Genomic DNA, 56,625 nt, shown 5'->3' on the forward strand with positions numbered 1-56,625 from the left:
GAGCCGGAGCTGTTCGACGACCGGCTCCAGCAGGAGGTGACGGACATGCTCCGCGAGGCCGTCGAGGCCGAGCTGCAGTTCGCGCGCGACCTGTGCGGTGACGGCCTCCCGGGCATGAACACCGAGTCGATGCGGCAGTACCTGGAGTGCGTCGCCGACCAGCGGCTGACCCGCCTGGGCTTCGCTCCGGTGTACGGCTCGGAGAACCCCTTCTCCTTCATGGAGCTCCAGGGGGTTCAGGAGCTGACCAACTTCTTCGAGCGGCGGCCCTCCGCGTACCAGGTGGCGGTGGAGGGCACCGTCGACCTGGACGAGGACTTCTGAGCCGGTCCGCTCTGCCGGGCCTCCTGGGCCTCCCGGATCTGCCGGTCGATGCGCCGGTCGCGCACGATGCCGAGCACGGACGGGAGGACCAGGAGGACCAGCGTCCCGAGTACGAAGACCATGGCGATGAGTGTCTGAGTCTGGTTCGTGTCCATGGACACCACTGTCGCGCCGGATGGTCCTTACCGTCAGTGGCAGTACTGCCGTAGACCCTCGAATTACTGCCACGGGCGGTGCACACTGGAGGCATGCTCCAGAACGTGGCCGCCGTCCTGCTGCACGGCGTGAACCCCTTCGAACTCGGCGTGGTGTGCGAGGTCTTCGGCACCGACCGCAGCGACGACGGCCTGCCGGTGTACGACTTCGCCGTCGCCTCGGCCGAGGGCCCCGCCCTGCGCATGACCTCGGGCTTCTCCCTGCGGGTCGAGCACGGCCTGGAGCGGCTGGAGACGGCCGATCTGATCGCCGTGCCGGCCGGGCACAGCTACGCGACCAGGGACTTCCCGCCGGACCTGCTGGCCGCCCTGCGGCGCGGGGTGGACCGCGGGGCCCGGGTGCTCAGCGTCTGCTCCGGCGCCTACGTGCTGGCCGCGGCCGGGCTGCTGGACGGGCGGCGCTGCGCCGTGCACTGGAAGCACGCGGAGGACCTCGCCCGGCAGTACCCGCGCGCGGTCGTCGAGCCGGACGTGCTCTACGTCGACGAGGACCCGGTGATCACCTCCGCCGGCACGGCCGCCGGCATCGACGCCTGCCTGCACCTGGTGCGCAAGGAACAGGGCTCCGAGGTCGCCAACAAGATCGCCCGGCGGATGGTGGTGCCCCCGCACCGCGACGGCGGCCAGGCCCAGTACATCGAGCGTCCGCTGCCGCTCCCCGAGGCCGACACGATCGGCGAGCTGCTGGCCTGGCTGGAGCGGCACCTCGACGAGGAGGTCACCGTCGAGCAGCTGGCCGCCCGGGCCCACATGTCCCCGCGCACCTTCGCCCGCCGCTTCCAGCAGGAGACCGGGACGACTCCCTACCGCTGGGTCCTGCGCCAGCGCGTGCTGCTGGCCCAGCGGCTGCTGGAGGCGACGGACGAGACGATGGACGCGATCGCCGGTCGAACGGGGTTCGGCAACGCGGCCGCGCTGCGCCACCACTTCGTCCGGGCCGTGGGCACGACACCGAACGCCTACCGGCGGACCTTCAGAGGCCCCGAAGCGGCCTGACGATCACCGGGTGGTCACCTCGGCACCGGCCGCAGCAGCAGCTGGTGCGGCCGGAGCGTGATGCCGACGCGCGTGCCGTCGTTCGAGCCCGGCACCTGCTCGAAGCGGTACTTCGTGGCCAGGGCCGCCGTGATCAGCGTCAGCTGGGCCATCGAGAAGTGGTCGCTCGGGCACTTGCGGTTGCCGGTGCTGAACGGGCTCATGGCGTGCTTCGGGATGTCCTTGACCCGGTCCGGAAGCCAGCGGTCCGGGTCGAACTCCAGGTGCCGGTCGTACGACTTCGGGTCGCGCTGGATCGCGTACGGGCTGTAGATGATGTCCGCCCCGGCCGGAATGCGGTAACCGCCGAGTTCCGTGTCCCGCACCGCCCGGCGCGTCAGAATCCAGACGGCCGGGCTCAAACGCATGGACTCGACGACGACATTGTTGGTGTGCCGGAGTCCTCGGACGTCTGCAAATGCCACCGGCCGCCCACCGGTGACTGCTTCCACTTCGTCGCGCACCCGGTCTGCCTGTTCAGGGTGTTCCGCGAGCATATGCAGCAGCCACATGATCGTGGAGGCCACGGTTTCGCTGCCGGGGGTGAGGATCGCGACGACCTGATCGTGGATCTCCTGTTCCCCGATGGGATCGCCATTCTCGTCCTTCGCCTCCAGCAATGCCGTCAGCAAATCGTCCGGCTTTTGACCGGATGCGCGGCGCTCGGCGACGATCTCGTCGACCAGGAGATGCAAATCGGCCAATGCCCGGTTGAATTCACGGTTGGCCGGGAGCGGCAGCCTGTACAGCGGTCCCAGCGGGACCACCATCCGCCGGTACATGCCGCGGAAGACCGTGGCGAGCGCGACGCACAGCCGCTCCGCCCGCTCGTCCATGTAGTCGCCGCGCAGCAGGCAGCGGGCCGCGATGCGCACGGCCACCCGGAAGGACTCGGAGGTGCAGTCGATGGTCTCGCCGGGCTTCCAGCGCTCGGTCAGCGCGTGCGCCTCCTCCTCCATGATCGGCCCGTAGGCGGGGATGGCGTCGAGCCGGAAGGCGGGCTGGATGGTGCGCCGCTGGCGCCGGTGGCGCGGGCCGTTCGCCGTGGCCACGCCCTCCTTGCCGAGCAGGCCCTCCAGGGACTCCCACAGCGGCCCGGCGATGATGAAGTCGTTGCTCAGCGCCAGCGCGCCGGTCAGCGCCGGGGTGGTGACGGCGTGGACCGTCTTCGGGCCGAGCTTCAGCCGGACCACCTCGCCGTGGTCGCGCAGCCGGGACATGAACGCCAGCGGGTCGCGCACCAGCCTCCAGCCGTGGCCGAGGACGGGGACCCCGCCGCCCGCCCGGGGCGGCTCGCGCAGCTCCCGGACCAGAGGTGCCTCGGGCTTCACAGACTCGACGGTCATTTCTCACCTGCCGCTTCGTTGTTGACGTACGGGGGCGTGGACCGGTCGTCCCAGCTGTCGACCATGTACCGGCCGGACTCGTGGTGGAACCAGTAGACCGAACTGAACCAGTTGCGCATATTGCTCAGGCAGGCCCGCACGGCGGTGCTCAGTTCCTTTCCGCGCACGGTGCCGTCGGCGAGGCCGTCGGCGAACCTCAATGCCTCCCGCTCGATGTCGAGGAATTCCTTGATGCATTCCTCGACGCGCTGCCTGACTTCCGCGACCGCCTGTTCCAGGGTCAGCCCCTCATGGGTGATGAGACTGATTCCCAGATTGTGCACCTCGTCGCCCGCTAATTCCTTGGGAAGCGAGCAGAGGTCGTTGTACCAGGCGGCGAATTCCTGACTCAGCAGCGCCGCCCGGCGGTATGCCGGGTTTTTCCGCACCGCCTCCGGGAGTTCGCACCCGGCGGTCGGTTCCAGCAGATCCGTCCAGATCCAGTGCGCGAAAGTGAGCCGGCGCAGACTGAGGTATTCCTCGACCGTCGGCACGATGCCGTGGGTGCGGTTGTGGAACTCGCGGTCATAGGCGTCGATCACCGCGTGGAAGTGCCGGGCGAAGCGGAGGTTCCACGTCTCCGGCAGGAACGCGTACAGCCGCAGCACGCTGTCGGCGAACCCCGCGACCAGTGGGTCCTCGTGGTGCAGGTGCTCCTCGGGAGAATCGAGGGCCGTGTGCAGCCGGTCCCGCAGCCGCCGCCAGGCGACCGGACGGCCGTGCACGATGTCCCGGTCGTGGCGGTCGTCCCAGACGAAGAACCAGGCGCTGTAGTCGGCGATCGCCTGCATCACCTCGTCGGAGGCGCCGATGTAGTACCCCGCCATGAGGTCCGTGTAGCACAGGCCGTCGGCATATTCCTCCACCTTGTCCGCGGGCATGAGCCGTTTTTCCAGGAGCCAGGCCCGGGTCTTCTCCTGGCACTTCGGCCAATACGGGTGGAGTTGCCGGGGAAACGCCGCCTCGATCACCGGTAGAGAGAGCGACGGTGGTACTGCGATCGTGGTCGGTGCCGATGTGGTGCCGTGTGACAAAGCATGCACGAACTAACCCCTCTCAGCCGCCAGTTGGCGCGGGCGCCCCTCCCTTCGTGCCGGGCGTGCGCCGTTGCATACCCCGCTCATCCCATTCAGCACTACAACTGACCGTTCTGGGAACGCATTTGCTTCATTCACTACCCCACAGTGCCGGGATCCTCCCGTTGTGTGACTGGTACGGGATCATCAGGAGAGCAGAAGCGATCGAACGTGCGACGGACAGGCGAACGGCACAGACGAACGGCGCCTGTTCAGGGTGGGAAACCCGAACAGACGCCGTGTGCCTGGTGAGGCTGGGGTCTCAGTCGTTCGCGACCACGGGGTAGCGGGGCTCGTTCTCGGCCATCTGCCGCAGCGCGTCCTTGCGCTCGCGCTTGGAGAGCCGGTCGATGTACAGGTATCCGTACAGGTGGTCGGTCTCGTGCTGCAAACACCGAGCGAAGTATCCGGTGCCGCGCACCTTGATCGGGTTGCCCTGTTCGTCCTGCCCGGTGACCTCGGCGTAGTCGGGCCGGGCGAGCGGCGCGTACGCGGTCGGCACCGACAGGCAGCCCTCGTTGCTGTCGTCGAGCCGGCGCTTCTCGGCGGGCAGCTCGACGAGCTTGGGGTTGCAGACGACACCGGTGTGCCGCACGCCCTCGTCGTCCGGGCAGTCGTAGACGAAGACCTTCGCGTCGACGCCGATCTGGTTGGCGGCCAGGCCCACACCCTCGGCGGTGCGCTGGCTGGCGAACATGTCCGCGACGAGCTGCTGGAGCTCCTCGCCGAAGTCGGTGACGTCCTTGCACTCCTTGTGCAGCACCGGGTTCCCGACCACCGTGATCGGCCGCGAGGTCCCCCGCTCCCGCCAGGCCGCCTCGCGCTCCTCGCAGTCCTCCGTGTCGATCACGTACCCCTCGTCATCGACGGGGAGCACGCCCGCGCGCTGCTGATCGGTGTCCTGCTGAGCCATGACGTCCGTACGCCTTCCTGAAACTGACCGGGCTGAGATGCTGATACAGGTTACGCGGGTGTCGGACGCCGATTCCTGGGGGCGCGGGGAACTGCGCGACCGGCCCCGACGGCCCGGCGCCCGGCAACGGCGCTAACAGACCTCTTCCAGATCCCGCCAATCCCGGGAATCCGGACTGTCGGCCACCCACCCGTCCAGCAACCCCCGAACCAGCGAAGCCGGCGCAGCCAGCCCGCACTCCCGCTCGGGAACCCACAGCTGCCCGTCCGTCCGATGCCCCAGCGGCCCGGGATGCCCCGGCTCACTGTGATCGTGCGGATCCAGATGCTCCCCGTCCCCTTCGTCCGACGGCATCCGCGACTCCGAGCACATCCGGCACAGCAACCGCACCGAAGAGGACCAGTCCTCCGCGGCGAACCCGGCGTCCGCGGCCAGCTGCTCCAGCGCGTCCCGGTCCGACTCCGTCGCGGCCTCCAGCAGCACCACCCAGGTCGGCACCGGAGACGGCGCCCACAGCTCGATCTCGTCGAAGACCGGGTACGTGTGCCCGGCGGCCGTGGTCCGCTCCCCGTGCGGCACCCCGTCGTGCAGCACGACCTCGCCCCAGCGCCGCCCCGACGACGGCAGCGGGATCGACAGCACCTCGATCCGCGCGGGATCCAGCCGCCGCCCCCACACGACCTCGGCCTCACCCTCCGGGGACAGCCGCACGGCCGCGCTGCCGAGGTCCATGCCGACGGGCTCGCCGGAGTCGTTGGCCGCGCCCGGCACCCGCAGCCCGTAGGCCTGCCAGGCGCGCCGGGCCAGCGGCCAGTCCTGCAGGGCGGTGGCGGCGATGCCGACGTTCCACCAGTCGGGCGCCCCGGCGTCCCGGTCGAGCAGCGCCACGGCCCTCAGGCCCGCGGCCCGCGCCTGCTCCCAGTCGTGCCGGAACTTGTGCAGCAGGGCGAGGTTGAACCAGGACTCGGACAGCCAGGGCTCGAGGTCGGCGGCACGTGTCAGCAGTGCGCCCGCGTCCTCGTACCGGCCGTCGCCGATGAGCGTGAACGCCCGGTCTGTGGCCTGCCGCCAGGAGGCGGAGGGCCGGTGCCGTCCCTTGCCGAAGATCCTCACGATTCCCTGCCAGTTCCGTGCGGTGGGCTGGCCGTAGCCGTGCTTCGAGCCCCCGGACACCTTCTCCTTCGCATCCAACCACGTACGGCCTCCGAGGCGCTCATTACCCATGGGTTACCCAGCCAGGGGCAGGGTCAGACTGCTCCTTGCCAGGACCCGGGCCAGTGATTCCACCACCTCCGGGGCGTACTCCCCGGCGGTGGCGAGCCGGAGTTCCTCCAGCGCCGTCAGCGGCCCGCCCGGCCCGCCTTCCCGGGACTTCTCCTCGTACGCGTTCACGGCCCGGACGATCCGCGCGGCGAGCGGCTGCTCCGCGTACGGGTCGGCCTGCCGCTCCACGACGACGGCGACGGCCTCGTCGACCCCCGTCTGCCGTACGACGGCGCCGCCGAGCAGCGCGATGCGCCGCTGCTCCGCGGCGGGCAGGCCGGCGGTGGCGCCCGCCGGCACCGGGTCGACGAGGCTGAGCTGGCCGATGTCGTGCATGAGCGCGGCGTACTCCAGCACGGTCAGCTCGGGCTCGGTCAGGCCCAGGTCCCGTCCGACGGCCTGGCTGAGCGCGGCGACGCGCCGGGCGTGCCCGGCCGGGGTGTATCCGGCGACCTCGGTGGCCCGGGCGAGGGAGGCGATGGTCTGCCGGTAGGTCGCCCGGACGGCCGCGTACCGCCGGAACGACATCTGGGCGAGCAGCAGCGGCACGGAGAAGACGGGCAGCGCCCACAGCCCCACGACGGCGACCGCCAGCGCCATCACCGCCCCGGTCGCGATGACGGCGGAGCCGATGCCGTACAGGGCGCGCAGCTCGTCCCGCAGCACCGGCCCGAAGGGCCAGCCGGTGCGGGAGTGGGCCAGGGCGGCGGCGAGCACCGCGTCGCACAGGGCGGTCAGGGACAGCAGCGCGAGCAGCAGCAGCGCGTAGGCGGGGCCGCCCCAGTCGTCGAACATGCCGCGGTTGTACGGGGGCTGGAAGCACACGGCGACGAAGCCGACGGTGAGGACGCGGCGCGCCAGGTGGTCGAGCGTGGGCCCCTGGCCGCGTGCGACGTGCGGCACGCTGCCGAGCAGCGAGGCGGCCAGGACGACGGCGACGACCTGGGCGAGGCCGTGGTGGGTGGCCCGCCCGCCGGCCTCCCCGAGCAGCGCGTACGACAGGGCCGCGGCGGCGCCGAGCGGCGCGGGCTCCCTGACCTGGGCGTCGTTGCGCCGGGCGAGTTCCCCGACGGTGACGAGGAGGCCGAAGGCGAGGGCGACCCGGCGTTCCTCGAGTCCGCTGTAGAGGGTGACCGCGAGGGATCCGGCGGCGAGGAGGGCGGCACAGGTGTGGACGAGGGTGAGGAGCGGGGGCTGCCGGTGGCCGCTCATCGATGTGCTCCGGGCCGGCCGGAGACGGAGGCGCCGGGCGGGGGCACGCGCGACGGGCGGGCGCCCTGCGCGCCCCCTGTCTCCTGGGTGCCCTCGGAGCCCTGGGTGCCCTCGGCGTCGTCGGCGGTCACCGCGGGGCGCCACCCCGTCCGCCCCACCGCCTCGACGAGAGCGGCCACCATCACGGGGTCGAAGTGGCTGCCCGCGCACCGCTCCAGCTCCGCCAGGGCCACCGGGACGGGCCGGGCCCTGCTGTAGCAGCGGGTGGAGGTCATGGCGTCGAAGGCGTCCGCCACCGCCACGACCCGTGCGGACTCGGGGATCTGACGGCCCACCAGCCCGTACGGGTAGCCGCTGCCGTCCAGCCGTTCGTGGTGGTGCAGCACGGCGGCCCGGGCCTCTGAGAGGAAGCCGATGCCGCGCACCATCTCGTGCCCGTACTCGGGGTGCAGCTCGATCACCCGCCGCTCCTCGGGCGTGAGCGGCCCGTTCTTGCGGAGCAGCCGGGTGGGCACGCCGAGCTTGCCCACGTCGTGCAGGATGCCGGCGAAGCGGAGCACCTCGACGCGCTCGTCGTCCATGCCCAGCTCGCGGGCGATCATCATGGAGGCCTGTCCGACGCGCTCGCTGTGCCCGCGCGTGTACCCGTCCTTGATGTCGACGGCCTGGACCAGGGCCCGGATGGTCGCCTGGTGGGCGGCCCGTTCCCGGTGGTACTGGGCGAACGCCCACCACGAGACGCACATCGGCAGCAGCACGAGCAGGGCGGCCACGGGACCGTAGGGGCTGCGCCACAGCACGGCCATCATCAGCCCGGCGAGCCCGTGCACGGCGATCGGCGCGAGGGAGCGCGCCACCAGCCCCCGCCAGGCCCGCCGCACGGGCACCCGCTCCGCCACGGCGAGGATGCCGCCGTCCAGCAGGGCGAGCACCAGGCAGAACGCCAGCACGGCCGCCCCGGCCGGGCCGAGCGCGTAGGGGACGTCGCCCGCGGCGACCGCGTCCCGGCCGCCGAGCAGCCAGTGCGTCTTGGCCGCGGCCCACACGCCGAGGACGAGCTGGGCGGCCCGCCAGATCCGCCGCAGCGCCACGGGCCGCTGCTCGACCTGCGAGAGCAGCGCACCGGGCACCGCCACCAGGGCGGCGGCGGGCGCGGGCAGCAGGAAGGCACCGGCGAGCAGCACGGGGTAGAAGGTCCCGGCCGGATGGGAGATCCCGACGAACCGGGACCGGGCGACGCGCTCGCAGCCCGCGTACAGCGCGGCGAGCAGTGCCACCGCCCACCAGGGCGTGCGGATGCCCGGCAGGGGCAGCAGGCAGAGCAGGGCCGTGACGGCGACACAGGCGACGTACGTGCGTACCCGCGCCGGTACCGCTTCCATGAGCCCCTCCCCGGCCATGTCCGTCAGGCCCGGAGCCTAGGACGGTGGCGGGGGGCTGCGCGGGTGGATGACCCGCGGGTTAGCACGTTCGAGTGACGCGTTCGAGGATGACTACCCGCCCTCGGGCGGGGCAGTCGACAAGCGCGGGAGTCTCAGGACTCCTGCGGTGTGGCGGGCGAGGCCGTGACGTCCTGCTCGGGGACGGCCTGGCCGGAGCGGATCAGCTCGATCCGCCCCATGACCTTGGCGCGCAGGTCACCCGGCACGTCGTCATGTCCGCAGCAGCGCTTGACCAGCTTCTTCACGGCCTGTTCGAGCCCGTACTTCTCGAGACAGGGCGAGCACTCCTCGAAGTGGTGCTCGAACTTCACGCAGTCCGAGTCCGGCATCTCACGGTCGAGGAACTCGTAGAGATGATCGAGGATTTCGCTGCAATCCGTCTCGTGCGGCTCTCCGCAGCTCATGACCCCGAGCCTTTCGCTTCGTTCGACTCTCCGGCGCCGGCCGGAACCATCCCCCGCTCGCGGGCGTAGTCCTCCAGCATGCCGCGCAGCTGACGGCGGCCCCGGTGCAGCCGGGACATCACCGTACCGATGGGTGTCCCCATGATGTCGGCGATCTCCTTGTAGGCAAAGCCCTCGACGTCCGCCAGGTAGACGGCGATGCGGAACTCCTCGGGAATCGCCTGGAGCGCTTCCTTCACGTCCGAGTCGGGCAGGTGGTCGAGCGCCTGCGACTCCGCGGAGCGCAAGCCCGTCGACATGTGCGACTCGGCGCGGGCGAGCTGCCAGTCCTCGATCTCCTCGGCGGCCGAGCGCTGCGGTTCGCGCTGCTTCTTGCGGTACGAGTTGATGAAGGTGTTGGTGAGGATCCGGTACAGCCACGCCTTGAGGTTGGTGCCCTCGCGGAACTGGTGGAAGGACGCGTACGCCTTGGCGTACGTCTCCTGCACCAGGTCCTCGGCGTCGGCCGGGTTGCGCGTCATGCGCAGCGCGGCCGAGTACATCTGGTCGAGGAACTCGAGCGCGTCCCGCTCGAAGCGCGCGCTGCGCTCCGCGGCCGTCTCCGCGCCCGTGCCGCCCTGGCCCTCGGGCTGCTCCGCCTGGCCGTGTTCGGTCCCTGCGTCGGTCCCAGTGACCGGACCCACCTCCTCCAGTGTTCTCGTGAGACCGAGACCGGTCTCACCCGAATCGGAGGATAGACGACGATCCGGTCCGCCCGCCGCCCGAATAGGGGCGGTCTTGCCCGCGTGCAGCACCGTCCAGTCCAGGTCGGCGCGGCTGCTGCGGGTCGGGCAGATGGTCGAACCCATGCGGCGGACTCCCTCTCCTACGACGTCGGTGCTGGTCTCCAGCACGTACGTCCCGCACAACAGAGACCACCGCCCCGGCATTCCCGAAGCTTTACCCGAGTGACCCGGTCCACTCCACGACCGCCTCCGTGATGACCGCCACGGCCTCGTCCTGCGAGATCTCCGCACGTTTGGGCACGGCGAAGCCGTGATCTCCGTACGGGACCTCCACGAGTTCGTAGCCGCCCTCGGGGAACTCCCCGGGCTTGCCGAACGGGTCGTTGCCGCCCTGGACGACCAGGGTGGGAACCCCGGAGCCCAGCAGTTCCCCGGCGCGGGACTTCTCGGGCTTGCCGGGCGGGTGGAGCGGGAAGCTGAGGGCGAGCACGGCGTGGGCGCCCAGCTCGGTGGCGGTACGGCAGGCGACCCGGGCCCCGGCGCTGCGTCCGCCGGAGATCACCGGCAGCCCGGGCCCTGCCAGCGCGGGCCAGATGCCTCGCCAGCCGGTGTCCAGGGTCCTGGGCGCGGGCGCCAGCTTCTTCCCGGCCACGCGCCAGGGCTGCTCCACGCGGGCCACGGTCACGCCGTGCGCGGGCAGGACCCCGGCCAGGGCCTTCAGGTCGCGGGCCTCGATACCGCCGCCTGCGCCGTGGCTGACGGCGAGCACGAGCCGGGCCTGCTCCGCCCGGTGCCAGGTGATACGGGCGGTTCCGGCCTCGGTCTCGACGGTCTCGGTCTCGACGGTCTCGGTATTCGCCTCGGCCACGTTCGCCCCGCTGGTCACGTCGGTCACATGCGTCACGTCAGAAGAGTGTGCCCTCTTCGGGCCCTTCCAGCTCCTTCAGCAGGTCCGGTCCGTTGTTGCGGACGTTGCTGACAGCCGTGGTCACGGGGTAGGCGCGCATCAGCCCGGCGGGCGGCGGGGCGAGCAGCTCGCGCAGGTCGTCGGCGTCCGTGCGGGAGGGGTCGAGCCAGGCGTCCCAGCGGTCGGGCGTGAGCATCAGCGGCATCCGGGGATGGATGTCGGCCAGCGCCCGCGGCCCCTCTGCCGGGGCGACGGCGAGCGGGCTCTGCTCGGCCTCGGTGGTGATGACGGAACACGTCACCCACCAGGCCTGCGGGTGGTCGTCCGGCAGCGTCCGGTCCCGCCAGAACTCGTACAGCCCGGCCATCGCGAAGACCGACCCGTCCGCCGGCGTCACGAAGTACGGCTGCTTGCGGGGCCGCTTCTTCTTCCCCTCCACCTCCAGCTCGCGCTCCTGCGCGCCGGTGACCCACTCGTAGTAGCCGTCGGCGGGCAGGATGCAGCGCCGGGCGGTGAAGGCGCGGCGGTAGGAGGGCTTCTCGTGGACGGTCTCGGCGCGTGCGTTGATCATCCGGGCGCCGCCCTCGGGGGTCTTCGACCAGGACGGGACGAGCCCCCACTTCAGCGTGCGCAGCTGGCGAACCGGCCGCGGGTCGTCCGCGTCTTTCAGGGGACGGTCCAGGACGGCGTACACCTCCTTGGTGGGCGCCACGTTGTAGTCGGGCTCGAGGGTCTCCTCGGGCTCCCACTTCTCGATCTCAAAGATTCCTGCGAGATCCTCTGGCCTACGACTGGCCGCATACCGTCCGCACATACGTGCCACACTGCCAGGCCCACCCGTCACCCGACCACCACCCCTCAACGACGGCGCTGCGCGCCGCACCTTCCCGACCGACCTCAGGGAGCCATCGCCGCACATGGACAGCACCGCAACCGCCTCGCTCGCCTCCCTCTGGGACGAGGTGTCCGGCACCCAGCCCGACCCCGACCTCTGGGTGGTGATCGCGACTCTGGTCGCCGCGCTCGCCGTGGTGGTCCCGCACGGCCTGTGGCGCATCTCGCGCAACGCCATCACCATCGCCCACGAGGGCGGCCACGGGCTGGTGGCCCTGCTCAGCGGCCGTACCCTCACGGGCATACGACTGCACTCGGACACCAGCGGCCTGACCGTCAGCCGCGGCAAGCCGTACGGCATCGGCATGATCCTCACCGCGGCCTCCGGCTACACCGCCCCGCCGCTGCTGGGCCTCGGCGGCGCGGCCCTGCTCGGCGCCGGCCGGATCACGCTCCTGCTGTGGCTGGCGACGGCCCTGCTGCTGGCCATGCTCGTGATGATCCGCAACGCCTACGGCGCCCTGACGATGATCGTCACCGGCGGCCTGTTCGTCCTGGTGTCGTGGCTGGCCGGTCCCCAGGTGCAGGCGGCGTTCGCGTACGCGGTGGTGTGGTTCCTGCTGATCGGCGGGGTGCGCCCGGCGTTCGAACTCCAGGCGAAGCGGGCGCGGGGCGGGGCGGGCGACTCGGACGCGGACCAGCTGTCACGGCTGACGCACGTACCGGCGGCGCTGTGGTTCTTCCTGTTCCACGCGGTGTCGCTGTGCTCGCTGATCGGCGGCGGGCGCTGGCTGCTGGAGCTGTGACCGGGGACCGGCACCGCCGCGCCGCGCGGGCGCGACCGGCCCCGACGGCGCCCCACTCCGGCGACGGCCTGCTTATAAAGTAAAGGCATGGCCCCGAACACCGCAGACACCGCCCTCTGGCCCGCCCCGCACGCGAGCGGAGCCGTCGACGCGACGGTCCACGTGCCCGGGTCCAAGTCGGTCACCAACCGCGCCCTGGTCCTCGCCTCCCTCGCCTCGGAGCCCGGCTGGCTGCGCCGCCCCCTGCGCTCGCGCGACACCCTGCTGATGGCGGGCGCGCTGCGCGCGATGGGGATCGAGATCGAGGAGGGCGTGGGCCCCGACGGCACGGGCGAGGCCTGGCGTGTGCTCCCCACGGGCCTGCGCGGTCCGGCCACGGTCGACGTCGGCAACGCCGGCACGGTGATGCGGTTCCTGCCGCCGGTCGCCGCGCTCGCCGACGGCCCCGTCCGCTTCGACGGCGACCCCCGCTCCTACGAGCGCCCGCTGAACGGCGTCATCGACGCGCTGCGCCAGCTCGGCGCCCGGATCGACGACGACGGCCGCGGCGCGCTGCCGCTGACCGTGCACGGCGGCGGCGCCCTGGACGGCGGCCCGGTCTCGATCGACGCGTCCTCCTCGTCGCAGTTCGTGAGCGCCCTGCTGCTGTCCGGCCCGCGCTTCAACCAGGGCGTCGAGGTCCGCCACACCGGCGCCACACTGCCCTCCCTGCCGCACATCCGCATGACCGTGGACATGCTGCGCGCGGTCGGCGCCCAGGTGGACACGCCCGAGTCGGGCGGCGAGCCGAACGTCTGGCGGGTCACGCCGGGCGCCCTGCTCGGCCGGGACCTGGTCATCGAGCCGGACCTGTCCAACGCCCAGCCGTTCCTGGCGGCGGCCCTGGTCACCGGCGGCAAGGTCGTCATCCCGGACTGGCCGGCCCGCACCACCCAGCCCGGTGACCGGCTGCGCGAGATCTTCACCGAGATGGGCGGCTCCTGCGAACTGACCGAGTACGGGCTGGTGTTCAGCGGCTCCGGCGCGGTCCACGGCATCGATGTCGACCTGAGCGAGGTCGGCGAGCTGACGCCGGGCATCGCGGCCGTCGCGGCCCTCGCCGACTCCCCGTCGACCCTGCGCGGCGTGGCCCACCTGCGCCTGCACGAGACGGACCGGCTGGCGGCGCTGACCAAGGAGATCAACGAACTCGGCGGTGACGTCACGGAGACGGCCGACGGCCTGCACATCCGCCCGCGCCGGCTGCACGGCGGGATCTTCCACACCTACGACGACCACCGCATGGCCACGGCCGGCGCGATCATCGGCCTCGCGGTGGAGGGCGTGCAGATCGAGAACGTGGCGACAACGGCCAAGACCCTGCCCGACTTCCCCGACCTGTGGACCGGGATGCTCGGGGCGTAGGACGCGGGGACCAGGTCATGCGCCGCTACGGCAAGCACACCGACGAGGACGACATCCGCACCCGCCCGGGCCGCCGGAACACCCGGCCCCGGACGAACATCCGGCCCAAGCACGAGGACGCCGCCGAGGGCCTCGTCCTCACCGTCGACCGGGGCCGCCTGACCTGCCTCGTCGAGGACCGGGTCGTCATGGCGATGAAGGCCCGCGAACTGGGCCGCAAGGCCGCGGTCGTCGGCGACCGTGTCGCCCTCGTGGGCGACATGTCCGGGAAGAAGGACACACTGGCGAGGATCGTGCGCATCGAGGAGCGCACGTCCGTACTGCGCCGCACGGCGGACGACGACGACCCGTTCGAGCGGGTGGTCGTCGCCAACGCCGACCAGCTGGCCGTCGTCACCGCCCTGGCCGACCCGGAGCCCCGACCCCGCCTGATCGACCGCTGCCTGGTCGCCGCCTACGACGGTGGCCTGGAACCGCTGCTGGTGCTCACCAAGTCGGACCTCGCCCCGCCCGAGAAGCTGCTGGAGCTCTACGGCGACCTCGACATCCCCTACGTCGTCACCAGCCGCGCGGAACTGGAGTCCGGCGCCGCCGTCGAGCGGGTGCGCGAGCAGCTCGACGGCAAGATCACCGCGTTCGTCGGGCACTCCGGGGTCGGCAAGACGACCCTGGTCAACGCGCTTGTGCCGCAGGAGCGACGGCGTTCGACCGGGCATGTGAACGCGGTGACGGGCCGTGGCCGGCACACCACCACCTCGGCGCTGGCGCTGCCGCTGGCCGGCGGCGACGGCTGGGTCATCGACACGCCGGGCGTGCGGTCCTTCGGGCTCAACCACGTCGATCCGTCCCGGGTCATCAACGCCTTCCCGGACCTGGAGCCGGGCACCGAGGGCTGCCCGCGCGCGTGCAGTCACGACGAGCCGGACTGCGCGCTGGACGCCTGGGTCACCGAGGGGCACGCCGACCCGGCCCGGCTGTACTCGCTGCGGCGGCTGCTGGCCACGCGGGAGCGCAAGGAAGGCGACTGACCTCCGCGTTGTTTGTGATGGCGTGCGGACGGTAAGTGCATAATCGCACCAAGCCGGATGCAAGCCTGAGCAAAACGCGACGAAGCGGTCACTGAACGTGGGCTACGGGAGGACGACACATGGCGTGGCTGCTGGTCATCGTGGCCGGGTTGCTGGAGACCGGCTTCGCCGTGTGCCTGAAGTTGTCGCACGGCTTCACCCGGCTCTGGCCGACGATCGCGTTCTGCGTCTTCGCCCTCGGCAGCTTCGGTCTGCTGACCCTGGCGCTGAAGAAGCTCGACGTGGGGCCCGCCTACGCCGTGTGGACCGGCATCGGGGCGGCGGGGACGGCGATCTACGGCATGGTGTTCCTGGGTGACCTGGTGTCGACGCTGAAGATCGTGTCGATCAGCCTGGTCATCATCGGCGTGATCGGGCTGCAGTTGTCGGGCTCGGCGCACTGACGGACCGTCAACCGGCTTGCCGCCGCAGGGCACTGCGGACCAGGTCGGCGACGCCGCCCTCGCCGGGTGGCGCGGCCACGCAGGACAGCGCGAGCCGGACGGCGAGTTCACAGGTGCGGGCCAGGTCGGCGGTGTCGGACTTGGGTGTGCCCGGCCCGGCCAGGACCGAGACGGCCCGGTCGCGGACGAGGGCGACGAAGTCACCCGGCGAGGGCAGGGGGCCGTCGGCCCGGCGCTGGGCCGGCACGGCGGAGGTGGACGGGACGGCCGACAGGGCCGGGGAGGGCAGCCGTTCGCTCCAGCAGCCGGTGAGCATGGCCCGGACGAGGGCGTTGTCCCGGGCCGCGGAGGTGGTCCACTCGGCGGTGGCGGTGAGCCGGTCGCGCGGGTCGCTGTGCCCGGCGAGGGCGCGGTCGACCCCGGCGAGATAGCCGTCGGCTTCCCTTCTCACCAGCGCCCGGGCGAGTCCGTCCTTGCTGCCGAACTCGTTGTACAGCGTCTGCCGGGACACTCCGGCCGCCGCGGCCACGTCCACCATCCGCACAGCGGACCACGGCCGGCGCGCCAGCGCCGTGAAGGCGGCGTCCAGTAGAGATTCCCGCGCTGCAGGCATCATCGCCTCCCCTTGGGGCGAGCGGCTCTGCGCCCAGATTTGACGCGCGTGAAACCACTGTCAAGGGTTCGCGAAGGCACGCGGGGGCGCGTTTCGGCCGTGTCGCGCGGGGTGTTGGGCCTCCCCGAGACCCTTCCCACGACCTTTCCCCGGCCACGCTCACCCTGCCCCGGTGCCGAGTACCCCGCAGCACGTCACCCGACCACTCCCCCACCCTCACAAACCCGCGGTAGCCCCACCCCCACCTCGGCAGATAGGTTCGTCACATGCCCGACTACCTCGACGACCTGCGCTTCGCCCACGTCCTCGCCGACGCCGCGGACGCCGCGACGACGGACCGGTTCAAGGCCCTCGACCTCAAGGTCGAGACCAAACCGGACATGACCCCGGTGAGCGAAGCGGACAAGGCCGCGGAAGAACTCATCCGCGGCCAGCTCCAGCGCGCCCGCCCCCGGGACGCGATCCTCGGCGAGGAGTACGGCGTCGAGGGCACCGGCCCCCGCCGCTGGGTGATCGACCCGATCGACGGCACCAAGAACTACGTGCGCGGCGTTCCCGTCTGGGCCACCCTCATCTCCCTCATGGAGGCCGGTGAGGGCGGCTTCCAGCCCGTCGTCGGCGTCGTCTCCGCCCCCGCCCTCGGCCGCCGCTGGTGGGCCGCGAAGGGCCACGGCGCGTTCTCCGGCCGCAGCCTCACCAAGGCCTCCCGGCTGCAGGTCTCCCGCGTCTCCAAGCTCTCCGACGCCTCCTTCGCGTACTCGTCGCTCAGCGGCTGGGAGGAGCAGGGCCGGCTGGACGGCTTCCTGGACCTGACCCGCGAGGTGTGGCGCACACGCGCGTACGGCGACTTCTGGCCGTACATGATGGTCGCGGAGGGCTCCGTCGACATGTGCGCCGAGCCGGAGCTGTCCCTGTGGGACATGGCCGCCAACGCGATCATCGTCACGGAGGCCGGCGGCAGCTTCACCGGACTCGACGCCCGCCCGGGCCCGCACAGCGGCAACGCGGCCGCGTCGAACGGCCTGCTGCACGACGAGTTGCTCGGGTACCTCAACCAGCGCTACTGAACGCCCTCTTGTTGACCCTCCCTTTGCCTGCCACTCTGGGAGTCCCCCCACTTGTGAACTTGTGAAACGCTGAACAAACGGTGGGGGCACTCCCAGGAGGTGGCTCCATCCATGCTCGTCCGTGACGCCATGAGCACCGTCGTCCTCACCATCGGCCCGACCCACACGCTCCGCCAGGCCGCCGCGCTGATGTCCGCCCGCCGGGTCGGCGCGGCCGTGGTCCACGACCCGGACGCCGGCGGCATCGGCATCCTCACCGAACGCGACATCCTCAACTCCGTGGGCCTCGGCCAGGACCCGGACACCGAACGCGCCCACGCCCACACCACCACCGACGTCGTGTTCGCCGCTCCGGCCTGGACCCTGGAGGAGGCGGCCGGCGCCATGGCGCACGGCGGCTTCCGGCACCTCATCGTGCTGGACGGCGGCGAACCCGCCGGCATCGTCTCGGTCCGCGACATCATCCGCTGCTGGGCCCCGGCACGACAGCAGGTGCCCGCCTGACGGCGCGAGCGGGCAGCGGTCCGAAGCCGTTCTCGATCCCACAATGGACTTTATCCAAATCAAGTGAGGCTCTAATATCACACATGTTCGGAACCTGGTCCCCTTAGCTGTTAGGCTGGTGGCCATGAGTGACCTTCTGGAACGCCTGCGCGGACGCGGATGGCGGATGACCGCGCAGCGGCGCGTCGTGGCCGAGGTCCTCGACGGCGAACACGTCCACCTGACGGCCGACGAGGTCCACGCCCGGGCCGTCGCCAAGCTGCCCGAGATCTCCCGGGCGACCGTCTACAACACGCTCGGCGAGCTCGTCTCCCTCGGAGAGGTGCTGGAGGTCTCCACCGACCAGCGCGCCAAGCGGTACGACCCGAACGCCCACCAGCCGCACCACCACCTGGTCTGCGCCCAGTGCGGCGCGATCCGGGACGTGCACCCGGTCGGCAACCCCCTGGCGGACCTCCCCGACTCCGAGCGCTTCGGCTTCACGGTCTCGGACGTCGAGGTGACGTACCGCGGCATCTGCCCGAACTGCGCGGCCGCCTAGCCTTCGCGCGCGAGAGCCCCGGCCCCGATGGGTGCCGGGGCTTCGCGCTGTCGGCTGGGCGCCCGCGTGGTCGATCTGTACGAAGGGGCCGTGGGGCATCGCCGCTAGACACACCGAGGGCCGGAACCCTTTCGGATTCCGGCCCTCGGCCTTCAGTAGCGGGGACAGGATTTGAACCTGCGACCTCTGGGTTATGAGCCCAGCGAGCTACCGAGCTGCTCCACCCCGCGTCGGTGAATGCAACGTTACGTCAACGACGAGCACAGATGCAAATCGCTTAACGAGCCCCTCCGACTGAGCCTCGGACGACTGCCCCCGCTGAGCGGCAAGCCGCCACCCGCAGAACCGCGCCCTCAGCTGCGGGCAGTCGTGCCGCTGGGACGGCACGGCTGGGCGCAGCGGCACCCCGCTACGCCGGGCTGCGCACCCACCCGCCTCAGCCCCGACGCCGAGCACCTCCACCACGGCCCCACGCCGCACACACCCCGGCACAGCCCGGCCTCAAGCAGACAGCTCCTGCCGCAGCGCGTCCCGCAGCCGAGCCGCCCGCTCAGCCACCGACGCCGGCCCCAGCGACACCGCCCGATCGGCCCACCGCTGCCCTTCCGCCAGCTCACCCCGACGCGCGTAGACCAGGGCCAGCCGCAACGCCGCCCGCCCGTGCCCCGCGTCAGCCGCCCGCGTCCACCACACCGCCGCCTCGGGCTCACTCCCCTCCCGGGCCAGCAGCAGCCCGAGATTGAACGCCCCGTTGCGGGACCCGGCCTCGGCGGCCTCCCGGTACCACCGGGCCGCCTCGACGACATCGCCCCGGGCCGCCGCCAGCATGCCCACCCGGACCTGCGCCCGCCGGTGTCCCTGCGAGGCGGCACGCTCGTACCACTCCTCGCACTCGCTCCGCCGGTGCACCGGCTCCCCGAGCTCATGCGCCGGCTCCGGCGGTCTGCGCGCGTCGAGCACGGTCGCCAGCCGGTACGCGGCCTCCGCGCTCCCGCCCCCGGCCGCACACCGCAGATGCCGCTCGGCCTCCTGCTCGTCACCGTCCCGCAGCCGGGCCATGCCGACCTGGAGCGCGGCCTCCGTGTGCCCGGCGGCCGCGGCCCGCTCGTACCAGCGCAGCGCGGCCTTCTCCTCGCCCCGCCCGGCGTGCAGGATGCCCAGGTTGAACGCGGCGTCGACGCTCCCGGCCTCGGCGGCCTTGGAGAACCACGGCTCCGCGCCCGTCTCGTCCCCGCCCCGCAGCAGCAGGATCGCCAGCGCGTTCGCGGCCTCCCGGTGCCCGGCGTAGGCCGCGCGCCGGTACCACTGCTCGGCCTGCGCGGTGCGCCCCTGCTCGGCGCAGAGCAGCCCGAGGTTGTAGGCGCCGTTCACATCGCCCGCGTCCATCGCGGCCCGGTACCAGCGTTCGGCGGTCTGGGTCTCGCCCCGCTCGGCGTGCAGCGCGCCGAGCGCGTTCGCCGCGTTGCCGTCGCCGTCCTGCGCGGCCCGCAGCCACCACACGGCGGCGTTCTCCGTGTCGCCCGCGTCGCGCAGCAGGAAGCCGAGCGCGCAGGCGGCCCGCGGCTCGCCGTCCTTGGCGGACGTCAGGTACCAGCGGCCGGCCTCCTTGAGCTCGCCACGCCTCTCCAGGATGGTCCCGAGGTGCAGCGCGGCGCGCCGGTGGCCGCGCGCGGCGGCCTGCCGGTACCACAGCTCGACCTCGTCGGACGCCTGGACACCGTTGTCACCGTCGGTCTCCCGCGCCACCCGGCGGTCCAGTGCCCGCGCCAGCCGGTACGCGGCCTCCCGGTGCCCGCGCTCGGCCGCGACCCGCATCCACTGCTCGGCCGCGGCGTCACCGCGGTGCTCCAGCAGATCGGCGAGGGCGTACGCGCCCAGCGTGTGGCCCTGTTCGGCGGACTGGCGCAGCCAGTACTCGGCGGCGGGTTCGTCACCGCGCTCGCGGTGGTGCCGGCCGAGGGCGTGCGCGGCGGCCGCGGATCCGGCGACGGCGGCGATCCGCCACCATCCGGCGGCCTCGTCGGCGTAACCCCGCTGGTGGAGGAGGACGCCCAGGTTGTTGGCGGCGGCCCGGTCGCCCGCGGCGGTGGCGGCACGCAGATGGGGCTCGGCACCGTCGAGATCACCGCGGCGCAGCAGCATGGCCCCGAGCACACTCATCGCCTCGACGTCACCGGCCTCCGCGGCGAGCCGCTGACGCAGCTCCTCGGCTGCCTCGTCGGCGAGTTCCCCGGCGTCGTCCGGGGTGTCGGTGTCCTCCCGGCTGGAAGGCTGCACAAAACGCCCTGTCTCGAACAGAGTTGCCTTGTCCCCCATAACGTCCATCGTCGCACCACCTGCAACCTGGGTACACCTGGTATACCGCAGCCAGTGAGGTCACTACAGCGTTTTGTCGACATGCCCACAGAACGACAAGTCAAACACAGATCGGCCAACTCCCCCCGGCGGCGCGGCCGCAACCTGCACCAGGACATGCGTTCACACATCACGAAGGCCCGGATTCCTTTGTGGAATCCGGGCCTTCGTGGCCGCTGCGTCACTCGGACATCGCGACTTCAGTAGCGGGGACAGGATTTGAACCTGCGACCTCTGGGTTATGAGCCCAGCGAGCTACCGAGCTGCTCCACCCCGCGCCGTTGTGTTCACAACCGTATCACGGCGCGGGATGGGCCATTTCACCAGGCCAGGCCTAACTGCTCGGCTTCGGGCTGGGACTGCCGCTCGGGCTGTCGCCGGGCTTGCTCTCGCCGCCCCCTCGGGCCTCGGCCCGGTCCGCCGCGGCCTGCGCCTCCTCGGCCCGCCGCAGGGCGTCCTCCAGGTCCTCCTGCGCCCGGCCGTACGCCTCCCAGTCGTTCTTCTTCAGGGCCTCCTGGCCCGCGTCGAACGCCTTCTGGGCGTCTTCCAGGGCCTGCTTGACCGTGGGGTCGTCGGACGTCGGCGGCGGTGTCGTCGTGTCACCCTCGTCCGGCGGCTCCGGGGTGGCGCCCTCCGCTCCGAAGACCTTGTTGAGGGCCTCCTCGAGCGTGTTCTCGAAGGCGGTCTGGCCTCCGTAGGTCACCAGCACCTTGCGCAGCAGCGGGTACTTCAGTCCACCACCGCGTACGTAGACCGGCTCCACGTACAGCAGTCCTCCGTCGAGCGGCACCGTCAGCAGGTTGCCGTACTCGACTTCGGAGTCGCCGCCTCTCAGGAGCCTGATGGACTCGGCGATGTCCTCTTGGGAGTTGAACTGGCTCTGGACCTGCTTGGGTCCGTTGACCGTCGTGTTCGTCGGCAGTTTCAGGATTCTGATCTTGCCGTAGTCACTGGTGCCGGCCTCGGCGTCGACCGCCATGAAGGCGCTGAGGTTGTCCCGGCCGTTGGGCGTGAAGGTCGTCGTCAGCGAGAACGCCTGCGCCTTCTGGTCGGGCATCCTCATGCTCAGGTAGTACGGCGGCACCGCGCTGCCCGACCGGTTCGTCGGGTCGTCCGGCACCTGCCAGACCTCGCTGCCGCTGAGGAACGTCGTCGCGTCCTTCACGTGGTAGCGCGTGAGCAGCTCCCGCTGGACCTTGAACAGGTCCTGGGGGTAGCGCAGGTGGTCCATCAGCGACTTGGAGATGTCGCTCTTGGGCTCCACCGTGCCCGGGAAGGCCTTCATCCAGGTCTTCAGGACCGGGTCCTTGGTGTCCCACTGGAAGAGCTTGACCTCGCCGGTGTACGCGTCGACGGTCGCCTTCACCGAGTTGCGGATGTAGTTGACCTGGTTCTGCTGGGCCACCACCGCGCGGTTGTCGTTGGTGGCGGTCAGCGAGTCGGCCGTGGTGTCACCGAGGGTCGTGCGCGACGAGTACGGGTAGCCGTTCGTCGTCGTGTACGCGTCGACGATCCACTGGATACGGCCGTCCACGACCGCGGGGTAGGCGTCGCCGTCGATGGTCAGCCAGGGGGCGACCGCCTCGACGCGCTCCTTGGGCGTGCGGTTGTACAGGATGCGCGAGCCGTCGCCGATGGCGCCGGAGTACAGGATCTGCGGTTCGCCGAACGCCACCGCGTACGCGGCCCGGTTGACCGGGTTGGAGAGGTTGACCCCGCTGTCGCCCTTGTAGCTGGTGGTCTTCTCACCGTTGTCGTCGGAGTAGTCGATCTCCTTCTGGGGACCGCCGACGATCGAGTACGTGGTGGTCTTCTCGCCGTAGTAGACCCGCTGCTCGTACGTGCCCAGCTGGCCCTTGGAGGGCAGGTCGGACTCCGTGAACACCGGGCGGCCCTGGGCGTCGGCGCTGGTGCCCTCGGCGGCGACCACTCCGTAGCCGTGCGTGTAACGGAAGTGGTTGTTGATCCAGTTCTTCTTCGGGATGCCCGCGAGGTTCAGCTCACGCAGGCCGATGACCGTGTCCTGGTCCTTGCCGTCCTTGGCGTAGCGGTCCACGTCCAGGTTGGTCGGGAACGCGTAGTAGTTCCTGATCTGCTGGAGCTGCTGGAACGTCGGCGAGACGATGTTCGGGTCCATGATCCGGATGCTCGCCGTGGAGTCGACGTCATCGCGGAGCGTGGCCTTGTCCTCCGTCTTGCTCGTGCCGGAGTAGTCGGTGACCTTGGTGCCGTCGATGCCGTAGGCCTTGCGCGTCGCCTCGAGGTTCTTCGCGACGTACGGCGCTTCCTTGGCCTGCTCGTTCGGCTGGACCTGGAACTTCTGCACGATCGCCGGGTAGAGGCCGCCGATGAGGATCGCGGAGAGGACCATCAGGCCGAAGCCGATCACGGGCAGCTGCCAGGTGCGCCGCCACAGGGTGGCGAAGAACAGCAGCGCGCAGATGACGGCGATGCAGAACAGGATCGTCTTGGCCGGCAGGTAGGCGTTGGCGTCGACGTACCTCAGGCCCGTCCAGTTGTCGGTCGCCCTGAAGTCGCTGGACTTCACCGCGAGTCCGTACCGGTCGAGCCAGTAGGCGACCGCCTTCAGGGCCACGAAGACGCCGATGAGCACCGACAGGTGCCCGGTGGCCGCCGCCGTGGCGCGGGCGCCGGGGCTGGTGACGCGCAGTCCGCCGTACAGGTAGTGGGTGAGCGCGGCGGCGATCACGGACAGGATCGTGGCGGCGAAGCCGAAGCCGAGCAGGAACCGGTACCAGGGCAGGTCGAAGGCGTAGAAGGAGACGTCCAGCTTGAACTGCGGGTCCTTCTGGCCGAAGGGCACGCCGTTGACCCACATGAGCCACGTCCGCCACTGGCCGGACGCGGAGGCACCGGCGATCAGGCCGACCAGGGCCGTGATCCCGAGCAGCAGCCACTTCTTGTAGGGCGCGATGCTCATGCGGTAGCGGTCGAGGTTCTGCTGCTCCATCGACATGGCGCTCAGCGGTGGCCGCAGCCGGTGCGCCAGCCAGATGTTGACGCCGACCGCGAGGGCCATGAGCAGGCCGAAGACGAAGAAGAGCCCGATCTTGGTCCACAGGGTCGTGGTGAAGACCGAGGAGTACTTCACCGACCGGTACCAGAGCCAGTCCGTCCAAAAGCCCGCGAACATGGTGAACGCCATGCCGAGGACGGCCAGGACGCCCAGCGTCATGAGCAGGGTCCGGACACGCCGGGACGGGCGGCCCACTCTGATCCGCGGCCCTGTCGGGCCTCCGCCGCGGTCCGGCATCTGGAAAGCCAAGGTGCGCACCTCGAAGTTCGCTGTTGATTCGTCAGGCCCGCGTCTTCACGGACCGTCCGTGGCCCCCGTGATCGTGGGCCCCCACCTATGCAACTTACTCACCGTTTACTCGGTTCCCGATTCCGGCCAGGAACGAGAGAGGATTGTGACCATGTCCAACACTCCCATGGCTGCGAACCCGCTCACCCGGGCCGTGCTCGAGATCGACGAGTACGTCTCCGGACTCGGCTGGGACCAGCCTGCCCGCCTCTTCGCCCTCGTCGACACCGCACGGCTACGGGCCGAACAGCCCTCGCTCGCCGACCGGCTCGGTCTCGGTGACGAGCCGGAAAGCCCCGGCCTCACCCCGATCGAGCAGGACGAAATTCCAACGGGCAAGCCGCTCGACGAGTTCCTCGCCACCATCGCCTGGCCCGACGCGGTGGGCGGCTGCGCCCTCGCCGTGGAGCGCCTGATGCTGCCGCCGTCCGCGGAGGCGCAGGTCCCGAAGGATCTGAGCGAGGCGGCGCTGACGAAGTGGGTGGCGGAGCACCCGGACCGCCAGGAGGTCCGCATGACGGTCGCCGTCCTGCGTGACGGCACCCGCGAGTCGGCCCTGCGCCTGCGCGAGAAGGACTCGCCCACGGAGGTCCTCACCGGCTCCGACCTGGTCCCGGGCCTGGCCGAGGCACTGGCCGCGACGTTCGAGGACTAGCGTCCGTCGTCCGGATCAGCACTTCGGCAGATCGGCGGTGTCGCCGCTGCGGATGTCCTTCAGGGCGCCGAGGGCGTCCTGGATGGTGTCCACCTTGACGAGGGTGAGGCCCTCGGGGGTGTCATTGGCGGCGGCCGCGCAGTTGTCGGCGGGCGTCAGGAAGTACTGGGCGCCCTTGGCCCGCGCGCCGACGGTCTTCATCTCGATGCCGCCGATCGGGCCGACCTTGCCCTCGTCGTCGATCGTGCCGGTCCCGGCCACGAACTTGCCTCCGGTCAGGCTGCCCGGCGTGAGCTTGTCGTAGATGCCGAGCGCGAACATCAGACCCGCGCTCGGTCCGCCGACGTCGGCCAGCTTGATGTCGATGGTGAACGGGAACGTGTGGTCGGTCCCGGCGGAGATCCCGACGATGGCGCGCTTCTCACCCGCGTCGTCGGACGTCGTGGTGGTGATGGTGATGTCCTGCGTCCTGGTCGGCGTCCGCTTCTCCTTCTCCGCGGCGGCCTGCTCCTTGGCCGGCACGATCGTGAAGCGGACGTCCTGGCCGGGCTTGTGCTCGGTGACCAGCTTCGCGACGTCGGCCGGCTCCTTGACCGCCGTGCCGTCCACGGCCTTGATCACGTCTCCGGCGTGCAGCTTGCCCTGGGCCGGGGAGTCCTTGACGACCGTCGAGACGATCACCCATGACTTCACCGGCACGTCGAGTTCCTTCAGGGCGGCGACCTTGGCGCTCTCCTGGGACTGGCTGAACTCCTCGGCGTTCTCCTGGGTGGACTGCTCCTCGGTCTTGCCGTCCGGGTAGAGCGTCTCGTGCGGCACGACCTTGTTGTCGTGCGCGAGCCAGCCGTAGACGGCCTCCACCAGGTTCATCCGGTAGTCGGCGCTCGTGACGCGGACCGTGGTCATGTTCAGGTGGCCGCTGGTGGCATACGTCTTGTGTCCGGCGATCTGCAGCACCGGCTCGCCGTCGTGATCGCCGAGCGTGTTCACCGTCGGCCCCGGGGACATCTCCGAGTACGGCACGGGGATGAACACTCCCGCGCACAGAAGCGCGATCAGCATCAGGGTGGAGGCGAGCATCGTCGCAGTGCGGCGTGGCATGACTCGACAGTACGGGACGGTCCTGTCAGCGCACCGTCAGGGCCGCCCGTCCGGGGCGGCCCTGCGCGCTCAGGCCTCTGTGACCTGCTGTTTCTCGGCCGTCAGCTACCCGGCCGGGGCTTCTCCATGGCCTCGCGGAAGCGGGCGTAACCGATGAGCTCGGGGCCGTCTCCACGGACCTTGCGGGTCCGGTTGGCCCAACTGCCCCACAGGCCCGCGCCGATCGCAGCCACAAGCGGAATCAGCAACCAGGCGAGCGCCGCCATGCCGACCTCCAACCCCATTGAGCGTCCGCAACTGACTGATCAGCAGATTAACCATCCGCAGTGACAACGCTCACGCCAGGGGTGCGGTTACGCAACCGGAAGGCGGCTTCCGGAATCACCAGGTCTCCGGCCGGTTCCGGTCAGCAGGCGCCGACCCACTCCTCGGTGCCGTCGGAGAACCTCTGGTGCTTCCAGATGGGCACCTCGTGCTTGAGGTCGTCGATCAGCTTGCGGCAGGCCTCGAAGGCCTCACCGCGATGCGGACACGAGACGGCGACGACCACGGCGAGGTCACCGACCCGGAGGTCCCCCACCCGGTGCACGGCCGCCAGCGCCCGCACCGGGAACTCGGCGACGACCTTCTCGGCGATCCGCCGCATCTCGGCCTCGGCGCTGGGGTGGCACGAATAGCCCAGTGCCGCCACGTCGGCTCCGCCGTCGTGGTTGCGCACGGTCCCCACGAAGAGCGCGGTGCCGCCGGCCGCGTCGTCCCCGACCGCCCGGAACACCTCGTCCACGGAGAGGGCCGTGTCCCGAATCCCGATCAGCTTGACCGGGTCCTGCGCGCCCTGCTCGCCTGGATGATCGTTCGTGGATGCCATGCCTCCATCGTGCCGCACAGGACCGACAGCTCGGAATAGAGCTATCGACCGGCACGCGCGCGTGCGCGTTTGGAGTGTCCTACAGGGCGTCGGTCAGATCCGCCGCCGCGCCTTCCGCGCTCGCCGGACCACCGCCGCCGCACCCAGCAGCGCCACGGTCGCACCCGCGGCACCCGCGGCCGTCGCGTCCTTGCGGCCCAGCCGCCGCCCGGCCACCGTGTGCCGGCCCGAGACCTCCTCGAGGAGCTCCGCCAGCACTTCCTCGTTGGTGTACTGCGGCCGCCACCCGGCGTCGTGCAGCCGGCTCCCGCTCACCACCCAGGGGTACATCGTGTACGCCAGGTCCCCCGCCGGAGAGGGCGTGAGTCCGATCCGGTGCAGCCGTGCCGCCGCGCCCAGGGCGACCGCCGACGGCAGCTCCATCCGCCGGATGCCGCTGAGCTCCTCCACTTCCTCCTGCTCCAGCCACCCGTCGCACCCGACGGCGAGTTCCCCGTCGACCTTCTCCAGGACGGCGTACTCCAGCGCGCTGCACAGGTCCTCGACGTGGCAGAACTGCCACGCGGGCCGCGACCCGGCGACGACCAGCAGCCGAGGGGACTCGAAATACCTGGTCAGAGCGGTGTCCGTGCCGCCCACCAGGACGGCCGGCCGCACCACCGTGACATTGAGCCCCGGGTGGGCCCGTGGCGCCCGCCGCGCCAGCCGCTCGATCTCCAGCAGGTCGCCGACGCCCGTCGCCTCCGCCGTGGCCCGCAGTTCCGCGTCCTCCGACAGCGGCAGCTCGTTGTCCGGCAGTGCCCCGTAGACCATCGCCGAGGTGCACAGCACCACCCGGTGCACGCCGGCCGCCGCGGCCGCCGTCAGGACGGTCTGCGTCCCCCGTACGTTGTAGGCCGTTCGGGCGGCCGCGTCGGTCTCCAGGTCGAGATCGAGGGCCAGGTGGACCACCACGTCGGCGCCGCGCAGCTTGTCCGCGATGGCCGGGTCCCGGACGTCCAGGATGTGCCACTGCGCCGCCGCGCACTCGCCGCGCCGCTCGTCGATGGCCACGACCTGCTTGACCTCGTCGGACGCGGCGAGCTGCTCCGTGAGCAGCGCTCCGACGCCGTACGCGGCGCCGGTGACCGCGACGACAGGCCCGCGCGCCGCGGGGCTCGCGGAACTGGTTGACTGGTTTCGCGCTGCGCGAACCTGCGGATCTGGGGAACTCACCGGGCGTCTCCAGCGGTTGTCTTCAGTACGAGCGCGTGCGACGCGTGCGTACCAGGTGGCATCCATCCTGCCGCAGGCCGTCAGTCGGCGAAGCACCGAGGCCCGATCCGCTCCAGGTGTCTACGCTGGGTGGTGTTGTCGGGCAGCCGTGCCGCCGGAAAGAACCGGCGGCCCTACCAGCCGAGGAATCCCGTGAGTGACACCCCATTCGGATTCGGCCTTCCGCCGGAGGAGCCGGACGACGGCGACGAGGGCAAGAAGAAGGACCAGCAGAGCGGTGGTGGTCAGGGACCTGCCAACCCGTTCGGTTTCGGCGGCCTGCCCGGAGCCGGAGGCTTTGGCGGCGGACCCGGCGGCCCCGGTGCGGACAACCCGTTCGCAGCCATGTTCGGCTCGCTGAACCCCACCGACCTGGGCGCCGCGTTCCAGCAGCTGGGCCAGATGCTCTCCTACGAGGGCGGCCCGGTGAACTGGGACATGGCCAAGCAGATCGCCCGCCAGACGGTCTCCCAGGGCAGCCCTGACGGCACCAAGGACACGAGTGTCGGCCCCGCCGAGCGCCGGGCCGTCGAGGAGGCCGTGCGCCTCGCCGACCTCTGGCTCGACGACGCCACGTCCCTGCCGTCGGGCGCCGGCTCCGCCGTGGCCTGGAGCCGCGCGGAGTGGGTCGAGGCGACCCTGCCCGCCTGGAAGGAGCTCGTCGACCCGGTCGCCGAGCGCGTCGGCACGGCCATGGGCGACGTCCTGCCGGAGGAGATGCAGGCCATGGCCGGCCCGCTGATCGGCATGATGCGCTCGATGGGCGGCGCCATGTTCGGCACGCAGATCGGGCAGGCCGTCGGCGTGCTCGCCGGTGAGGTCGTCGGCTCGTCCGACATCGGCCTGCCGCTCGGCCCGGCCGGCAAGGCCGCGCTGCTGCCGGTGAACATCGAGACGTTCGGCAAGGACCTGAGCGTCCCCCAGGAGGAGGTACGGCTGTACCTCGCCCTGCGCGAGGCCGCCCACCAGCGCCTCTTCGCGCATGTGCCGTGGCTGCGCTCGCACCTGTTCGGCGCGGTCGACGGCTACGCGCGCGGGATCAAGGTGGACACGGCCAAGCTGGAGGACGTGGTCGGCCAGTTCGACCCGCAGAACCCCGAGCAGCTGCAGGAAGCCCTCCAGCAGGGCATGTTCCAGCCGGAGGACACGCCCGAGCAGAAGGCCGCCCTGGCCCGTCTGGAGACGGCTCTGGCGCTCGTCGAGGGCTGGGTGGACGCGGTGGTCCACGCCGCCGCGAAGCCCCGTCTGTCGTCCGCCGACGCCCTGCGCGAGACGCTGCGCCGCCGCCGCGCCTCGGGCGGCCCGGCCGAGCAGACGTTCGCCACGCTGATCGGCCTGGAACTGCGCCCGCGCCGCCTGCGCGACGCCTCCCGTCTGTGGGCCTCGCTCACGGACGCGCGCGGGGTCGACGGCCGGGACGCCCTGTGGGCCCACCCCGACATGCTGCCGACGGCGACCGACCTGGACGACCCGGACGGCTTCGTGCACCGCGAGCAGATCGACTTCTCCGAGCTGGACAAGATGCTCGGCGAGGCGGCGGACAAGCCCGACCTGAGGAAGCGGGACACGGGCGAGGACAGCGGCGAGGACAAGACCAAGGGCGACGACGCCGAGTGAGCCTGTACGACGACGCGGTCCTCGTGCTGAAGGAGTACGAGGACCAGACGGACCTGCGCCAGGCCTACCTGGACCACCTGGCGCAGCACCCGGACGGCCTGTGGAAGGCGTGCCACGCCGGCCACCTCACGGCGAGCGCCCTGGTGATCGACCCCGAGGCCGGCCGGGTGCTGCTGACCCTGCACCGGAAGCTGCGGATGTGGCTCCAGATGGGCGGCCACTGCGAGCCGGGCGACGCCACGCTCGCCGCCACGGCCCTGCGGGAGGCGACGGAGGAGTCCGGCGTCTCGGGGCTCTCGCTGCTGCCGGGCGGCCCGGTGCGCCTGGACCGGCACCCGATCCCGGCGCCGTGCCACTGGCACTTCGACGTCCAGTACGCGGCCCTGGCACCGCCGGACGCCGCGCACGAGATCAGCGACGAGTCGCTCGACGTGCGCTGGTTCGGGTACGACGAGGTGACGGACGTGGCCGACACGTCGGTCGTACGCCTGCTGGAGGCGACGCGGGCGAGGCTCGCGGTCTGAGCTGTGAGGGGCGACCGCCGTGGCGGTCGCCCCTTCAGGGGCGCGGGGAACTGCGCGACGAGCCACGGGCGGCCCGCAGCCAAGACCCGACCGCACAGCCCCCCGGACCCGATCGGCCGAACCCGCGGAGCGCTCAGCTCCAGACGTTGCCCTGGTTCTGCCCCCGTGCCCCCTGCTGCCCCATGCCGTACTGCGCGGCGAGGCCCGAGCCGATCTGGGCGTTCTGCGGCGGCAGCAGCTCGCTGGGCTGGACGAGGGCGAAGCCGCTGCCCATGAAGCTCAGCTCCCAGCCCTCGCCGGTGCTGCCGCGCCTCCGCCACACCCCCGAGGAGTGCGTCTGGGCCTGCATCTGCACGCGCAGGCTCGTCGACCAGGCGACGATCGCGTCGGCGTCGCAGTTGACGTACTTGTCGGGCGTCACCTGCAGCAGCAGCGGCATGCCCGAGGTCATCAGGGCGATCTTGCCCCGGCCGGTGATGTTGAGCTGGTACTTCCCCGAGCCGGAGATGCCGTACAGGCTGTCGACGGCGATGACCTCGTGGTGCAGCGAGGAGTCCATCGCCAGCACGTAACTGCTGTCGACGGTGAGGCCGTCCTGCTCGACCTCCATGACGTGGACGTGCTGCTTGAGGTTGGCGAGGTAGACCGTGCCCTGCCCGTGGCAGCGCATCAGGTCGAGGCCCTCGCCGGTCTGCGCACGCGCGCGTGACTGCTGGTTGCTCTGGAACTCGGCGTCGAACTCGACGAGGCCCTGGTAGGCGACCATGGTGCCCTTGCGGGCCAGGATGTCGTTGTGGCCCTCCAGGGCGACGCGCAGCATCTGCTTGTTCTGCAGGCTCCAGCGGTCCTGGGTCTGCTGCTCGTTGTAGGCGAAAATCGGGCTCTGCATGGCTTTCTGGCTCCCCCTCAGCCCCGGACCCGGAGGCGGTCGGTGCTGTCCTCGCTGGGCTGGACGACGACGATGCCCTGACCGGAGAAGGCCATCTGGTAGGCCTCGCCGCTGCCGCGGCCGATCAGCGACTGGGCCCGGAAGCTGCGCTTGCCCTTCACCTTGAGGTTCGGGGACCAGGCGACGAGCGCGTCGGGGTCGACGTACGTCTCGTCCTCGCCGCCTCCGCAGTCGACGACGATCGGCTTGCCCCGGGAGGTCAGCGCGACCCAGCCCTGCCCGGAGATCTTCGTGTTCCACAGGCCCTGCCCGGCGAACTTGGCCAGGCCCTTGACCCGCTCGACACCCCAGGTGAGGTGGGCGTCGAAGGCGAGCAGGTTGGTGGCGTTGACCGAGATTCCGTCGCCGTTGAGATTGATGACGACGACGTTCGCCCCGTAGTCGGCGAGGTAGAGCAGGCCGTCGCCGGAGCACTTCATCAGGGGCGCGCCCTCGCCGGTCATCCAGTCCTTGGCGATCTGGCGCACGGCCGGCGGGTTGGGCTCGTACTGGACGAACCCTTCGTAGGCGACCATCGACCCCACGCGCGCGAGGAGGTCGTTCCCGGTCTGCATGGCGACCTTCAGCATGTGGTTGCCGTGGTTCTCCATGCGGGCGGTGACGGGTGCGGGGGCGTGGCCCGCGAGCTGCTGTGTCATGACGGGCTCCCTCAGACCTCGTACGGCTGGACGACGATGAAGTTGCCGGGCGCTCCCCGGAACTGGAGGTTGACGCTCTCCCCGGTGTCGCCGGGGTAGGCGTTGCGGCGCATCCGCACCTGGCTGGAGACGACGACCTGGGCCGCGGCCGACCAGGCGACCACCGCGTTGCAGTCGGCGAACGTGGTGGGCGTGACGGGCAGCACCACGGGCGTGCCGTGCGTCTTCACGACGATCGTGCCGGTGCCCTGGAACTGCATCGTGAACAGCGCGCCGCCGGGGATGCCGTGGCCCTCGATGCGGCGGACCTCGTAGGTGAGGCTCTCGTCGAACGCGAGGACGTTCTCGGCGGAGACGCAGATGGCGTCGCCCTGGAGCTCGATGGGGTGCAGCATCGTCGAGTTCTCGGCGAGGAAGACCTGCCCCTGGCCGGTGCAGCGCATCAGCTGCATCTCCTGGCCGGTCGCGTTGCCCACGATCCGGCCGGCGAAGCCCGCGCCCTTGTAGCTGAAGTCGACCTTTCCCTGGTAGAGCACCATGCTGCCCTGCCGGGCCAGTACGGGCTGCCCGCCGATGCCGAGGTCGACGCGGACGAGCTTCTTGTTCTGCTGCGTCCAGCGCTGCCCGGTGGGGGTCTCCTTGAACTGCTGGAGCGCGGCGGCCACGCCCGGGCCCTGGGGAGCGGCGGCCTGCGGGGCGCCCTGCTGCGGGACAGCCTGCGGGGCCGTCTGCGGGGCTCCGTAGGGGGCCTGCCCGAACGGCGGCTGCTGGCCGTAGCCCGGGGGCGGCGTGGGCTGGCCGTAGCCGGGCGGCGGGGTGGGCTGGCCGTAGCCGGGCGGCGGGGCCGGGGCCTGAGGTGCCTGCGGCTGACCGTAACCGGGAGGCGGCGGGGCCGTCTGGCCGGGTACCTGGCCGTACGCCGGCGGCTGCTGGCCGGGCTGGCCGTACGGTGCGGGCGCCGGGGCCGGGGGCGGCACCGGGGAGCCGCCGGGCGGGGTGTTCATGGGCGCGACGATGGTCGGGGCGGCGTGCACCTGGGGTGCGGGCGCCGGGGCCGGCGGCGGGGTGCCGGGCGGAGTCGCTCCAGGCGGGGGCGCTCCGGGCGGAGTCGCTCCGGGTGGGGGCGCGAAGCCCTGTGCGGCGGGCTGGGGGGCCGGCGCGGGGGCCGGGGCCGGAGGCGCTGCCGGGGTGGGGGCCGGAGCCGGGGCGGCAGCCGGGGCGGGTTCCGGTGTGCCGGGGACTGCGAAGGCGGGCGGGGCGAAGCCCGGGGCGGCGTCGGCCTGCGGCTGCTGCGGGGTGGGCGCGGGCGTCTCCTCCTCGGCCACCTCGCCGCCGAAGTTCTTCAGCAGGGCGTCGAGACCGCCGTCGAAGCCCTGCCCGACCGCGGCGAACCGCCAGACGTCCTTGAGGTAGAAGTCGCCCAGCATCACGGCCCGTTCGGTGGAGAACTCCGAGCCGTCGAAGGGGTAGCGGGCCACCTCCTCGCCGCCCGCGACGATGCGGAGGTAGCCGGGGGCGATCTGCGACATCTGCCCGGCGCCGTCGATCGTCGCCGTGAAGGACAGCTTCTGGATCTGCGGCGGGACGCGGTCGAGCGTCACCCGGAAGGACTCCGTGTCGCCGGCCTGGGCGCCGAGGAGCTGAATGGCCTCCTCGGGGGACTTCGGCTGGTTGTAGAAGACGAAGTACCGCTCGTCCGAGAGCCGTTCGTCGGCGTCGAGGCCGAAGCAGCTGATGTCGAAACTCAGGCCGGGGCCGGTGATCTGCACGCCTACGTACAGATCCGTGCCCGCGGTGAGGTCACTGATCCTGGCCTTGTGGCCGCGTTGGAATTCCCTGGCCATGCGTAACGACCGTCCCCCATCCAGAACGTGAGTGCGTCGCGCCAGGCTAACGGCAAATCCGGACACCGGACGATGTCGGTACAGACCCGGTACAGAACCCGCGCTCGGCCGTATCGGCTGCTCGCCGACGGAAAGCGGTCACTCACCCCGCAGAGGTCTCGTCCCTCGCGCCGGGCACATGGGGCAACCGCTCGGCGGCGACCACGCCTTCGAGGTAGCCCCGCGCCCGCTCGGTGCGCGGGTAGGCCGCCAGCAGTTCCCAGAAGCGGGGCCCGTGTCCGGGGACGAGGAGGTGCGCGAGTTCGTGGCAGAGGACGTAGTCGACGACGTACTCGGGCATGCCCTGCAGGCGGTGCGACAGGCGGATGCTGCCCTCGGCCGGGGTACAGGATCCCCAGCGCGTGTTCTGGTTGGTCACCCAGCGCACCGAAGCGGGCCTGGCCCGTCCGTCGAAGTACTGGTCCGAGAGCCGCCGGGCCCGCTCCGCCAGCTCGGCGTCGCCGAGGGACCGCTTGCTCTCCTGGGCGGCCAGCTTGTCGAGCATGACGTTCACCCAGCGCTGCTCCTCCGCCTCGGACATCCGGGCGGGGATGAGCACCACGGTGCGATCGCCCTCGCGGTACGCGGAGACCGTCCTGCGTCGGCGGGCGCTCCTGCGGACCTCGATCGCGCTCGCCCCCGAGCCGCCCGGCGGCTGGCTCGTCGTGCTGCGCTGTGGCTTTCCGGCGCGGTGCAGTGGGTCGGCGGGCACGCCCCGACGTTACCGGCTGCACACGGGGAAGTCCCGACTCCGGGGACGGTTCCCTGCCGATGCCACCACCGGCCGCCGGATTTGTACGACGAATACCCGTGCCTGTGGACAACTTTCGGCAGCCGGCGACGGGTTTCGGCATGCTGGCTGCTGTCGGCGAAGCGACGGGCGGGTGCGGTCCGGGACCAAGGGCGGTGCCTGCCGCAGATCCGGCCTGCGCACATGCTGGACCGGCATACGGGGACGATCTATGACATTCGGGGGGCCTGTCATGCATCCGTTGGTGAAACCCGCGCTCAGGCGCGGCTGGCGTGATCTCAACACCGTCCAGTTCGGGATGACACCGGCGCATGCGATGACGCTCGGCCCGATGGACCTGGCGTCGGGCAGTTTCCTCGACCTGCTGAACGGCACACGGGGGCTGGAGCTGCTCCGCGAGGAGGGCCGCCGCATGGATCTGCCCGACGGCCATGTCGACCGACTGGTGCGCGGACTCGCGGAAGCCGGGCTGCTGGACGACGCGCGCGGTGGCGGCCCGGCGGCCGACACCTTGCGGCGGAAGAAGGAGGTCCTGGACCGGCTGCGCCCCGACCTGGCCTCCCTGTCGCTGACCACGTCGGCACCCGGCGACGCGATCGGCCGGCTGGCCGCCCGGCGCTCGCAGCGCGTGCAGGTGCGGGGTGCGGGCCGGGTGGGCGCCGTCCTGGGCTCGCTGCTGGCGGGAGCCGGTGTGGGCGAGGTCGACGTGCGGGACGTCGGCCGTGTGGAGCCGTGGGACGTCGCCCCGGGCGGACTGCCGGAGGAGGCCGTCGGCGACCGCCGGGACGAGGCGGCCCGCCGGGCCGTGCGCCGGGCCGCCCCGGGCCGGCCACCGCGCCGCGCACCGGCCGAGGCGCCCCCGGAGGAGGGCGACCCGGGCTTCTCACTGGTGATCATCGCCCCGCGGGACGATGTCGCCGTGCACGCGCCCGACCTGTCCGCCGCCGAGCCCCTGATGTCCTCGGGGACGCCCCATCTGTACGCCGGTGTCGTGGAGGGAACCGGCGTGGTCGGTCCCTTCGTCCTGCCCGGGGAGACGGGCTGCGCGGGCTGTCTGCACGAGAGCCGCACCGACCGGGATCCGGCCTGGCCGCGTCTCGTGGCACAGTGGCGTTCCGGCCGGCAGCGGCAGGTGCGGCCCTGCGACCTGACGCTGGCCACGACCACGGCCGGACTGGCGGCCGCCCACGCACTCGCCTTCCTGGACGGCCGGGTGCCGTCGAGCGCCGGCGCACGCTGGGAGGTCTCCGTCCCCGCTCTCCACTGGCACGCGCGGCCGGTCCTGCCGCACCCGGCATGCCCGTGCGCCGCGGCGGAGAGAGGAAAAGGGGAGCACCCCTCTCAGGACGGGGAGTCACACGAGACAATGGCGGTGCAACGGCCGTCGGAGCAGTGCCGTGAGGCAGAGGCGGAGCGGCCGGCTGGGACTTGGAGGGCGCATGTCTGATCTTCCCCGGAAGGCGGTCACCCGGACCGCCAAGCTCGCCGCGCTCCCGCTCGGCATCGCCGGGCGGGCGACCTGGGGATTCGGCAAGCGGATCGTCGGCGAGTCGGCGGAGCTCGTCGGCCGGGAGCTCCAACAGCGCACCGCTGAGCAGCTGTTCAAGGTGCTCGGCGAGCTCAAGGGCGGTGCGATGAAGTTCGGGCAGGCCCTGTCCGTCTTCGAGTCGGCGCTGCCCGAGGAGGTGGCTGGTCCTTACCGTGCCGCGCTGACCAAGCTCCAGGAGGCGGCGCCCCCGATGCCGACCCGCACGGTGCACGCGGTGCTGGAGGAGCGGCTCGGCGAAGGCTGGCACGAGTTGTTCCTGGAGTTCGAGGACAAGCCCGCCGCGGCGGCCTCGATCGGCCAAGTGCACCGAGGGGTGTGGCACGACGGCCGTGAGGTGGCGGTCAAGGTGCAGTACCCGGGCGCCGGCGAGGCCCTGCTGTCCGACCTGAACCAGCTGAGCCGCTTCTCCCGGCTGCTCGGTCCGCTGATCCCCGGCATGGACATCAAGCCGCTGATCGCGGAGCTGCGGGACCGCGTCTCGGAGGAGCTGGACTACGGCCTGGAGGCCCAGGCCCAGCAGGCCCACGCCGAGGAGTTCGCGGACGACCCGGACGTGGTCGTGCCGCAGGTCGTGCACCAGTCCGAGCAGGTCCTGGTCACCGAGTGGATCGACGGCGTCCCGCTGTCGGAGATCATCTCCGAGGGCACCCAGGAGCAGCGCGACCGGGCCGGTCAGCTCCTGGCCCGCTTCCTGTTCTCCGGCCCCGCCCGCACCGGCCTGCTGCACGCGGATCCGCACCCGGGCAACTTCCGGCTCCTCCCCGGCGGCCCGGAGGGTGAGGACGACTGGCGCCTGGGCGTCCTGGACTTCGGGACGGTCGACCGTCTCCCGGGCGGTCTGCCGGCCACCATCGGCGAGTCGCTGCGCATGACGCTGGACGGCGAATCCGAGGCGGTCTACGAGCTGCTGTGCGCGGAGGGCTTCGTCAAGGAGACCATAGAGCTGGATCCGGAGGCGGTCCTGGACTACCTGCTGCCGATCATCGAACCGGCCCAGGTCGAGGAGTTCACCTTCACCCGCGGCTGGATGCGCAGCCAGGCGGCCCGTATCGCCGACCCGCGCTCCCCCGCCTACCAGCTCGGCAAGCAGCTCAACCTGCCGCCGGCGTACCTGCTGATCCACCGGGTGACCCTCAGCACGATCGGCGTGCTGTGTCAGCTGGGGTCGACGGTGCGGCTGCGCGAGGAGTTGGAGGAGTGGCTGCCGGGGTTCGTCCCGGAGGACCCGCTGGACGGCGCGCCGTCGGTGGCGGAGGCGTAAGCCCCGCGGGCACCCGCTGATCCGGTGCCCGCGCTTCACCACCAGTCCGAGTCCAGGCGTCCTTCGATCGACCTGAGGTTCTCCCGGGAACACGTCTCGCAGAAGTGGCGGCGGACGCCGTCCTCCACGGAGCAGGTCCAGGTGAGGGGCGGCCCTGCGGTCGGCGCTTCGGCCGACGTGCCACAGCGGGCGCACACGAAGCGCCGCGGGGGGTCCGTCGTGGAGCCGTCGTCACTGCCTCGGGGAGGACTCGTCACCCGGCGACGATAACGCCGCGCCCGACGCCCGCGGAGACACCGCGCACCGGCATCGCCGGCACCACGCACCTGCTTCGTGCCCACAGCCCCACCGGCATGAGTACAACGCACCGCGGGGGCCGGTCCGTTCGGCACGGACCGGCCCCCGCGGGAAGAGCACGGCCTCCCGGTGCGGGAGGCCACCGCCTCAGGTGCGGTGAGCTACTGCATGACCGCCATGGCGAGCGCCCGGCGGGCACGCCGGGAGGCGCGCTCCGCCCTGCGCTGCATCCGGCGGGCGGCCACCAGGCGCACGGCCTGGCGTTCCCGCTCCGCCTCGTGCAGTCGCTCGCGCATATGCGCACGAGCCATGGCTTCTGGGATGAGTTGCATCTCTCGGGTCCTGTTCTGACGCGAGTCCTTCGCGCCGGTGGTGGTGAAGTCTTGGGTCGCGGAGCCTGCGGGCTCGTGAGTGGACGGCTTCATCGGGGCCTGCTTCTGGGGGTCGTGCGTGAGGGGACGGTCGATCGTTCCTGCGATGTTCATGCTGTGACCGGGTTCTTGCGCGGGCGGCCACGCGGCCGCTTCCGGGCGACGACGACACCCTGGACGAACAGCTCGCCACCCCAGACGCCCCAGGGCTCACGCCGCTCCTTGGCGCCGGCGAGGCAGGCCTCGACCAGCGGGCAGGTGCGGCAGAGGGACTTGGCGTACTCGACGTCCGCGGGCGACTCGGCGAAGAAGACCTCCGGGTCGTAGGAGCGGCACGGGACGGGTACGCCGAGGTTCTCGATGGCGTCGTCGAGCGCGGTGAGCGCGGTGAGCGGGGTCAAGGCGGTGTCCTCCGTGGAGCAGGGCTTGGGGATCGTGTCGGAAGGCGGTACGGACGGGACGTGCGCTTCGAGTTGCACGGTTCGTCTTCCTCGTCTGGTCGTTCCGGCCTGTTGGCCGGGGGGCGGCTGGTACCGGGTTCTTTTCTTGTCCCGAGGCTCCTTCGGTCCGTCGTCCCTGTTCAGGGACAAACAGAAGGGCCGCGGATCCCGGATGGGGTTCCGCGGCCCTGAAGGCGCCGGCCTGATCGAATCAGGCTGGATCACTCCAGGGTTCTGGCCCACGGAAGGCCCACATCAGGTGGTGCTGCGTCGTCTGCTTCCGGAATCCGGCACCGGTCGCCGCAAAGGCATAGGCCTGCGCCTGTGCCGCTACTGCCGCTTCCAGTGCCTTGGTCGGTCGCTCATTGCGCTCGCGGACAGGAAGACCCGCGGGAGCAATGGAGGAGGACGCCGGACGGACGGCACGAATGCCGGACAGACCGGTGCCCGGGTTCGAAACGCCGAGCATGCACGCGGAGACGGCCGAGCGATCGGTCATTTTCACGGTGCTGATGGAGCTGGTGTTGATGCTGATCACTGGACTCGCCTCCTCTCGGCGTCTCGGGGGACTGGGTGGACCAGTCCGACGGATATGCAAGTACAACACGGAATCAGGGCCTCCGAGAAGGCCGCTGCTCTCGTGCCTAAGAACCTATGGGGATTGCTGGGGCATGCGCAAACTATTTTTTCGACGAGTTCGCGTCAGCCCTGATCTGTGTCCCCCGTCGCGTACTGGCCTGCGCAGATGGCCAGTACGTCGGCTCCGTAGCGGGTGAGCTTACGCATGCCGACGCCCGGGATGCGCGCCAGCTCGTGTTCGTCGTCGGGCGCGGTCTCGGCGATCGCCATCAGCGTCCTGTCGGTGAAGACGCAGAAGGCGGGCTGGCCGCTGCTCCGCGCCTGGTCGGCGCGCCACTCGCGCAGCCGCTCGTAGAGGCCCTCGTTCATGTCGGAGGGGCAGTCGTCGCAGCGCATCAGCTTCATCTCGCCCGCGTCGGTCAGCGTGCGGCCGCAGACTCGGCAGCGGGCGGGCGTTCGCTGCACCCGTCTCGGGGCGGAACCCCTGATTCCGGGGGTGCCGCGCTCGATACCGCCCGCCGCGCCGGCGCCGGCGCGGCCGACGGTGGCCGTGGAGCCGGGGCGCAACCCGTCGAGGAAACGGCTGGGGCGACGGCTGGGGCGGCCGCCGGGTGAGCGGGAGAGCGCCCAGGAGACGTGGAGGCGTTCCCGCGCCCGGGTGACACCGACGTACAGCAGGCGCCGCTCCTCCTCGATCTGCTCGTCGGTCTTGGCGTAGGTGATCGGCATCATGCCCTCGGCGACACCGACCAGGAAGACGACGTCCCACTCCAGGCCCTTGGCCGAGTGCAGGGAGGCGAGGGTGACGCCCTGCACGGTCGGGGCGTGCTGTGCGTTCGCCCGCTCGTCCAACTCGGCGACGAGGTCCGCCAGGGTGGCACCCGGCTTGGCGGCGGCGAAGTCCTGGGCGAGGTTCACCAGGGCGGCCAGCGACTCCCAGCGCTCCCGCACGGCGCCGGAGCCGGCCGGGGGCTGCGGCGTCCAGCCCTCCCCCGACAGGACGGCGCGCACCTGGGAGGGCAGGTCGACGGCGTCGTCCAGGAGGGAGTCGTTGCCGCCGAAGCGGGCCGCGCCGCGCAGGGCGACGCCCGCCTTGCGCACCTCGGGGCGGTCGAAGAACCGCTCGGCGCCGCGCAGCTGGTAGGGCACCCCGGCGTCGGCGAGGGCCTGCTCGTAGGTCTCGGACTGGGCGTTCGTACGGAACAGGACGGCGATCTCGGCGGCCGGGACCCCGGAGTCGATGAGCTCGCGGATGCGGCGGGCCGCGCCCTCCGCCTCGGCCGGCTCGTCGGTGTACTCGGTGTAGACCGGCTCAGGGCCCGCAGGGCGCTGGGAGACGAGTTCCAGGCGGTGGTCGGCGGCCCTGCCCTTCGCCTGGGCCAGGAGGCCGTTGGCGAGGTGGACGACCTGGGGGGTGGAGCGGTAGTCGCGGACCAGCTTGACGACGGTGGCGCCGGGGTGGCGGGTGCGGAAGTCGAGCAGGTGGTCCGGCGTGGCTCCCGTGAAGGAGTAGATCGTCTGGCTGGCGTCGCCGACCACGCACAGGTTGTCCCGCTCGCCCAGCCACAGCTCCAGAAGGCGCTGCTGGAGGGGGCTGACGTCCTGGTACTCGTCGACCACGAAGTGCTGGTACTGGGCACGGACCTGCTCGGCGATGTCGTGCCGGTCCTGGAGGACGGCCACGGTCAGCAGCAGCACGTCCTCGAAGTCGATGACGGAGCGCTCACGCTTGACGTCCTCGTAGGCGGCGTAGAGCTGGGCGATCTCGGCGGGGTCCCGGGGAGTCTCACGGCCGGCCTTGGCGGCGGCGGGCGCGTAGTCGGCGGGCACGGTCTGGGTGACCTTGGACCATTCGATCTCGGCGGTGACGTCCCGCAGCTCGCCCCGGTCGAGGCGGATGCGGCAGGCGGCGGCCGCGTCGGCGACGAGCTGGATCTTGCGGTCGACGAGCCGGGGCATGGAGCCGCCGATCGCTTTCGGCCAGAAGTACTGGAGCTGACGCAGGGCCGCCGAGTGGAACGTACGCGCCTGGACGCCCGCGGCGCCGAGCTGGCGCAGCCGGCCGCGCATCTCCCCGGCGGCGCGGTTGGTGAAGGTGACGGCGAGCACGCTGGAGGGATGCAGGATGCCGGCGCGCACTCCGTAGGCGATGCGGTGGGTGATCGCCCGGGTCTTGCCCGTGCCGGCGCCCGCCAGGACGCACACCGGACCGTGCAGGGCGGTGGCCACTTCGCGCTGCTCCGGGTCGAGCCCTTCGAGCACCGCGTCGGCCGAGTCCGGTACCTGCGGGAACAGGGTGGAGTGCGTTGCTGCTGTCACACAGCCATGCTGCCAGGTCGCGCGAGACGGCTGCGCCGGTTGTCCACAGGCAGGCATCGATAGTCGTACTAATGCGGCAGGCGTCACGCCCCGTACCGCCCGGACCCCGGGAATGGTGGAGCTTTCACATACGTTCCATCAGCGCGACCAACCGTCCCCGAGCCACCGAAGGAGCACGAGAGACATGCTGGGCACCGTGACGATGTACAGCACCACGTGGTGCGGCTACTGCCGCCGGCTGAAGAGCCAGATGGACCGCGAGGGCATCGCGTACACCGAGATCAACATCGAGCAGGACCCGGAGTCCGCCGCGTTCGTGGAGAAGGCGAATGGCGGAAACCAGACGGTGCCCACCGTCCTGTTCCCGGACGGCTCCACCCTCACCAACCCGTCGCTGGCTCAGGTGAAGCAGAAGATCGGCGCCTAGTCGCCGTGCGGTCGTACGGGGAAGGCGGTTCCTGAGCGGCTCAGGGGCCGCCTTCTCGTGGTCTGTCCCATACGACGACGTAGCGCCACAGCAGCGTGCGGCGGAAGCGGCAGCCGGGCAGCAGGCGGTTCAGGGCCTGCCGGATCTCCGCCCAGGACAGGTGCACATCTTCCATGGGCATGCCCGCCGGGCCCCGCTTGCCGCCGTGCCGGCGGGCGAGCAGCAGGCTGGCGGGCACGCCGCACGCGCTGATGAGCCAGTCCAGGAGTGTCCGGTTGGCGGCCAAGCCGACGATCACCAGACGGCCGCCGGGCGCGGTGAGCCGGGCGAGACGGGTGACCGCTTCCTCGAACGGCGCGTGGTGGACCACGGCGACCGCGCTGACGAAGTCGTACGCGCCCTCGGGCAGGGAGCCGTCGGCGAGGTAGTCCGCCTCCAGGTAGGTGACGTTGCCGGGCACGTGCGCGTGCGCGCGGGCGAGCCTGATCATCTCCGGTGACCGGTCCACGCCCGTGACGGACGCCGCCCGTGCCGCGAGTTTGCGGGCGAGCAGCCCGTCGCCGCAGCCGGCGTCCAGGGCCGCGCCGCAGCCGTCCGGCACGGCGGCGAGCACCGCCGGGTGGTGGTGGACGTTGTGGTTCCAGTAGGGATCGGGCACGCGGGCGGCCCCCGTCAGGCGACGCTCCTCGTCGGGAGCGGCTTGCCGTACCAGAGCTCGATCAGGCGGGCCGCGATCGAGATGCCATAGGGCGGGAGCACCTCGCCGGACTCGAAGGCGGCGCGCAGTTCGTCGCGGGAGAACCAGCGGGCCTCGTGGATCTCGTCGCCGTCGACGTCGATCTCGGTCGTGGTGGCGCGGGCCAGGAAGCCCAGCATGAGGCTGGACGGGAACGGCCAGGGCTGGCTGGCGACGTACTCGACCTGGCCGACGGTGATGCCGACCTCCTCGTGGACCTCGCGGCGCACCGACTGCTCGATGGCCTCGCCGGGCTCGACGAATCCGGCGAGTGTCGAGAAGCGTCCTTCGGGCCAGTGGACCTGGCGGCCGAGCAGGATGCGGTCGTCCTCATCGGTGACGGCCATGATCACGGCGGGGTCAGTGCGCGGGTAGTGCTCGGCGCCGCAGGCCGGACAGCGGCGGATGTGGCCGGCCGCCGCGATGACCGTGCGCTCGCCGCAGCGGGAGCAGAAGCGGTGCGTGCGCTGCCAGTTCTCCAGGCCGACCGCGTGCACCATCAGGCCCACGTCGCGCGCCGACAGCAGCAGTCCCGCCTCGCGCAGGCCCGCCGGGCGTGCGGACTGGTCCATGCGGCCGGGCAGGGAGTCCTTCTGGAGGGCGAAGTAGCTGACGCCGTCCTCGTCTATGCCGAGGAAGTAGCGGTGTGCCTCGGTGAGGGGGGCCTCGAAGGAGGGGGTCATGACGAGTTCGGTGCGCCCGTCCGCCGTCTCGTCGATGAGGACCTGGCCGCCGGAGACCACGAAGCAGCGCGTGGAGGGGTGGCTCCACGCCGCCGCGAGCCAGGCCTCGTCGAGCCGGTGGTGCGCGGCCCGGTCGATGCCGCTCGGGGCGGTGAGCGAGATGGGTCGGTCGGCGTTGTGGTCGGTCCAGGTGGTCACGGGTGCTTCCAACTCCCCCGGTGGAACGGTTGTGTTCGGCGGACTGTTCAGCGGGACGTACGGCGGGAGGCGACCGGGTCCGGTGGGCTCGGGCGGTGCGGGGCGGCCCTTCCAGTGTGCCCCGCGCGCGCTGCCGGTCCGGACGGCTCGGCGCGCTCAGGGCGCATGGCGCCAGTGCTCGGCGAGGTCACCCCACAGGTAGGCGGTGGTCTCCACGCCCTTCAGGAGCAGGTCGAGCTCCACTTTCTCGTTCGGGGCGTGCCAGCCGTCGGACGGGACGGAGATGCCGAGGAAGAGCACGGGTGCGCCGAGGACGTCCTGGAGGTCCGCCGCCGGCCCGGAGCCGCCCTCGCGCGTGAAGCGGACCGGCTTGTCGAAGGCCCGGCCCATCGCGCGGGCGACCGACTTCAGGGCGGGGTGGTCCAGCGGCGTGAGGCACGGGCGGGTGGCCCCGCTGAACGTGATCTCGCAGCGGATCCCGTCGGGCACCTGCTGCTCGGCCCAGGCCCGGACGGCCTTCTCGACATGGCCGGGGTCCTGGCCCGCCACCAGCCGGAAGGACAGCTTCACCATGGCGGAGGACGGAACGATCGTCTTGCTGCCCGGGCCCTGGTAGCCGCCCCCGATGCCGTTGACCTCGGCGGTGGGGCGGGCCCAGACGCGCTCCAGGGTGCTGTATCCGGCCTCGCCCTGGGTGGCGTACGACTTGGCCGCGCGCAGCCACTGCCGCTCGTCGAAGGGCAGTTCGGCGAAGAGTTCCCGCTCGCGGTCGGTGAGTTCGATCACGCCGTCGTAGAAGCCCGGGATCGCCACGCGCGCGTGTTCGTCGTGCAGCGCGGCGACCAGGCGGGCCACGGCGGTCGCCGGGTTGGGCACGGCGCCGCCGAAGGAACCGGAGTGGATGTCCTGGTCGGGGCCGTGCAGCCGTATCTCGCACTCGGCGAGGCCGCGCATGCCCGTGCACACCGTGGGGGTGTCCTCGGACCACATGCCGGTGTCGGAGACGATCACGGCGTCGGCGGCGAGCCGCTCGGCGTGCTGCTCGACCAGGGCCCGGAAGTGCGGCGAGCCGGATTCCTCCTCGCCCTCGATCAGCAGCTTCAGGTGCACGGCCGGGGTGGTACGGCCGGTGGCGGCGAGGTGGGCGCGGACGCCGAGGGTGTGGAAGAAGACCTGGCCCTTGTCGTCGGCCGCCCCGCGCGCGTAGAGGCGGTTCTCGCGCACGACCGGCTCGAAGGGCTCGCTGTCCCAGCCGTCCTCGCGGGCGGCGGGCTGCACGTCGTGGTGGCCGTAGACCAGCACGGTGGGCGCCTGCGGGTCGTCACAGGGCCACTCGGCGTAGACGGCGGGCGCGCCCGGAGTCTCCCAGACCTCGGCCGTCGGGAAGCCGGTCTCCTTCAGCTTGCCGGCGAGCCAGTCGGCGCTGCGTCGTACGTCGGGCGCGTGGTCCGGCTGGGCCGACACCGACGGGATCCGCAGCCACTCGGCGAGGTCGTCGAGGAAGGCGCCGCGGTGCCGCTCGATGTACGTACGGACGACGCTGTCCGGGGTCTGGCTCATGGTCACGAGCCTATCGGCCCGCACTGACGTCCTCGGAGTGTGGTTCCTCACCGGACCGACCTCCGGATCGCCCACCGGTTTCTCCACCGGACGGTTCGTCCAGCAGCAGCCGCTCCAGGGCGGCGCGGTCCGGCAGTTCCTCGGGGCGTACGACCTCACCGGTGCGTACGTACAGGAACGCCGCCGTGACCGACTCCGGGGGCACGCCCTGCTGCTCGGCCCAGGCGAGGCGGTAGACGGCGAGCTGGAGCGGGTCCGCGGTGCGGGAGCGGTTGGTCTTCCAGTCGACGATCTCGTACGTCGCGTCCTCCCCGTCGCCCTCCTTGTAGACGGCGTCGATGCGGCCCCGGACGACGCGGCCGGCGATCGCGAGCTGGAAGGGGGCTTCGACCCGGTAGGGCGTGCGGTGCGCGTACGCCGTGCGCTCGAAGGCGTCCTTCAGAGCCGCCAGGTCCCGTTCGTCCGCGATCTCGGCCTCGCTGCCGGGCAGTTCCTCCGGCTCCAGCATGGGCAGCGTCAGCTCTTCGAAGCGGGCCTCGACCCAGGCGTGGAAGCGGGTGCCCCTGCGGGCGGCGGGCTGGGGCGGCCGGGGCATGGGGCGGGCCAGCTCCTGCGCGAAGCCGTCCGGGTCGGCGGCCAGGCGCAGCAGCTCCGACGCCGTGAGGGAGGCGGGCAGGGGCACTTCGGTGACGCTGTCGCGGGCGCGCAGGAGCTCGCCGGTGAGGGCGTCGAGGTCGCGGTCCCAGGAGGCGACGGTGCGAGCTTCCTCCGGGGTGAGGGCCGGGGGTGCGGGGCGGGGGCGCGCTCCCGTCGGTTCCGGCGGCGCCGCCTGGTGATGAACCGTGGGGCCGTCGGCGGGCGCAGCGTCCCGGTCCGCCGGGGGCGCGTCGAACGGGGCCGCGTCGAACGGGTTCTTTTCGAACGGGTCCGGTTCATCGAAGGGGTCCCGCTCGTCGAAGGGGTCCCGCTCGTCGAAGGGGTCCCGCTCGTCGAAGGCGTCCCGATCGTCGAAGGGATCCCGCTCGTCGAACGGGTCCGGTTCCCCGAACGCGTCCGGTTCGTCGAGCGGGGGCTCGTCGTCCTCGGGCAGCGGGGGCCACTCCGGGTCGTCGAGGGCATCGGGGTCGTGCACGGCCGCGGGGTGCCCGTCCTCGTGGGACGCGAGGTCCTCCAGGTGGGCCAGGACGGTCTCGGCGGCGGCGCGGCGGCGGGCCAGGGCCGTCTCGTCCAGGGGCAGGGGCCAGATCTGGTCGGCCGTGGCCTGGTGGAGGGCCGGGTTCTCCTCGTCCTCGGCGGGTTCGTCCGCCCAGGCCTCGATCTCGCCGTACCCGGCCTCGCAGTGCTCGTAGAGGGCCTGGAGGAACGGGGACGGTCCGCGGCGCTTCTTCTGGGTGGGTCCCCACCAGTGGCCGGAGCCGAGGAGCAGGGAGCGGGGGCGGGTGAAGGTGACGTAGCCGAGGCGGAGTTCCTCGGTGTGCTGGTGGTCCTTCATGGCCTCGTGGAAGGCCTTCAGGCCCCTGGCGTCCCAGGAGGACACGTCGGGCAGGGTGTCGGCGTCGCCGCGCAGTCCGTGCGGCAGGACCTTGCCCTGGGAGGTCCACTTCTCGCGGCCCTGGCTGCTCGGGAAGGTGCCGGTGACCAGGCCGGGGACGACCACGACGTCCCATTCCAGGCCCTTGGACTTGTGGGCGGTGAGCACCTTGACGGTGTTCTCGCCGCCGGGGAGGGCGTTGTCGAGGCCCTTCTCGTACTGGGCGGCGGTGCGCAGGAAGCCGAGGAAGGCCAGCAGGGTCGCCTCGTTGTCGCCGGCGGCGAAGGAGGCGGCGATGTCCAGGAAGTTGGACAGGGTCTCGCGCCGGCGTGCGGCCAGGGCGTGCGGGGAGGCGGACAGCTCGACTTCCAGGCCGGTGACGGCGAGGACGCGGTGCAGGACGTCCATCAGCGGGTCGGCCAGGGAGCGGCGCAGCTCGCGCAGCTCGGTGGCGAGCCGGGCGAAGCGCACGCGCGCGTCGGGAGAGAAGGGCAGTCCGTCGTCGCCGCGGCCGTCCAGGGGCGTCTCCAGGAACGTGTCGAGGGCGTCCGCGAGTGAGATCACCTCGGACGGGTCGACCCCCTCGACGGCCTCGGCCAGACGGCGGTCCGGGTCGTCGTCGCCCTCCACGCGCGCGTGGGACACCAGAAGCCGGGCGCGGCGCCCCAGGAGGGCGAGGTCGCGGGGGCCGATGCGCCAGCGCGGGCCGGTCAGCAGGCGCACCAGGGAGGCGTTGGCACCGGGGTCCTGGAGGACTTCGCAGACGGCGACGAGGTCCGCGATCTCGGGCAGGTGCAGCAGGCCGGACAGGCCGACGACCTCGACCGGGACGTCCCGGGCGACCAGGGCGCCCTGGATCTCGGCGAAGTCGGTCGCCGTGCGGCACAGGACGGCGATCTCGCCGGGCGGGGTCCCGGTCCGGACGAGGTGGGCGACGGAGTCGGCGGTCCAGTCGATCTCCTCGGCGTGGGTGCGCAGCAGGGCGCAGCGGACCATGCCGTCGCGTTCGGCGCCGGGGGCCGGGCGGAGGGCCTCCACGCCCGCGTGCAGGGCGCGCAGGGGCTCGGCGAGGCCGTTGGCGAGGTCCAGGAGGCGGCCGCCGCTGCGGCGGTTCTCGCTGAGGGCCTGGCGGGTCGCGGGGCGGCCGTCGGCGTGGGCGAAGTGCTCGGGGAAGTCGTCGAGGTTGGCGACGGAGGCGCCGCGCCAGCCGTAGATCGCCTGGCAGGGGTCGCCGACGGCGGTGACGGGGTGGCCGGTGCCCTCGCCGAACAGGCCCGCGAGGAGGACGCGTTGGGCGACCGAGGTGTCCTGGTACTCGTCGAGGAGGACCACCCGGAACTCGTCGCGCAGGACACGGCCCACCTCGGGGATCCGCGCGAGCTGTGCCGACAGGGCGATCTGGTCGCCGAAGTCGAGCAGGTCCCGCTCGCGCTTGGCGGCCCGGTAGCGGGTCACCAGCTCGGCCAGCTCGCGGCGGGCGGCGGCCGCCTCGGGGACCTTGCGCAGGTCGGCGTTGGTGAGCTTGACGCCGCGCAGGGTCAGCAGCAGTTCGGCGTCGTAGGCGCGCAGCGCTTCCGGGCGGACCAGGTGCTCGGCGAGTTCGGCGTCGAGGGCGAGGAGGTCGCCGACCAGGTCCGCGAAGGACCGGGTCAGGGCCGGGTAGGGCCCGGGGGATTCGCGCAGGACGCGCGCGGCGAGCTGGAAGCGGGTGGCGTCGGCGAGCAGCCGGGACGTGGGCTCGAGGCCGATGCGCAGGCCGTGGTCGGTGAGCAGGCGGCCGGCGAAGGCGTGGTACGTGGAGATCACCGGCTCGCCCGGCGGGTTGTCCGGGTCGATGGCGTCCGGGTCGGTGACGCCGGCCTTGACGAGTGCCTTGCGGACGCGCTCGGCGAGTTCGGCGGCGGCCTTGTTGGTGAAGGTGAGGCCGAGCACCTGCTCGGGGGCGACCTGGCCGGTGCCGACCAGCCACACCACGCGTGCCGCCATCACCGTCGTCTTGCCCGAGCCGGCTCCGGCCACGATCACCTGCGGGGCGGGCGGCGCGGTGATGCAGGCCGTCTGCTCCGGGGTGAACGGGATGCCGAGGAGCTCCTTGAGCTGTTCGGGATCGGTGATACGGGCTGGCACAACGGAAGAGGCTAGCGGCGGGCACTGACAGCGGCGGCACGATCGGCCTTCCGGGGCGGAAGAACCGCAGGTCAGCTCGTGTGGTGCGATGGATCACTCCACCACGTCACTCCACCATGTCACTCCGCCACGTCACTCCACCACGTGGCGCCCCTCCTGTTGCGCGCTGCACGAGGCCCGGAACGCGCAGTGCGTGCAGTGCTGCCCGGCGGTCGGCGTAAACCGTTCGTCGAGGACCTTCCCGGCGGCGGTCGCCAGCAGGTCGCCGACCCACTCCCCCCGCAGCGGCTCCTGGGCCTGCACCTTGGGCAGGGCCTCGCCGCCGTCGCGCTGGGCGGCGCCCTGGCGGAGGTGGACGAGTTCGGCGCCGCCGGGCTCGGGGCGGCCGTCGAAGACGTCGTCGACGGCGCCCTCCCGGACGGCCAGCTGGTAGACGGCGAGCTGCGGGTGGCGCTCCACCTCCTTCCCGGTGGGCGCCTGCTTGCCGGTCTTGAAGTCGACGACGTAGGCGCGGCCCTCGCCGTCGGCCTCGACGCGGTCCATCTGGCCGCGGATGCGCACCTGGTAGTCGCCCGCTTCGAGGGTGACGTCGAAGTCGTGCTCGCTGGCCACCGGCGTGCGCCCGGTGCGGTCCATGACGTGCCACTTCAGGAAGCGTTCGAGCGCCACGCGCGCGTTGTCCTTCTCCTGCTCCGACTTCCAGGGCGCGTCGAAGGCGAGGGCGTTCCACACGGAGTCGAGGCGTTCCATGAGGACGGAGAGGTCGGCCGGGGTGCGTCCGGAGGCGACCTCGTCGGCGAGGACGTGCACCACGTTGCCGAACCCTTGGGCGGCGGTCGCGGGCGCGTCGGCCTTCACCTCGCGGCCCAGGAACCACTGCAGGGCGCAGGTGTTGGCGAGCTGGTCGAGGGCGCTGCCGGAGAGCACCACGGGCTGGTCGCGGTTGCGCAGCGGCACCTTGGACTCGGTCGGCTCGAACATGCCCCACCAGCGGTAGGGGTGCGCGGAGGGCACCAGGGGACGGCCGTCCTCGTCGGCGAGGGCGGCGAGCCGGGCCAGCCGGCGGGCGGCGGCCTCCCTCAGGGCGTCGGAGACGCGCGGGTCGACCGTGGTGGCGCGCAGTTCGGCGACGAGTGCCGCGACGGACAGGGGGCGGCGGGGGCGCCCGGTGACGTCCTTGGGTTCGACGCCGAGTTCGGTCAGGAACCGGGAGGGCTGGTCGCCGTCGTCCGCGGGGGCCTTGACCGCCGTGACGACGAGCCGTTCACGCGCGCGTGTGGCGGCCACGTAGAACAGGCGGCGTTCCTCGGCGAGCAACGCGCCGGGGGTGAGAGGTTCGGCGAGTCCGTCGCGGCCGATGCGGTCGGCTTCCAGCAGGGAGCCGCGGCGCCGCAGGTCCGGCCACAGGCCCTCCTGGACGCCCGCGACGACCACGAGGCGCCATTCCAGCCCCTTGGAGCGGTGCGCGGTCATCAGGCGGACGGCGTCGGGGCGTACGGCACGCCGGGTGAGGGTGTCGGCGGCGATGTCCTCGGCGTCGATCTCCTCCAGGAAGTTCAGCGCGCCCCGGCCGCCGGAGCGCTCCTCGGCGCGGGCAGCGGTCGCGAACAGGGCGCAGACCGCGTCCAGGTCGCGGTCCGCGTTGCGCCCGGAGGCCCCGCCCCGGCGTGCGGCCCGCTCCAGGCGGCCGGGCCACGGCGTGCCCTCCCAGAGGTCCCACAGCGCCTCCTCGGCCGTGCCGCCGCCGGCCAGCCGCTCCCGGGCCTTGCGCAGCAGCGCGCCGAGACGCTGGGCGCCACGCGCGTACCCGGGATCGTGCACGGCGAGGCGCTCCGGCTCCGCGAGGGCCTGCGCGAGCAGCACGTCGGAGGGCGGCGGCAGCGGATTGCCGGCGGCCCGCTCCTCGTCCCGCAGGGCCCGGCCGAGGCGGCGCAGGTCGGCGGCGTCCATGCTCGCCAGGGGGGAGGTGAGGAGGGCGAGGGCGGTCTCGGTGTCGAGCCAGCCGGGCCCGGACTCGCCGAAGGCGGTGTCCGCGGGCGCGTCGGCCCGCGCCACCTCGGCCGAGGCCACCGCCCGAAGGGCCGTCAGCAGCGGCGCCACCGCCGGCTCGTGGCGCAGCGGCACGTCGTCGCCGTCGACGTCCACGGGGACGCCCGCCGCCGACAGAGCGCGGCGGACCGTCGGGATGGTCCGGGAGCCGGCGCGCACCAGGACGGCCATCTCGCTCCACGGGACGCCGTCCTCCAGGTGGGCCCTGCGGAGGATGTCGGCGATGTTGTCCAGCTCCGTGCCGGCCGTCGGATACGTGTACGCCTCGACGCGGCCGCCGTCCCGGACGGAGGCGAGTTCGCGATGGGCGCGCACCTTCTCGGCGGGCAGCCGGGTCAGCGGCATGCGCTGGGTCAGCAGCCGGGTGGCGGCCAGCAGGGCGGCGCCGGAGCGGCGGGACGTACGCAGCACCGCCACGGGGGCCGGACGGCCGTCCGCGCGCGGGAAGGCGTGCGGGAACTCCAGGATGCCGTTCACGTCCGCCCCGCGGAACGCGTAGATCGACTGGTCGGGGTCACCGAAGGCGACCAGGGTGCGGCCGCCGCCGGCCAGGGCGTGCAGCAGTCGCACCTGGGCGGGATCGGTGTCCTGGTACTCGTCGACGTAGACGGCGTCGTACCGGGCGGCGAGCCGCGCTGCGACCTCGGGGCGGCGGGCGAGGAGCACCGCGCGGTGGACGAGTTCCGCGTAGTCGATCACGCCCTGCAGGTCGAGTACGTCGAGGTACTCGGCGAGGAAGGCGGCCGCGGCGCGCCAGTCGGGGCGTCCCGTGCGGCGAGCGAAGGCGGCCAGGGCGTCCGGCCCGAGGCCGAGTTCACGGGTGCGGGCGAGGACCGCGCGGACCTCGTCGGCGAAACCGCGCGTGGTCAGGCAGGCGCGCAGTTCGTCCGGCCAGCGCACGTGCGCGAGCCCGAGCCTCCCCAGCTCGATCTGGCCCGCGAGCAGTTCGCGCACCGAAACGTCCTGCTCGGGGCCGGACAGCAGCCGCAGCGGCTCCACGAACAGGTCGCTGTCCTGGTGGGCGCGGACCAGGGCGTAGCAGAACGAGTGGAAGGTGGTCGCCTGGGGGGCGCGGGCAGCCCCGGTGCGCAGGGCCAGGCGGTCGCGCAGTTCGACGGCCGCGCGGCGGCTGAACGTGAGCACCAGGACGCGTTCGGGGTCGCCGCCCCGGGCGATCCGCTCGGCGACGGACTCGACGAGCGTGGTGGTCTTGCCCGTGCCAGGGCCTGCGAGGACGAGCAGCGGGCCGGCCGTGTGGTCAACCACGGAGCGCTGCGAGGCGTCCAAAAGAGGGGGGTCCACGCGGGCAGGAGGGGTACGTACCAGTCGGTAAGCGCCACGGCTCCCCCGCCGCACGCGGGGGTGCGACAGGCCGCTGGTGGAGGAAGAGGAGCTCACGTGGTTCGCCGGTCCTGGTGGAAGTGCTGGTTGGCGGGCCGCCGCGCGTGGCGGGCGGTGACCGCGGGGTGACGGGGGCACGCGCGGCCGACGCTACGCCGACCGACGAGGCGGAAGCAGGGCTTCCGATTTTTCCCGTCGGCCACTCTCGGCACTCATGCCCCTCGCCTCACGAACGTACGTCATGCCGCCGATGTGCCCCGATTCCCCCGTCCGGATCACGGGCCACACAGGAGGCCGTGCGATGGCGGAAGCTGTCAGGTGTGACCTTCCGCGCGTTCGCCGCCGTCCCACCGCGCCCGTCTCATGTCGATGCGCGGCAGGTGGCCCTCGGCGGCGCGGCTCGCCTGCTTCAGGGGCGTGCCCTCCGCCCGGTAGTGGCCGAGCGCCCGCTGCTCGTGCCCCGGGAGCAGCACGCCGTCCGCCCGGACCACGCGCCACCAGGGAACGGCTCCCCCGTACAGGGCCATCACCCGGCCCACCTGGCGCGGACCGCCCTCCTCCAGCCATTCGGCGACGTCCCCGTAAGTCATGACACGGCCCGGCGGGATCAGTTCGGCGACGTCGAGGACCCGCTCGGCGTACTCGGGCAGCGCCTGCGCGCCCTCGTCCTCGAACCGGCCCCCCTCAGGGCTCTCCTCACTCATCCGACCCATCCTGCCCCACCCCACCGACAACGGGACGCGCGTGCTCCCGAGCGTTTCCCTCGCCCGGCAGGAGCGCGTCGGGCAGACTGTCCGCCCCCGCATGTGCACCCTGATGCCCCCGTGTGTCGGTGCGGCATGCCACCATCGTGCGGGCGGTGACCGGTGATACGAGACCAAGAAGAGACGATGAAGCAGCAGGGTGCGCACCCCGAGGAGCCGGAGGGCACCTCTGACGCTTCGTCGCGCCCGGGCGCCCCGGACGACGGCCCGAAGGCGGCCGGGAAGCCACCCCGGACGGACGCCGAGGGGACCGACACCGCGTACATCGACGAGGTGGAGGGCGACGAACCACTCCTCCCCGCGCGCGTGCACCGCCCGTCCGACCTGATGCGGCTCCTGGTGGGCGTGCTCGCCGTCGTGGTGCTGCTCGGGATCGCCGCGTTCGCGCACGGCACCACCTCGGGCCTCGAACAGGACATCAACAAGGGCACCGGGCAGGCGCCCGACCTGCTCATCAAGATCGCGGGACTGGCCTCCAGCATCGCGATCCTGCTGGTGCCGGTCGCCTTCGCCATCGAGCGGCTGATCAAACGGGACGGGCTCAGGATCGCCGACGGCGTGCTCGCGGCCGTCCTGGCGCACGGCGTGACGCTGGCCACAGACCTGTGGGTCGCCCGGGCCGCCCCGGACTCCATCCAGGAGGCCCTCACCCAGCCCTCCCCCGGCGACATCCACGCGCTGACCGATCCCGTGCACGGCTATCTGGCCCCGGTCATCGCGTACATGACGGCCGTGGGCATGTCGCGCCGGCCGAGATGGCGCGCGGTGCTGTGGGTCGTGCTGCTCCTCGACGCCTTCTCGATGCTCGTGACGGGGTACACGACACCGTTCTCGATCATCCTGACCGTGTTGATCGGCTGGACCGTGGCCTACGGCACGCTCTACGCGGTCGGCTCGCCGAACGTCCGGCCCACCGGGCGGACGCTGATGGCCGGCCTGCGGACCGTCGGCTTCCGCCCCGTCAGCGCCTCGCGCGAGGACACCCCGGACCACAACCCGGACACCGGGGACCGGGGCCGCCGCTACTTCGTCACGCTCGAGGACGGCCCCCCGCTGGACGTGACCGTGGTCGACCGGGAGCAGCAGGCCCAGGGCTTCTTCTACCGCGCCTGGCGGAACCTGACCCTGCGCGGCTTCGCCACCCGCAGCAGCCTCCAGTCGCTGCGCCAGGCCCTGGAGCAGGAGGCGCTGCTGGCGTACGCGGCCATCGCGGCGGGCGCCAACGCGCCCAAACTGATCGCCACCTCCGAACTCGGCCCCGACGCCGTGATGCTCGTCTACGAGCACAGCGGCGGCCGCACCCTCGACTCGCTGCCGGACGAGGAGATCACCGACGACCTGCTGCGCGACACCTGGCACCAGGTGAAGGCGCTGCAGTCCCGGCGTATCGCGCACCGCAGGCTGGTGGGCGACGCGATTCTGGTGGATCGTTCCGGCACGGTGATCATCACCGACCTGCGGGTCGGCGAGATCGCGGCCGGCGACCTGCTGCTGCGCATGGACACCTCCCAGCTGCTCGTCACCCTCGGTCTCCGGGTGGGCGCCGAGCGGGCGGTGTCCTCCGCGGTGGGCGTGCTCGGCCCGGACGCCGTGGCGGACTGCCTGCCGATGCTCCAGCCCATCGCGCTCAGCCGCTCCACGCGCGCGACGCTGCGCAGACTGGCCCGGGAGCGGGCACAGCGCGAGCGCGACGCGGTCCTGGAGGCGTCCCGGCACGCCAAGCAGGCGCGCCTGGAGGAGACCTCCGACGAGGCCGTGCCCGTCCTGGAGAAGCCCGACAAGAAAGCCGTACGGGCGGAGCAGCGGGCCGAGAAGCGGGCCATCGACGAGGCTCTGGAGGAGGCGCGCGAGGAGGATCTGCTCACCCAGATCCGGCACGAGGTGCTGCGGATCAGGCCGCAGGCACCGGTGGAGCCGGCCCGGCTGGAGCGGGTGCGGCCGCGCACGCTGATCAGTTTCATGGCAGGGGCGATCGGCGCGTACTTCCTGCTGACGCAGCTCACGCACATCGAGTTCGGGCCGCTCATCGCGAACGCCGAGTGGGGCTGGGTCGCGGCGGCCGTGCTGTTCTCGATGTGCAGCTACATCGCGGCGGCGATGGCACTGCTGGGGTTCGTGCCCGAGCGGGTGCCGTTCCTGCGGACCGTGGCGGCGCAGGTCGCCGGGTCCTTCGTGAAGATCGTCGCCCCGGCGGCGGTGGGCGGCGTCGCCCTGAACACGCGCTTCCTGCAGCGCGCGGGAGTGCGGCCGGGGCTGGCGGTGGCGAGTGTGGGCGCGTCGCAGCTGTTCGGGCTCGGCTGCCACATCCTGATGCTGCTGTCCTTCGGCTACCTGACCGGCACGGAGAAGACGCCGTCGCTGTCGCCGTCCCGGACCGTCATCGCGGGCCTGTTGACGGTGGCGGTGCTCGTGCTCGTGGTGACCTCCGTGCCCTTCCTGCGGAAGTTCGTCGTCACGCGCGTGAGGTCGCTGTTCGCGGGTGTCGTGCCGCGCATGCTGGACGTGCTCCAGCGGCCGCAGAAGCTGGTCACCGGCATCGGCGGCATGCTGCTGCTGACCGCCTGCTTCGTGATGTGCCTGGACGCGTCCATCCGCGCCTTCGGTGACGAGTCCACCTCGATCAGCATCGCCAGCGTCGCCGTCGTCTTCCTCGCGGGCAACGCCCTCGGGTCGGCGGCGCCGACACCGGGCGGTGTGGGCGCGGTCGAGGCGACCCTGACGGTCGGCCTGATCGCCGTCGGGCTCCCCAAGGAGGTCGCGGCGCCCGCGGTCCTGCTGTTCCGCCTGCTGACGCTGTGGCTGCCCGTGCTGCCGGGCTGGCTGGCCTTCAACCACCTCACCCGGAAACAAGCCCTCTGACGCGACCGCGCGACACGCGTTCCGGCACCATCGGCACCTCCTTCCTCGACTCCCTCGTACGGCACGCGTCCCGCGCGCCCGGCACCGCGCCGCCGCAGGATGGAACCATGCCGACCCGCCTCCGGCTGCGCGCCGCCGCCCTGACCGCCACCGCCGTGCTGCTGGCCACCGTGCCGACCGCCTGCGGAAACGGCGACGCCGAGGACGAGGACCTCACGCGGCAGGAGCTGGACTGGGAGGCATGTCAGGCCCCGTCCGACGCACAGGGCGGCGGCGCTCCGCCCTCGCCCCTGCCGGACGGCGGCGAGTGGCAGTGCGCCACGATGAAGGCGCCCCTCGACTGGGACGACCCCGAGGGCGACACGATCGGCCTCGCACTGATCCGGGCCAGGGCCGGCGACGCGAACCGGCGCATCGGCTCGCTCATCTTCAACTTCGGCGGCCCCGGCGGCTCGGGCGTCACCTCGCTGCCCGCTTTCGCGGAGGGCTACGAGACCCTGCGCACCCGCTACGACCTGGTCAGCTTCGATCCCCGCGGAGTCGGCCGCAGCGCCCCCGTGATCTGCGAGAACGACCAGCAGCTCGACGCGTACTTCCAGCAGGACGCCACGCCCGACGACGCCGCCGAGCGCACCGAGCTCCTGGACAACACCAAGGAGTTCAACGAGGCCTGCGAGCAGAACTCGAAGAAGGTGCTGCCCCACGTACGCACCACCGACGCGGCCCGGGACCTGGACCTGATGCGCCAGGTCCTCGGCGACGACAGGCTGCACTACTTCGGCATCTCCTACGGCACCGAACTCGGCGGCGTCTACGCCCACCTGTTCCCCAAGCGGGTCGGCCGCGCCGTGTTCGACGCCGTCGTCGACCCCACGCAGAACGCCGAACAGGGCTCGCTCGGGCAGGCGAAGGGCTTCCAGCTCGCGCTCGACAACTTCGCCCAGGACTGCGTGTCCAAGGCCGAGGAATGTCCCATCGGCACGAGCGCCCAGGAGGTGAAGAACCGTATCGCCAGGCTGCTGAAGGACCTCGACAGCCGCCCCATCCCGGGCGTCTTCCCGCGCGAACTGACCCAGACCGCGGCGACCAGCGGCATCGCACAGGCGCTGTACTCGCAGGACTTCTGGGAGTACCTCACCGAGGGCCTGCAGCAGGCGTACAGCGGTGACGGCAGCATCCTGTTGCTGCTGTCCGACTCGATGAACGGCCGCGAGGAGAACGGCGAGTACAGCAACCTCGCCGCCGCCAACACCGCCATCAACTGCGCCGACGACAAGCCCCGCTACGACACGGCCTACGTCGAGCGGAAGCTGCCCGAGTTCCGGGCGGCGTCCGACCTGTTCGGCGACTATCTTGCCTGGGGCATGATCAGCTGCACCGACTGGGCGGTGCCGGGCGCCGCCGACCATCCCGACGTGCGCGCGCCGGGCTCGGCGCCGATCCTGGTCGTCGGCAACACCGGCGACCCGGCCA

The 56,625-nt window shown here is 72.0% G+C and carries 50 protein-coding genes and 2 tRNA genes (2 of these 52 cut by a window edge); 17 read left to right on the top strand and 35 right to left on the bottom strand.

Annotated features, from left to right (window positions below):
- On the top strand, positions 1 to 324 hold the end of the coding sequence (locus ABZ386_RS23910) for a ribonucleotide-diphosphate reductase subunit beta (RefSeq protein ID WP_351342271.1). The gene continues 687 nt to the left of window position 1, outside the view; only the last 324 of its 1,011 coding nucleotides appear in the window; its start codon lies off the left edge, out of view; its stop codon occupies positions 322 to 324.
- Here the strand turns inward: ABZ386_RS23910 and ABZ386_RS23915 are convergent.
- Positions 237 to 479, bottom strand: coding sequence for a hypothetical protein (locus tag ABZ386_RS23915; protein WP_351342270.1), 243 nt, complete (start codon positions 477 to 479; stop codon positions 237 to 239). The two genes, ABZ386_RS23910 and ABZ386_RS23915, sit on opposite strands and share 88 nt — an antisense overlap.
- 93 nt (positions 480 to 572) lie before the next feature.
- Here ABZ386_RS23915 and ABZ386_RS23920 point away from each other — a divergent pair, with 93 nt between their 5' ends.
- Positions 573 to 1,535, top strand: coding sequence for a helix-turn-helix domain-containing protein (locus ABZ386_RS23920; protein ID WP_114255216.1), 963 nt, complete (start codon positions 573 to 575; stop codon positions 1,533 to 1,535).
- A gap of 14 nt (positions 1,536 to 1,549) precedes the next feature.
- Here ABZ386_RS23920 and ABZ386_RS23925 read toward each other — a convergent pair whose 3' ends face one another.
- From ABZ386_RS23925 to ABZ386_RS23970, 10 genes are all read right to left on the bottom strand, one after another.
- Positions 1,550 to 2,920 (bottom strand): cytochrome P450, encoded by a 1,371-nt coding sequence (locus ABZ386_RS23925; RefSeq protein ID WP_351342267.1) that lies wholly within the window; start codon positions 2,918 to 2,920, stop codon positions 1,550 to 1,552.
- A complete protein-coding gene (gene cyc1 / locus ABZ386_RS23930) occupies positions 2,917 to 4,002 on the bottom strand; it encodes an epi-isozizaene synthase (RefSeq protein ID WP_351342265.1) in 1,086 nt (361 codons plus the stop codon). Before cyc1 ends, ABZ386_RS23925 begins: the two co-directional genes overlap by 4 nt.
- A gap of 295 nt (positions 4,003 to 4,297) precedes the next feature.
- Positions 4,298 to 4,948 (bottom strand): peptide deformylase, encoded by a 651-nt coding sequence (def, locus tag ABZ386_RS23935; protein WP_114255213.1) that lies wholly within the window; start codon positions 4,946 to 4,948, stop codon positions 4,298 to 4,300.
- Positions 4,949 to 5,080: 132 nt separating this feature from the next.
- A complete protein-coding gene (locus tag ABZ386_RS23940; protein WP_351342603.1) occupies positions 5,081 to 6,061 on the bottom strand; it encodes a hypothetical protein in 981 nt (326 codons plus the stop codon).
- 114 nt (positions 6,062 to 6,175) lie between these two features.
- Positions 6,176 to 7,423, bottom strand: a complete 1,248-nt coding sequence (locus ABZ386_RS23945; RefSeq protein ID WP_351342262.1) for an HD domain-containing protein — start codon at positions 7,421 to 7,423, stop codon at positions 6,176 to 6,178.
- Positions 7,420 to 8,805: an HD-GYP domain-containing protein gene (locus tag ABZ386_RS23950; RefSeq protein ID WP_358965781.1), complete on the bottom strand. Its 1,386-nt coding sequence runs from the start codon at positions 8,803 to 8,805 to the stop codon at positions 7,420 to 7,422. Before ABZ386_RS23950 ends, ABZ386_RS23945 begins: the two co-directional genes overlap by 4 nt.
- 152 nt (positions 8,806 to 8,957) lie before the next feature.
- Positions 8,958 to 9,269 (bottom strand): mycothiol system anti-sigma-R factor, encoded by a 312-nt coding sequence (rsrA, locus tag ABZ386_RS23955; protein WP_037766109.1) that lies wholly within the window; start codon positions 9,267 to 9,269, stop codon positions 8,958 to 8,960.
- Positions 9,266 to 9,952, bottom strand: coding sequence for an RNA polymerase sigma factor SigR (gene sigR, locus ABZ386_RS23960; RefSeq protein WP_031114384.1), 687 nt, complete (start codon positions 9,950 to 9,952; stop codon positions 9,266 to 9,268). The genes rsrA and sigR overlap by 4 nt, the downstream gene beginning before the upstream one ends.
- 256 nt (positions 9,953 to 10,208) lie before the next feature.
- Positions 10,209 to 10,889 (bottom strand): alpha/beta family hydrolase, encoded by a 681-nt coding sequence (locus tag ABZ386_RS23965; RefSeq protein ID WP_358965834.1) that lies wholly within the window; start codon positions 10,887 to 10,889, stop codon positions 10,209 to 10,211.
- Between the two features lie 10 nt (positions 10,890 to 10,899).
- Entirely contained in the window at positions 10,900 to 11,715 is an 816-nt protein-coding gene (locus tag ABZ386_RS23970; RefSeq protein ID WP_358965783.1) for an SOS response-associated peptidase, read from the bottom strand.
- 103 nt (positions 11,716 to 11,818) lie between these two features.
- Between ABZ386_RS23970 and ABZ386_RS23975 the strand changes: the two genes are divergently transcribed.
- From ABZ386_RS23975 to ABZ386_RS23990, 4 genes are all read left to right on the top strand, one after another.
- Positions 11,819 to 12,541, top strand: a complete 723-nt coding sequence (locus tag ABZ386_RS23975) for a M50 family metallopeptidase (protein ID WP_114255209.1) — start codon at positions 11,819 to 11,821, stop codon at positions 12,539 to 12,541.
- An 87-nt stretch (positions 12,542 to 12,628) separates the two neighbouring features.
- Positions 12,629 to 13,945 (top strand): 3-phosphoshikimate 1-carboxyvinyltransferase, encoded by a 1,317-nt coding sequence (gene aroA, locus ABZ386_RS23980; protein ID WP_351342254.1) that lies wholly within the window; start codon positions 12,629 to 12,631, stop codon positions 13,943 to 13,945.
- Between the two features lie 17 nt (positions 13,946 to 13,962).
- The gene (gene rsgA, locus ABZ386_RS23985) at positions 13,963 to 14,973 is read left to right on the top strand and encodes a ribosome small subunit-dependent GTPase A (protein WP_351342252.1); all 1,011 of its coding nucleotides are present in this window, start codon (positions 13,963 to 13,965) and stop codon (positions 14,971 to 14,973) included.
- 119 nt (positions 14,974 to 15,092) lie between these two features.
- The gene (locus ABZ386_RS23990; RefSeq protein WP_086600180.1) at positions 15,093 to 15,416 is read left to right on the top strand and encodes a multidrug efflux SMR transporter; all 324 of its coding nucleotides are present in this window, start codon (positions 15,093 to 15,095) and stop codon (positions 15,414 to 15,416) included.
- A gap of 7 nt (positions 15,417 to 15,423) precedes the next feature.
- Here ABZ386_RS23990 and ABZ386_RS23995 read toward each other — a convergent pair whose 3' ends face one another.
- Positions 15,424 to 16,032: a TetR/AcrR family transcriptional regulator gene (locus tag ABZ386_RS23995; RefSeq protein ID WP_351342249.1), complete on the bottom strand. Its 609-nt coding sequence runs from the start codon at positions 16,030 to 16,032 to the stop codon at positions 15,424 to 15,426.
- 263 nt (positions 16,033 to 16,295) lie between these two features.
- On the opposite strand from ABZ386_RS23995, the gene hisN reads away from it, so the two are divergent.
- From hisN to ABZ386_RS24010, 3 genes are all read left to right on the top strand, one after another.
- Entirely contained in the window at positions 16,296 to 17,096 is an 801-nt protein-coding gene (gene hisN / locus ABZ386_RS24000; protein WP_355715108.1) for a histidinol-phosphatase, read from the top strand.
- A gap of 111 nt (positions 17,097 to 17,207) precedes the next feature.
- Positions 17,208 to 17,600, top strand: coding sequence for a CBS domain-containing protein (locus ABZ386_RS24005; RefSeq protein ID WP_031114370.1), 393 nt, complete (start codon positions 17,208 to 17,210; stop codon positions 17,598 to 17,600).
- A 124-nt stretch (positions 17,601 to 17,724) separates the two neighbouring features.
- Positions 17,725 to 18,141, top strand: a complete 417-nt coding sequence (locus tag ABZ386_RS24010; RefSeq protein WP_351342243.1) for a Fur family transcriptional regulator — start codon at positions 17,725 to 17,727, stop codon at positions 18,139 to 18,141.
- A gap of 156 nt (positions 18,142 to 18,297) precedes the next feature.
- Here the strand turns inward: ABZ386_RS24010 and ABZ386_RS24015 are convergent.
- The 4 genes from ABZ386_RS24015 to ABZ386_RS24030 form a co-directional block, all read right to left on the bottom strand.
- Positions 18,298 to 18,371: transfer RNA gene (locus ABZ386_RS24015), tRNA-Met, on the bottom strand.
- Positions 18,372 to 18,642: 271 nt separating this feature from the next.
- Positions 18,643 to 20,466: a tetratricopeptide repeat protein gene (locus tag ABZ386_RS24020; protein ID WP_358965784.1), complete on the bottom strand. Its 1,824-nt coding sequence runs from the start codon at positions 20,464 to 20,466 to the stop codon at positions 18,643 to 18,645.
- 234 nt (positions 20,467 to 20,700) lie between these two features.
- Positions 20,701 to 20,774, bottom strand: a tRNA-Met gene (locus ABZ386_RS24025).
- 56 nt (positions 20,775 to 20,830) lie between these two features.
- Positions 20,831 to 23,770: a UPF0182 family protein gene (locus ABZ386_RS24030; RefSeq protein WP_358965836.1), complete on the bottom strand. Its 2,940-nt coding sequence runs from the start codon at positions 23,768 to 23,770 to the stop codon at positions 20,831 to 20,833.
- Between the two features lie 163 nt (positions 23,771 to 23,933).
- Here ABZ386_RS24030 and ABZ386_RS24035 point away from each other — a divergent pair, with 163 nt between their 5' ends.
- Positions 23,934 to 24,476 carry a PPA1309 family protein gene (locus ABZ386_RS24035; RefSeq protein WP_351342239.1) on the top strand — a complete coding sequence of 181 codons (543 nt, stop codon included), beginning with the start codon at positions 23,934 to 23,936 and terminating at the stop codon, positions 24,474 to 24,476.
- Between the two features lie 15 nt (positions 24,477 to 24,491).
- Here the strand turns inward: ABZ386_RS24035 and ABZ386_RS24040 are convergent, their stop codons facing one another.
- The 4 genes from ABZ386_RS24040 to ABZ386_RS24055 form a co-directional block, all read right to left on the bottom strand.
- Complete coding sequence (locus ABZ386_RS24040; RefSeq protein ID WP_355715114.1) at positions 24,492 to 25,577, bottom strand: PDZ domain-containing protein; 1,086 nt, start codon at positions 25,575 to 25,577, stop codon at positions 24,492 to 24,494.
- Positions 25,578 to 25,678: 101 nt separating this feature from the next.
- Complete coding sequence (locus ABZ386_RS24045) at positions 25,679 to 25,843, bottom strand: hypothetical protein (protein ID WP_190049437.1); 165 nt, start codon at positions 25,841 to 25,843, stop codon at positions 25,679 to 25,681.
- Positions 25,844 to 25,983: 140 nt separating this feature from the next.
- Positions 25,984 to 26,445 carry a molybdenum cofactor biosynthesis protein MoaE gene (locus tag ABZ386_RS24050; protein WP_358965786.1) on the bottom strand — a complete coding sequence of 154 codons (462 nt, stop codon included), beginning with the start codon at positions 26,443 to 26,445 and terminating at the stop codon, positions 25,984 to 25,986.
- Between the two features lie 93 nt (positions 26,446 to 26,538).
- On the bottom strand, positions 26,539 to 27,660 hold the full coding sequence (locus tag ABZ386_RS24055; protein ID WP_031114360.1) for an SDR family oxidoreductase: 1,122 nt from the start codon (positions 27,658 to 27,660) through the stop codon (positions 26,539 to 26,541).
- Between the two features lie 192 nt (positions 27,661 to 27,852).
- Here ABZ386_RS24055 and ABZ386_RS24060 point away from each other — a divergent pair, with 192 nt between their 5' ends.
- Positions 27,853 to 29,316, top strand: coding sequence for a zinc-dependent metalloprotease (locus ABZ386_RS24060; protein ID WP_355715120.1), 1,464 nt, complete (start codon positions 27,853 to 27,855; stop codon positions 29,314 to 29,316).
- On the top strand, positions 29,313 to 29,840 hold the full coding sequence (locus ABZ386_RS24065) for an NUDIX hydrolase (protein ID WP_356501921.1): 528 nt from the start codon (positions 29,313 to 29,315) through the stop codon (positions 29,838 to 29,840). The genes ABZ386_RS24060 and ABZ386_RS24065 overlap by 4 nt, the downstream gene beginning before the upstream one ends.
- A gap of 133 nt (positions 29,841 to 29,973) precedes the next feature.
- On the opposite strand, the gene ABZ386_RS24070 is transcribed toward ABZ386_RS24065, so the two are convergent.
- The 4 genes from ABZ386_RS24070 to ABZ386_RS24085 form a co-directional block, all read right to left on the bottom strand.
- The gene (locus ABZ386_RS24070) at positions 29,974 to 30,729 is read right to left on the bottom strand and encodes an AIM24 family protein (protein WP_358965788.1); all 756 of its coding nucleotides are present in this window, start codon (positions 30,727 to 30,729) and stop codon (positions 29,974 to 29,976) included.
- Positions 30,730 to 30,746: 17 nt separating this feature from the next.
- Positions 30,747 to 31,427, bottom strand: a complete 681-nt coding sequence (locus ABZ386_RS24075) for an AIM24 family protein (RefSeq protein WP_031112077.1) — start codon at positions 31,425 to 31,427, stop codon at positions 30,747 to 30,749.
- Between the two features lie 11 nt (positions 31,428 to 31,438).
- Positions 31,439 to 33,271, bottom strand: coding sequence for a TerD family protein (locus ABZ386_RS24080; protein ID WP_358965790.1), 1,833 nt, complete (start codon positions 33,269 to 33,271; stop codon positions 31,439 to 31,441).
- A 142-nt stretch (positions 33,272 to 33,413) separates the two neighbouring features.
- Positions 33,414 to 34,022, bottom strand: coding sequence for a M48 family metallopeptidase (locus tag ABZ386_RS24085; protein WP_355728288.1), 609 nt, complete (start codon positions 34,020 to 34,022; stop codon positions 33,414 to 33,416).
- A 271-nt stretch (positions 34,023 to 34,293) separates the two neighbouring features.
- Here ABZ386_RS24085 and ABZ386_RS24090 point away from each other — a divergent pair, with 271 nt between their 5' ends.
- On the top strand, positions 34,294 to 35,508 hold the full coding sequence (locus tag ABZ386_RS24090) for a TOMM precursor leader peptide-binding protein (RefSeq protein WP_358965792.1): 1,215 nt from the start codon (positions 34,294 to 34,296) through the stop codon (positions 35,506 to 35,508).
- Complete coding sequence (locus ABZ386_RS24095) at positions 35,501 to 36,871, top strand: AarF/ABC1/UbiB kinase family protein (RefSeq protein WP_114255192.1); 1,371 nt, start codon at positions 35,501 to 35,503, stop codon at positions 36,869 to 36,871. Before ABZ386_RS24090 ends, ABZ386_RS24095 begins: the two co-directional genes overlap by 8 nt.
- 35 nt (positions 36,872 to 36,906) lie before the next feature.
- On the opposite strand, the gene ABZ386_RS24100 is transcribed toward ABZ386_RS24095, so the two are convergent.
- From ABZ386_RS24100 to ABZ386_RS24120, 5 genes are all read right to left on the bottom strand, one after another.
- On the bottom strand, positions 36,907 to 37,128 hold the full coding sequence (locus tag ABZ386_RS24100) for a hypothetical protein (RefSeq protein WP_351342221.1): 222 nt from the start codon (positions 37,126 to 37,128) through the stop codon (positions 36,907 to 36,909).
- 201 nt (positions 37,129 to 37,329) lie between these two features.
- The gene (locus ABZ386_RS24105; RefSeq protein WP_114255191.1) at positions 37,330 to 37,653 is read right to left on the bottom strand and encodes a hypothetical protein; all 324 of its coding nucleotides are present in this window, start codon (positions 37,651 to 37,653) and stop codon (positions 37,330 to 37,332) included.
- Complete coding sequence (locus ABZ386_RS24110) at positions 37,650 to 38,018, bottom strand: WhiB family transcriptional regulator (protein WP_114255190.1); 369 nt, start codon at positions 38,016 to 38,018, stop codon at positions 37,650 to 37,652. Before ABZ386_RS24110 ends, ABZ386_RS24105 begins: the two co-directional genes overlap by 4 nt.
- 172 nt (positions 38,019 to 38,190) lie before the next feature.
- Positions 38,191 to 38,517: a hypothetical protein gene (locus ABZ386_RS24115; RefSeq protein ID WP_356615228.1), complete on the bottom strand. Its 327-nt coding sequence runs from the start codon at positions 38,515 to 38,517 to the stop codon at positions 38,191 to 38,193.
- Positions 38,518 to 38,681: 164 nt separating this feature from the next.
- Positions 38,682 to 40,934 carry an ATP-dependent DNA helicase UvrD2 gene (locus tag ABZ386_RS24120; protein WP_358965794.1) on the bottom strand — a complete coding sequence of 751 codons (2,253 nt, stop codon included), beginning with the start codon at positions 40,932 to 40,934 and terminating at the stop codon, positions 38,682 to 38,684.
- A gap of 127 nt (positions 40,935 to 41,061) precedes the next feature.
- Here ABZ386_RS24120 and ABZ386_RS24125 point away from each other — a divergent pair, with 127 nt between their 5' ends.
- Positions 41,062 to 41,304: a mycoredoxin gene (locus ABZ386_RS24125; protein ID WP_003992805.1), complete on the top strand. Its 243-nt coding sequence runs from the start codon at positions 41,062 to 41,064 to the stop codon at positions 41,302 to 41,304.
- Between the two features lie 40 nt (positions 41,305 to 41,344).
- On the opposite strand, the gene ABZ386_RS24130 is transcribed toward ABZ386_RS24125, so the two are convergent.
- The 6 genes from ABZ386_RS24130 to ABZ386_RS24155 form a co-directional block, all read right to left on the bottom strand.
- Entirely contained in the window at positions 41,345 to 41,962 is a 618-nt protein-coding gene (locus ABZ386_RS24130; RefSeq protein WP_355721696.1) for a class I SAM-dependent methyltransferase, read from the bottom strand.
- 14 nt (positions 41,963 to 41,976) lie between these two features.
- Positions 41,977 to 42,921: an NAD(+) diphosphatase gene (nudC, locus tag ABZ386_RS24135; RefSeq protein WP_190049454.1), complete on the bottom strand. Its 945-nt coding sequence runs from the start codon at positions 42,919 to 42,921 to the stop codon at positions 41,977 to 41,979.
- A gap of 156 nt (positions 42,922 to 43,077) precedes the next feature.
- Positions 43,078 to 44,481: a dipeptidase gene (locus ABZ386_RS24140; protein WP_351342213.1), complete on the bottom strand. Its 1,404-nt coding sequence runs from the start codon at positions 44,479 to 44,481 to the stop codon at positions 43,078 to 43,080.
- Between the two features lie 10 nt (positions 44,482 to 44,491).
- The gene (locus ABZ386_RS24145) at positions 44,492 to 48,139 is read right to left on the bottom strand and encodes a UvrD-helicase domain-containing protein (RefSeq protein WP_358965796.1); all 3,648 of its coding nucleotides are present in this window, start codon (positions 48,137 to 48,139) and stop codon (positions 44,492 to 44,494) included.
- 132 nt (positions 48,140 to 48,271) lie between these two features.
- Positions 48,272 to 51,586 carry an ATP-dependent DNA helicase gene (locus tag ABZ386_RS24150; protein WP_358965797.1) on the bottom strand — a complete coding sequence of 1,105 codons (3,315 nt, stop codon included), beginning with the start codon at positions 51,584 to 51,586 and terminating at the stop codon, positions 48,272 to 48,274.
- A gap of 257 nt (positions 51,587 to 51,843) precedes the next feature.
- Positions 51,844 to 52,242 (bottom strand): MGMT family protein, encoded by a 399-nt coding sequence (locus tag ABZ386_RS24155; RefSeq protein ID WP_351342207.1) that lies wholly within the window; start codon positions 52,240 to 52,242, stop codon positions 51,844 to 51,846.
- Between the two features lie 177 nt (positions 52,243 to 52,419).
- Here ABZ386_RS24155 and ABZ386_RS24160 point away from each other — a divergent pair, with 177 nt between their 5' ends.
- A complete protein-coding gene (locus ABZ386_RS24160; RefSeq protein ID WP_358965799.1) occupies positions 52,420 to 55,152 on the top strand; it encodes a lysylphosphatidylglycerol synthase domain-containing protein in 2,733 nt (910 codons plus the stop codon).
- Positions 55,153 to 55,259: 107 nt separating this feature from the next.
- Positions 55,260 to 56,625, top strand: the 5' portion of a protein-coding gene (locus ABZ386_RS24165) for an alpha/beta fold hydrolase (protein ID WP_358965801.1). 179 nt of this gene lie beyond the right edge of the window; 1,366 of the gene's 1,545 nt are visible here — the first part of the coding sequence; its start codon is at positions 55,260 to 55,262; its stop codon lies beyond the right edge, outside the window.

This window comes from Streptomyces sp. NPDC006140, from assembly GCF_040628815.1.
GTDB lineage: Bacteria > Actinomycetota > Actinomycetes > Streptomycetales > Streptomycetaceae > Streptomyces.

Excerpts from the sequence above, each read along its gene's own strand:
- ABZ386_RS23915 (WP_351342270.1), bottom strand. The coding sequence starts at position 479 with ATGGACACGAACCAGACTCAGACACTCATCGCCATGGTCTTCGTACTC.
- ABZ386_RS23920 (WP_114255216.1), top strand. The coding sequence starts at position 573 with ATGCTCCAGAACGTGGCCGCCGTCCTGCTGCACGGCGTGAACCCCTTC.
- ABZ386_RS23925 (WP_351342267.1), bottom strand. The coding sequence starts at position 2,920 with ATGACCGTCGAGTCTGTGAAGCCCGAGGCACCTCTGGTCCGGGAGCTG.
- def (WP_114255213.1), bottom strand. The coding sequence starts at position 4,948 with ATGGCTCAGCAGGACACCGATCAGCAGCGCGCGGGCGTGCTCCCCGTC.
- ABZ386_RS23945 (WP_351342262.1), bottom strand. The coding sequence starts at position 7,423 with ATGAGCGGCCACCGGCAGCCCCCGCTCCTCACCCTCGTCCACACCTGT.
- ABZ386_RS23950 (WP_358965781.1), bottom strand. The coding sequence starts at position 8,805 with ATGGAAGCGGTACCGGCGCGGGTACGCACGTACGTCGCCTGTGTCGCC.
- rsrA (WP_037766109.1), bottom strand. The coding sequence starts at position 9,269 with ATGAGCTGCGGAGAGCCGCACGAGACGGATTGCAGCGAAATCCTCGAT.
- ABZ386_RS23970 (WP_358965783.1), bottom strand. The coding sequence starts at position 11,715 with ATGTGCGGACGGTATGCGGCCAGTCGTAGGCCAGAGGATCTCGCAGGA.
- ABZ386_RS23975 (WP_114255209.1), top strand. The coding sequence starts at position 11,819 with ATGGACAGCACCGCAACCGCCTCGCTCGCCTCCCTCTGGGACGAGGTG.
- aroA (WP_351342254.1), top strand. The coding sequence starts at position 12,629 with ATGGCCCCGAACACCGCAGACACCGCCCTCTGGCCCGCCCCGCACGCG.
- rsgA (WP_351342252.1), top strand. The coding sequence starts at position 13,963 with ATGCGCCGCTACGGCAAGCACACCGACGAGGACGACATCCGCACCCGC.
- ABZ386_RS23990 (WP_086600180.1), top strand. The coding sequence starts at position 15,093 with ATGGCGTGGCTGCTGGTCATCGTGGCCGGGTTGCTGGAGACCGGCTTC.
- ABZ386_RS23995 (WP_351342249.1), bottom strand. The coding sequence starts at position 16,032 with ATGATGCCTGCAGCGCGGGAATCTCTACTGGACGCCGCCTTCACGGCG.
- hisN (WP_355715108.1), top strand. The coding sequence starts at position 16,296 with ATGCCCGACTACCTCGACGACCTGCGCTTCGCCCACGTCCTCGCCGAC.
- ABZ386_RS24005 (WP_031114370.1), top strand. The coding sequence starts at position 17,208 with ATGCTCGTCCGTGACGCCATGAGCACCGTCGTCCTCACCATCGGCCCG.
- ABZ386_RS24010 (WP_351342243.1), top strand. The coding sequence starts at position 17,725 with ATGAGTGACCTTCTGGAACGCCTGCGCGGACGCGGATGGCGGATGACC.
- ABZ386_RS24020 (WP_358965784.1), bottom strand. The coding sequence starts at position 20,466 with ATGGACGTTATGGGGGACAAGGCAACTCTGTTCGAGACAGGGCGTTTT.
- ABZ386_RS24030 (WP_358965836.1), bottom strand. The coding sequence starts at position 23,770 with ATGCCGGACCGCGGCGGAGGCCCGACAGGGCCGCGGATCAGAGTGGGC.
- ABZ386_RS24035 (WP_351342239.1), top strand. The coding sequence starts at position 23,934 with ATGTCCAACACTCCCATGGCTGCGAACCCGCTCACCCGGGCCGTGCTC.
- ABZ386_RS24040 (WP_355715114.1), bottom strand. The coding sequence starts at position 25,577 with ATGCCACGCCGCACTGCGACGATGCTCGCCTCCACCCTGATGCTGATC.
- ABZ386_RS24045 (WP_190049437.1), bottom strand. The coding sequence starts at position 25,843 with ATGGCGGCGCTCGCCTGGTTGCTGATTCCGCTTGTGGCTGCGATCGGC.
- ABZ386_RS24050 (WP_358965786.1), bottom strand. The coding sequence starts at position 26,445 with ATGGCATCCACGAACGATCATCCAGGCGAGCAGGGCGCGCAGGACCCG.
- ABZ386_RS24070 (WP_358965788.1), bottom strand. The coding sequence starts at position 30,729 with ATGCAGAGCCCGATTTTCGCCTACAACGAGCAGCAGACCCAGGACCGC.
- ABZ386_RS24075 (WP_031112077.1), bottom strand. The coding sequence starts at position 31,427 with ATGACACAGCAGCTCGCGGGCCACGCCCCCGCACCCGTCACCGCCCGC.
- ABZ386_RS24080 (WP_358965790.1), bottom strand. The coding sequence starts at position 33,271 with ATGGCCAGGGAATTCCAACGCGGCCACAAGGCCAGGATCAGTGACCTC.
- ABZ386_RS24090 (WP_358965792.1), top strand. The coding sequence starts at position 34,294 with ATGCATCCGTTGGTGAAACCCGCGCTCAGGCGCGGCTGGCGTGATCTC.
- ABZ386_RS24095 (WP_114255192.1), top strand. The coding sequence starts at position 35,501 with ATGTCTGATCTTCCCCGGAAGGCGGTCACCCGGACCGCCAAGCTCGCC.
- ABZ386_RS24105 (WP_114255191.1), bottom strand. The coding sequence starts at position 37,653 with ATGAACATCGCAGGAACGATCGACCGTCCCCTCACGCACGACCCCCAG.
- ABZ386_RS24120 (WP_358965794.1), bottom strand. The coding sequence starts at position 40,934 with ATGCCTGCCTGTGGACAACCGGCGCAGCCGTCTCGCGCGACCTGGCAG.
- ABZ386_RS24125 (WP_003992805.1), top strand. The coding sequence starts at position 41,062 with ATGCTGGGCACCGTGACGATGTACAGCACCACGTGGTGCGGCTACTGC.
- ABZ386_RS24140 (WP_351342213.1), bottom strand. The coding sequence starts at position 44,481 with ATGAGCCAGACCCCGGACAGCGTCGTCCGTACGTACATCGAGCGGCAC.
- ABZ386_RS24155 (WP_351342207.1), bottom strand. The coding sequence starts at position 52,242 with ATGGGTCGGATGAGTGAGGAGAGCCCTGAGGGGGGCCGGTTCGAGGAC.
- ABZ386_RS24160 (WP_358965799.1), top strand. The coding sequence starts at position 52,420 with ATGAAGCAGCAGGGTGCGCACCCCGAGGAGCCGGAGGGCACCTCTGAC.